This window comes from Enterobacter cloacae complex sp. 342H5 (assembly GCF_050030905.1).
GTDB classification, from domain to species: domain Bacteria; phylum Pseudomonadota; class Gammaproteobacteria; order Enterobacterales; family Enterobacteriaceae; genus Enterobacter; species Enterobacter intestinihominis.
This window is the reverse complement of the sequence record NZ_JBLGVB010000001.1, coordinates 1,148,565-1,205,582: the sequence shown is the minus strand read 5'-3', so window position 1 is coordinate 1,205,582 and position 57,018 is coordinate 1,148,565. Positions and strand designations below refer to the sequence as shown.

General features: G+C 56.5%; 54 protein-coding genes and 1 other annotated feature (2 of these 55 running past the window's edge). Of the genes, 31 read left to right on the top strand and 23 right to left on the bottom strand.

Annotated features, from left to right (window positions below; translation table 11 throughout):
* From ybcJ to ACQG03_RS05825, 4 genes are all read left to right on the top strand, one after another.
* Nucleotides 1-117 carry the 3' portion of a ribosome-associated protein YbcJ gene (ybcJ, locus tag ACQG03_RS05840; RefSeq protein ID WP_022647303.1) on the top strand. The gene continues 96 nt to the left of window position 1, outside the view, so the window shows 117 of its 213 coding nt (coding positions 97-213); its start codon lies off the left edge, out of view; its stop codon occupies nt 115-117.
* Between the two features lie 283 nt (nt 118-400).
* Nucleotides 401-1,900, top strand: coding sequence for a PTS transporter subunit EIIC (locus ACQG03_RS05835; protein WP_063163445.1), 1,500 nt, complete (start codon nt 401-403; stop codon nt 1,898-1,900).
* 83 nt (nt 1,901-1,983) lie between these two features.
* A complete protein-coding gene (gene malI, locus ACQG03_RS05830; RefSeq protein ID WP_023299483.1) occupies nt 1,984-3,000 on the top strand; it encodes a Mal regulon transcriptional regulator MalI in 1,017 nt (338 codons plus the stop codon).
* Between the two features lie 73 nt (nt 3,001-3,073).
* A complete protein-coding gene (locus ACQG03_RS05825; RefSeq protein WP_063163446.1) occupies nt 3,074-3,598 on the top strand; it encodes a metal-dependent hydrolase in 525 nt (174 codons plus the stop codon).
* An 86-nt stretch (nt 3,599-3,684) separates the two neighbouring features.
* Here ACQG03_RS05825 and cysS read toward each other — a convergent pair whose 3' ends face one another.
* Nucleotides 3,685-5,070 carry a cysteine--tRNA ligase gene (gene cysS / locus ACQG03_RS05820; RefSeq protein ID WP_063163447.1) on the bottom strand — a complete coding sequence of 462 codons (1,386 nt, stop codon included), beginning with the start codon at nt 5,068-5,070 and terminating at the stop codon, nt 3,685-3,687.
* A gap of 175 nt (nt 5,071-5,245) precedes the next feature.
* On the opposite strand from cysS, the gene ppiB reads away from it, so the two are divergent.
* The 6 genes from ppiB (at nt 5,246) to ACQG03_RS05790 (ending at nt 9,455) form a co-directional block, all read left to right on the top strand.
* Nucleotides 5,246-5,740, top strand: a complete 495-nt coding sequence (gene ppiB / locus ACQG03_RS05815; protein ID WP_000256009.1) for a peptidylprolyl isomerase B — start codon at nt 5,246-5,248, stop codon at nt 5,738-5,740.
* A gap of 3 nt (nt 5,741-5,743) precedes the next feature.
* Nucleotides 5,744-6,466 (top strand): UDP-2,3-diacylglucosamine diphosphatase, encoded by a 723-nt coding sequence (gene lpxH / locus ACQG03_RS05810; RefSeq protein WP_038415557.1) that lies wholly within the window; start codon nt 5,744-5,746, stop codon nt 6,464-6,466.
* A gap of 118 nt (nt 6,467-6,584) precedes the next feature.
* Nucleotides 6,585-7,094, top strand: a complete 510-nt coding sequence (gene purE / locus ACQG03_RS05805) for a 5-(carboxyamino)imidazole ribonucleotide mutase (protein WP_023299481.1) — start codon at nt 6,585-6,587, stop codon at nt 7,092-7,094.
* Nucleotides 7,091-8,158, top strand: a complete 1,068-nt coding sequence (gene purK, locus ACQG03_RS05800) for a 5-(carboxyamino)imidazole ribonucleotide synthase (RefSeq protein WP_063163448.1) — start codon at nt 7,091-7,093, stop codon at nt 8,156-8,158. The genes purE and purK overlap by 4 nt, the downstream gene beginning before the upstream one ends.
* A gap of 84 nt (nt 8,159-8,242) precedes the next feature.
* Nucleotides 8,243-9,313 carry a tRNA 2-selenouridine(34) synthase MnmH gene (mnmH, locus tag ACQG03_RS05795; RefSeq protein WP_023299479.1) on the top strand — a complete coding sequence of 357 codons (1,071 nt, stop codon included), beginning with the start codon at nt 8,243-8,245 and terminating at the stop codon, nt 9,311-9,313.
* Nucleotides 9,314-9,323: 10 nt separating this feature from the next.
* Nucleotides 9,324-9,455, top strand: a complete 132-nt coding sequence (locus ACQG03_RS05790; RefSeq protein ID WP_257000465.1) for a hypothetical protein — start codon at nt 9,324-9,326, stop codon at nt 9,453-9,455.
* A gap of 87 nt (nt 9,456-9,542) precedes the next feature.
* Here ACQG03_RS05790 and ACQG03_RS05785 read toward each other — a convergent pair whose 3' ends face one another.
* From ACQG03_RS05785 to ybbA, 3 genes are all read right to left on the bottom strand, one after another.
* Nucleotides 9,543-10,688 (bottom strand): porin, encoded by a 1,146-nt coding sequence (locus ACQG03_RS05785; RefSeq protein ID WP_022647296.1) that lies wholly within the window; start codon nt 10,686-10,688, stop codon nt 9,543-9,545.
* 182 nt (nt 10,689-10,870) lie between these two features.
* Nucleotides 10,871-13,285: a putative ABC transporter permease subunit YbbP gene (gene ybbP, locus ACQG03_RS05780; protein WP_063163449.1), complete on the bottom strand. Its 2,415-nt coding sequence runs from the start codon at nt 13,283-13,285 to the stop codon at nt 10,871-10,873.
* Nucleotides 13,282-13,968: a putative ABC transporter ATP-binding protein YbbA gene (gene ybbA, locus ACQG03_RS05775; RefSeq protein ID WP_023299477.1), complete on the bottom strand. Its 687-nt coding sequence runs from the start codon at nt 13,966-13,968 to the stop codon at nt 13,282-13,284. The genes ybbP and ybbA overlap by 4 nt, the downstream gene beginning before the upstream one ends.
* On the opposite strand from ybbA, the gene tesA reads away from it, so the two are divergent.
* From tesA to ACQG03_RS05760, 3 genes are read left to right on the top strand one after another with little or no spacing between them, the layout of a single operon-like run.
* The gene (gene tesA, locus ACQG03_RS05770) at nt 13,939-14,571 is read left to right on the top strand and encodes a multifunctional acyl-CoA thioesterase I/protease I/lysophospholipase L1 (RefSeq protein ID WP_063163480.1); all 633 of its coding nucleotides are present in this window, start codon (nt 13,939-13,941) and stop codon (nt 14,569-14,571) included. The genes ybbA and tesA overlap by 30 nt on opposite strands.
* Nucleotides 14,552-15,361 carry an SDR family oxidoreductase gene (locus ACQG03_RS05765; protein WP_096216772.1) on the top strand — a complete coding sequence of 270 codons (810 nt, stop codon included), beginning with the start codon at nt 14,552-14,554 and terminating at the stop codon, nt 15,359-15,361. Before tesA ends, ACQG03_RS05765 begins: the two co-directional genes overlap by 20 nt.
* A gap of 58 nt (nt 15,362-15,419) precedes the next feature.
* Nucleotides 15,420-16,274: a co-chaperone YbbN gene (locus tag ACQG03_RS05760; protein WP_022647291.1), complete on the top strand. Its 855-nt coding sequence runs from the start codon at nt 15,420-15,422 to the stop codon at nt 16,272-16,274.
* A 49-nt stretch (nt 16,275-16,323) separates the two neighbouring features.
* Here the strand turns inward: ACQG03_RS05760 and fetB are convergent, their stop codons facing one another.
* Together fetB and fetA are read right to left on the bottom strand one after the other, a co-directional pair.
* Complete coding sequence (gene fetB / locus ACQG03_RS05755; RefSeq protein ID WP_022647290.1) at nt 16,324-17,106, bottom strand: iron efflux ABC transporter permease subunit FetB; 783 nt, start codon at nt 17,104-17,106, stop codon at nt 16,324-16,326.
* Entirely contained in the window at nt 17,099-17,770 is a 672-nt protein-coding gene (gene fetA, locus ACQG03_RS05750) for an iron efflux ABC transporter ATP-binding subunit FetA (RefSeq protein WP_023305606.1), read from the bottom strand. Before fetA ends, fetB begins: the two co-directional genes overlap by 8 nt.
* Before the next feature lie 142 nt (nt 17,771-17,912).
* Between fetA and ACQG03_RS05745 the strand changes: the two genes are divergently transcribed.
* From ACQG03_RS05745 to ACQG03_RS05735, 3 genes are all read left to right on the top strand, one after another.
* Nucleotides 17,913-18,767, top strand: a complete 855-nt coding sequence (locus ACQG03_RS05745) for a hypothetical protein (protein WP_063163450.1) — start codon at nt 17,913-17,915, stop codon at nt 18,765-18,767.
* 154 nt (nt 18,768-18,921) lie between these two features.
* Nucleotides 18,922-19,836, top strand: a complete 915-nt coding sequence (locus tag ACQG03_RS05740) for an SPFH domain-containing protein (RefSeq protein WP_003858941.1) — start codon at nt 18,922-18,924, stop codon at nt 19,834-19,836.
* Entirely contained in the window at nt 19,833-20,285 is a 453-nt protein-coding gene (locus ACQG03_RS05735; RefSeq protein WP_063163451.1) for an NfeD family protein, read from the top strand. The genes ACQG03_RS05740 and ACQG03_RS05735 overlap by 4 nt, the downstream gene beginning before the upstream one ends.
* Here the strand turns inward: ACQG03_RS05735 and cueR are convergent.
* Nucleotides 20,282-20,692, bottom strand: coding sequence for a Cu(I)-responsive transcriptional regulator (cueR, locus tag ACQG03_RS05730; protein WP_017383222.1), 411 nt, complete (start codon nt 20,690-20,692; stop codon nt 20,282-20,284). The genes ACQG03_RS05735 and cueR overlap by 4 nt on opposite strands.
* A gap of 108 nt (nt 20,693-20,800) precedes the next feature.
* Here cueR and copA point away from each other — a divergent pair, with 108 nt between their 5' ends.
* From copA to ybaK, 3 genes are all read left to right on the top strand, one after another.
* Nucleotides 20,801-23,299, top strand: coding sequence for a copper-exporting P-type ATPase CopA (gene copA, locus ACQG03_RS05725; RefSeq protein ID WP_063163452.1), 2,499 nt, complete (start codon nt 20,801-20,803; stop codon nt 23,297-23,299).
* Nucleotides 23,300-23,402: 103 nt separating this feature from the next.
* On the top strand, nt 23,403-24,197 hold the full coding sequence (locus ACQG03_RS05720; protein WP_063163453.1) for a TraB/GumN family protein: 795 nt from the start codon (nt 23,403-23,405) through the stop codon (nt 24,195-24,197).
* A gap of 198 nt (nt 24,198-24,395) precedes the next feature.
* The gene (gene ybaK, locus ACQG03_RS05715; RefSeq protein WP_010428207.1) at nt 24,396-24,875 is read left to right on the top strand and encodes a Cys-tRNA(Pro)/Cys-tRNA(Cys) deacylase YbaK; all 480 of its coding nucleotides are present in this window, start codon (nt 24,396-24,398) and stop codon (nt 24,873-24,875) included.
* Between the two features lie 121 nt (nt 24,876-24,996).
* On the opposite strand, the gene ushA is transcribed toward ybaK, so the two are convergent.
* On the bottom strand, nt 24,997-26,649 hold the full coding sequence (ushA, locus tag ACQG03_RS05710) for a bifunctional UDP-sugar hydrolase/5'-nucleotidase UshA (RefSeq protein ID WP_063147922.1): 1,653 nt from the start codon (nt 26,647-26,649) through the stop codon (nt 24,997-24,999).
* Nucleotides 26,650-26,813: 164 nt separating this feature from the next.
* On the opposite strand from ushA, the gene ACQG03_RS05705 reads away from it, so the two are divergent.
* Together ACQG03_RS05705 and ybaL are read left to right on the top strand one after the other, a co-directional pair.
* Complete coding sequence (locus ACQG03_RS05705; protein WP_063163454.1) at nt 26,814-28,034, top strand: MFS transporter; 1,221 nt, start codon at nt 26,814-26,816, stop codon at nt 28,032-28,034.
* 231 nt (nt 28,035-28,265) lie between these two features.
* Nucleotides 28,266-29,942 (top strand): YbaL family putative K(+) efflux transporter, encoded by a 1,677-nt coding sequence (gene ybaL, locus ACQG03_RS05700; protein WP_022647281.1) that lies wholly within the window; start codon nt 28,266-28,268, stop codon nt 29,940-29,942.
* A 106-nt stretch (nt 29,943-30,048) separates the two neighbouring features.
* Here ybaL and ACQG03_RS05695 read toward each other — a convergent pair whose 3' ends face one another.
* The 9 genes from ACQG03_RS05695 to ACQG03_RS05655 all read right to left on the bottom strand — a co-directional run bounded on the left by ACQG03_RS05695 (nt 30,049) and on the right by ACQG03_RS05655 (nt 39,447).
* Nucleotides 30,049-31,353 (bottom strand): inosine/guanosine kinase, encoded by a 1,305-nt coding sequence (locus ACQG03_RS05695; RefSeq protein WP_022647280.1) that lies wholly within the window; start codon nt 31,351-31,353, stop codon nt 30,049-30,051.
* Between the two features lie 62 nt (nt 31,354-31,415).
* Nucleotides 31,416-32,378, bottom strand: a complete 963-nt coding sequence (gene hemH / locus ACQG03_RS05690; RefSeq protein WP_017383216.1) for a ferrochelatase — start codon at nt 32,376-32,378, stop codon at nt 31,416-31,418.
* Between the two features lie 124 nt (nt 32,379-32,502).
* Nucleotides 32,503-33,147: an adenylate kinase gene (adk, locus tag ACQG03_RS05685; RefSeq protein WP_022647279.1), complete on the bottom strand. Its 645-nt coding sequence runs from the start codon at nt 33,145-33,147 to the stop codon at nt 32,503-32,505.
* 229 nt (nt 33,148-33,376) lie between these two features.
* Nucleotides 33,377-35,251 (bottom strand): molecular chaperone HtpG, encoded by a 1,875-nt coding sequence (htpG, locus tag ACQG03_RS05680; RefSeq protein WP_038415541.1) that lies wholly within the window; start codon nt 35,249-35,251, stop codon nt 33,377-33,379.
* Nucleotides 35,252-35,361: 110 nt separating this feature from the next.
* Nucleotides 35,362-35,967 (bottom strand): recombination mediator RecR, encoded by a 606-nt coding sequence (gene recR, locus ACQG03_RS05675; protein WP_006809843.1) that lies wholly within the window; start codon nt 35,965-35,967, stop codon nt 35,362-35,364.
* Entirely contained in the window at nt 35,967-36,299 is a 333-nt protein-coding gene (locus ACQG03_RS05670) for a YbaB/EbfC family nucleoid-associated protein (protein WP_003858972.1), read from the bottom strand. Before ACQG03_RS05670 ends, recR begins: the two co-directional genes overlap by 1 nt.
* Nucleotides 36,300-36,352: 53 nt before the next feature.
* Complete coding sequence (gene dnaX, locus ACQG03_RS05665; RefSeq protein WP_063163455.1) at nt 36,353-38,278, bottom strand: DNA polymerase III subunit gamma/tau; 1,926 nt, start codon at nt 38,276-38,278, stop codon at nt 36,353-36,355.
* Nucleotides 36,959-37,023, bottom strand: a sequence feature (DnaX frameshifting element). Its footprint overlaps the gene before it by 65 nt.
* A gap of 88 nt (nt 38,279-38,366) precedes the next feature.
* A complete protein-coding gene (gene apt, locus ACQG03_RS05660; RefSeq protein ID WP_000127359.1) occupies nt 38,367-38,918 on the bottom strand; it encodes an adenine phosphoribosyltransferase in 552 nt (183 codons plus the stop codon).
* A gap of 151 nt (nt 38,919-39,069) precedes the next feature.
* Nucleotides 39,070-39,447: a DUF454 family protein gene (locus ACQG03_RS05655; RefSeq protein WP_001189855.1), complete on the bottom strand. Its 378-nt coding sequence runs from the start codon at nt 39,445-39,447 to the stop codon at nt 39,070-39,072.
* Between the two features lie 50 nt (nt 39,448-39,497).
* Here ACQG03_RS05655 and priC point away from each other — a divergent pair, with 50 nt between their 5' ends.
* Together priC and rsmS are read left to right on the top strand one after the other, a co-directional pair.
* Complete coding sequence (gene priC, locus ACQG03_RS05650) at nt 39,498-40,025, top strand: primosomal replication protein N'' (protein WP_063163456.1); 528 nt, start codon at nt 39,498-39,500, stop codon at nt 40,023-40,025.
* Between the two features lie 12 nt (nt 40,026-40,037).
* Nucleotides 40,038-40,232: a pleiotropic regulatory protein RsmS gene (gene rsmS, locus ACQG03_RS05645; protein ID WP_022647275.1), complete on the top strand. Its 195-nt coding sequence runs from the start codon at nt 40,038-40,040 to the stop codon at nt 40,230-40,232.
* A gap of 33 nt (nt 40,233-40,265) precedes the next feature.
* Here the strand turns inward: rsmS and mscK are convergent, their stop codons facing one another.
* Both mscK and acrR read right to left on the bottom strand, forming a co-directional pair.
* Nucleotides 40,266-43,643: a mechanosensitive channel MscK gene (gene mscK, locus ACQG03_RS05640; protein ID WP_023305598.1), complete on the bottom strand. Its 3,378-nt coding sequence runs from the start codon at nt 43,641-43,643 to the stop codon at nt 40,266-40,268.
* Between the two features lie 113 nt (nt 43,644-43,756).
* The gene (acrR, locus tag ACQG03_RS05635; RefSeq protein ID WP_032624732.1) at nt 43,757-44,410 is read right to left on the bottom strand and encodes a multidrug efflux transporter transcriptional repressor AcrR; all 654 of its coding nucleotides are present in this window, start codon (nt 44,408-44,410) and stop codon (nt 43,757-43,759) included.
* 141 nt (nt 44,411-44,551) lie between these two features.
* Between acrR and acrA the strand changes: the two genes are divergently transcribed.
* The 6 genes from acrA to ACQG03_RS05605 all read left to right on the top strand — a co-directional run bounded on the left by acrA (nt 44,552) and on the right by ACQG03_RS05605 (nt 51,388).
* Nucleotides 44,552-45,745: a multidrug efflux RND transporter periplasmic adaptor subunit AcrA gene (acrA, locus tag ACQG03_RS05630; RefSeq protein WP_426726098.1), complete on the top strand. Its 1,194-nt coding sequence runs from the start codon at nt 44,552-44,554 to the stop codon at nt 45,743-45,745.
* A gap of 22 nt (nt 45,746-45,767) precedes the next feature.
* Nucleotides 45,768-48,914, top strand: coding sequence for a multidrug efflux RND transporter permease subunit AcrB (gene acrB / locus ACQG03_RS05625; protein ID WP_023299464.1), 3,147 nt, complete (start codon nt 45,768-45,770; stop codon nt 48,912-48,914).
* Between the two features lie 509 nt (nt 48,915-49,423).
* Nucleotides 49,424-49,798 carry an Hha toxicity modulator TomB gene (gene tomB / locus ACQG03_RS05620; protein ID WP_006809850.1) on the top strand — a complete coding sequence of 125 codons (375 nt, stop codon included), beginning with the start codon at nt 49,424-49,426 and terminating at the stop codon, nt 49,796-49,798.
* Nucleotides 49,799-49,826: 28 nt separating this feature from the next.
* On the top strand, nt 49,827-50,045 hold the full coding sequence (locus tag ACQG03_RS05615; protein WP_015571250.1) for an HHA domain-containing protein: 219 nt from the start codon (nt 49,827-49,829) through the stop codon (nt 50,043-50,045).
* A 207-nt stretch (nt 50,046-50,252) separates the two neighbouring features.
* Entirely contained in the window at nt 50,253-50,804 is a 552-nt protein-coding gene (gene maa / locus ACQG03_RS05610) for a maltose O-acetyltransferase (RefSeq protein WP_022647270.1), read from the top strand.
* A 116-nt stretch (nt 50,805-50,920) separates the two neighbouring features.
* Nucleotides 50,921-51,388, top strand: a complete 468-nt coding sequence (locus ACQG03_RS05605) for a YlaC family protein (protein WP_022647269.1) — start codon at nt 50,921-50,923, stop codon at nt 51,386-51,388.
* On the opposite strand, the gene ACQG03_RS05600 is transcribed toward ACQG03_RS05605, so the two are convergent.
* Nucleotides 51,360-52,820, bottom strand: coding sequence for a PLP-dependent aminotransferase family protein (locus ACQG03_RS05600; RefSeq protein ID WP_063163457.1), 1,461 nt, complete (start codon nt 52,818-52,820; stop codon nt 51,360-51,362). The genes ACQG03_RS05605 and ACQG03_RS05600 overlap by 29 nt on opposite strands.
* A gap of 102 nt (nt 52,821-52,922) precedes the next feature.
* Here ACQG03_RS05600 and ACQG03_RS05595 point away from each other — a divergent pair, with 102 nt between their 5' ends.
* Nucleotides 52,923-53,633, top strand: a complete 711-nt coding sequence (locus ACQG03_RS05595; protein ID WP_063163458.1) for a GNAT family N-acetyltransferase — start codon at nt 52,923-52,925, stop codon at nt 53,631-53,633.
* On the opposite strand, the gene ykgO is transcribed toward ACQG03_RS05595, so the two are convergent.
* Together ykgO and ACQG03_RS05585 are read right to left on the bottom strand one after the other, a co-directional pair.
* Nucleotides 53,630-53,770 carry a type B 50S ribosomal protein L36 gene (gene ykgO, locus ACQG03_RS05590; RefSeq protein WP_003859006.1) on the bottom strand — a complete coding sequence of 47 codons (141 nt, stop codon included), beginning with the start codon at nt 53,768-53,770 and terminating at the stop codon, nt 53,630-53,632. The two genes, ACQG03_RS05595 and ykgO, sit on opposite strands and share 4 nt — an antisense overlap.
* Nucleotides 53,771-53,772: 2 nt before the next feature.
* Nucleotides 53,773-54,033, bottom strand: coding sequence for a type B 50S ribosomal protein L31 (locus ACQG03_RS05585; RefSeq protein WP_015571255.1), 261 nt, complete (start codon nt 54,031-54,033; stop codon nt 53,773-53,775).
* Between the two features lie 213 nt (nt 54,034-54,246).
* Between ACQG03_RS05585 and ACQG03_RS05580 the strand changes: the two genes are divergently transcribed.
* Nucleotides 54,247-55,806, top strand: a complete 1,560-nt coding sequence (locus tag ACQG03_RS05580; RefSeq protein ID WP_058676947.1) for an EAL domain-containing protein — start codon at nt 54,247-54,249, stop codon at nt 55,804-55,806.
* A 51-nt stretch (nt 55,807-55,857) separates the two neighbouring features.
* Here the strand turns inward: ACQG03_RS05580 and ACQG03_RS05575 are convergent, their stop codons facing one another.
* Nucleotides 55,858-57,018, bottom strand: the end of a protein-coding gene (locus tag ACQG03_RS05575) for a beta-galactosidase (RefSeq protein WP_063163459.1). It continues 1,929 nt past the right edge of the window; only the last 1,161 of its 3,090 coding nucleotides appear in the window; its start codon lies off the right edge, out of view — the gene reads right to left on this strand; it ends in the stop codon at nt 55,858-55,860.

Sequence of the window (57,018 nt, the reverse complement as noted above, 5' to 3'; positions counted from 1 at the left end):
GTCATCGCCGACGGGCAGGTAAAAGTAGACGGCACGGTGGAAACCCGCAAGCGCTGCAAAATTGTCGCGGGCCAGACCGTGAGCTTTGCAGGTCAGAGCGTGACCGTGACGGCCTGAGCTGTCTGATGCCCGGTGGCGCTGCGCTTACCGGGCCTACGTACTGTCTCCGTTTGTAGGCCGGGTAAGGCGAAGCCGCCACCCGGCAATTTCTCTCACAATCCCCTCACACCCATCACGGTTAATTATCGATCAACTTCAAATAATCACTATTCCCTCTGGCGAAACGTGAAAATTATGTTGCGCGATTTTCAGACTTTCCCCACGATAAGTAGAACGTTCTACTAAAACGTTCTACTTACAATAACTGCGCGAAAAAAGCGCTACTCCGGGGGAAATCAGCATGAGTCTGATATCAGGGTTTGTTAAATCGCTGTCTAAGTTATCGATGATTGGTCGCGCCTTAATGCTGCCAATTTCACTGCTTCCCGCTGCGGGCCTGCTGCTGGCCTTCGGCGATAAGTTCCACCTGCCGCTGATGATGAACGCCGGCGGGGTTATCTTTGATAACCTGCCGATGCTGTTCGCCATCGGCTCTGCCGTCGGTCTGGCTTCGGAATCCGGCATTGCGGCACTCTCTGCGGCGGTCTCGGTGTTTGTCACCAACATCACCATCAGCACCGTGCTGAGCATTACGCCGGAAATGGCCTCCCAGGGCGGGAAATACGCCATGGTCGTCGGCATTCCGACGTTGCAGATGGGCGTCTTTGGCGGCCTGATCTGCGGTATTCTCGCGGCCTGGTGCTACAACCGCTTCCACACCATGCAGCTGCCGGAATTCCTCGGCTTCTTCTCCGGGAAGCGTTTTGTGGCGATTGCGACGGCATTTCTGTCGTTCCTGCTCGGCCTGCTGCTGCCGTACGTCTGGCAGCATATTCAGTCCGGCATCGACGCCCTGTCCGTGGTGGTGAACGGCGATAACCAGGCGGCCTCGACCTTTATCTTCGGGCTGGTGGAGCGCGCGCTGATCCCGCTCGGCCTGCACCACATCTGGTATCCCTCCTTCTGGTATTCGTTCGGGGATTACACTACCCAGGCGGGTCAGGTGATCCACGGCGACCAGACCATCTGGTTCAAGATGCTGGAAGAGGGAGTGAAATCCTTCAGCAGCGACACCTACCAGAACGCCGGGAAATTCATGCAGGGCGAGTTCCCGCTGATGCTGTTCGCGCTGCCTGCGGCGTGCCTTGCGATGTACCATGAAGCGCACACGAAGAATAAGAAAATCGCGGCCGGTATTCTCTTCTCCGCCGCCCTCACCTGCTTCCTGACGGGCATCACCGAGCCGGTAGAGTTCACCTTTATCTTCGTGGCGCCAATCCTTTACGTCTTCAACGCCATCTTGGCGGGCCTGGCGTACATGACCATGTACCTGCTGCATGCGCACATCGCCAAGTCGTTCTCGGCAGGCTTTATCGACTACCTGTCGTTCGGGATCCTGCCGTCGTTTAACGGCTATCAGACCAACTTCCTGAGCGCCATTATCATCGGTATCCCAATGGCCTTGATTTACTATTTCACCTTCCGCTTCGTGATCCGCCGTTTCGACGTGAAAACGCCGGGCCGCACCGAAGTGACCGCCAGCGCGAATGACAAGTCCGATTCCGAACTTGCAACCGAAATCATCGGCCTGCTGGGCGGTGCGCAGAACATTGATTCTGTCGGCTCCTGCATCACGCGTTTGCGTCTGGAAGTGGCGAAGAGCGAAGCGGTGGACCGGGACGGGCTGAACGGGCTGGGCGCGCGCGGCGTGGTGTTTGTTGGCGACAACGGGATACAGGTGATTTTCGGGGCCAGAGCACAGTTTATCGCCCAGACCATGTCCACGATGATTGGCAAATAATAAGATGCCTGAAGGAGGCGTCTCCTGTACGCTGGGGTACGCCTCTTATCTGGCTGATAATCGGTAAATTTCAGGGAGCGGTTTTGAAGAAAGTCAGCATTATTGATGTTGCAAAGCATGCGGGCGTGTCGGTTTCTACCGTGTCGCTGGTGCTGCGCCAGAAAGGGAAAATCTCAGAGGCGACGATCGGGAAGGTCAATGCCGCCATCACAACGCTGGGCTATGTTCATAACGTCGCCGCTGCCAACCTTCGCGCCAACACCTCCAACTTAATCGGCCTGATCCTGCGGGACTTCAGCGACAGCTTTTCCATCAAAGTGATGGCGAGCATCGTTCAGGAGCTGGAGAAACAGGGTTATATGGTTTTTCTCGGTCAGCCGCTGAACGACGACGAACATCTTGAGCGTACCCTGCTCTCATTTAAGCAGCAGGGCGTGGCGGGCGTCATCTATCTGGCGTCGGACACCCGCGCCGCCTCTCTCCCGGAACACATTCGCCAATGCCCGCTGCCGCTTGTGGCGGTTTCGCAGTCGTTGCTGGAAGAGAAATGCAACCTGGTGATGCGCGATAACCGCCAGGCGGCGAACCTGGCCGCGCGTTATCTTATCGAGCGCGGGCACCGCACCATCGCCTACATTGGCGGGCGCGACGGGTGCCGTATTCGCGAGCAGCGCCTGCTCGGTTTTCGCAGCGCGATGACGCAGAACGGCCTGGTCTGGCGTGAAGAATATTCACCCGCCTGCACCGATGACACGCAGGCGGCGGCCATGGCGACTCGCCAGCTGCTGGAGAAGAACAACACGATTACCGCCCTGCTCTGCCATTCGCCGGACGCGATGATCGGTTCGATCTCCGGCATTCACCAGGTGGGGCGCACGGTGGGCAAAGACGTGTTTTTAACCCAGCAGGTGGCGCTGATTGGTTTTGAAGATATGCTCCACGTTAATCTCACGTCGCCGTCACTGACTTACGTTTCGTCTGCCAGTGAAGAGACCGGCCGCCAGGCGGCAGGGCTGATGATCCGCAGGCTGAAGGAGCCGGATTTGCAAACGCAGCGTATTACCCTCTCCGGCCAGCTTATCGCGCGGGAATCGGCGTAAATTCAGAATTTAGCATGGGTCTTTTAGCGCGAGATGACTGCTATATTTCCATGATTTGCCATGGATAAATGCAATGCCTACCGTTATCACCCACGCTGCCGTACCTCTGTGTCTGGGCTTAGGGCTCGGAACCAAAGTCATCCCACCCCGCCTGCTGTTTGCCGGGATCGTCCTCGCCATGCTGCCTGACGCTGACGTACTGGCGTTTAAATTCGGTGTCGCCTACGGGAATATTTTCGGCCACCGCGGTTTCACTCATTCGCTGCTGTTTGCCTTTGTAGTGCCCATACTTTGCGTGCTGGCTGGGCGTCGATGGTTCCGGGCCAGCCTGTCGCGCTGCTGGCTGTTTTTAACCGTGTCGCTGCTGTCGCACAGCCTGCTGGATTCGATTACCACCGGCGGGAAAGGCGTCGGCTGGCTGTGGCCCTGGTCAGATGAGCGCTTCTTTGCGCCGTGGCAGGTGATTAAGGTCGCGCCGTTTGCACTGTCGCGCTATACCACGCCGTACGGGCATCAGGTGATTATCTCGGAACTGCTGTGGGTGTGGCTGCCGGGAACCGTGCTGATGGGAGTATTATGGTGGAAGAAGAGAAGGTAAAAAAAAACCGGGTGGCGGCTGCGCCTTACCCGGCCTACTTTCACCTGTAGGCCCGGTAAGCGTAAGCGCCACCGGGCATTACGGACTTACTTACGACGCCAGGTGGTGCCCTGCGGGCCATCTTCCAGAATAATACCCATCTCGGTCAGACGGTTACGCGCCGCATCCGCCGCCGCCCAGTCTTTCGCCTGACGCGCTTCCAGACGCGCTTTAATCAGTGCTTCAATTTCCGCTACTTCACCATCGTCCGCCTGCGCGCCGCTTTGCAGGAACACGTCCGGCTCCTGCTCCAGCAGGCCGAGCACGGAAGAGAGCTTACGCAGATGAGACGCCAGCGCATTCGCCGCTGCCATATCTTCTGACTTCAGGCGATTCACCTCACGCGCCATGTCGAACAGCACGGAGTAGGCTTCCGGCGTGTTGAAGTCGTCGTTCATGACCTCAACGAAGCGGGCTTCGAACGCCTCGCCGCCAGCGGCCGGAACAGACCTGTCGGTGCCGCGCAGTGCGGTATACAGACGCTCCAGCGCAGCGCGCGCCTGCTTCAGGTTCTCTTCGCTGTAGTTCAGCTGGCTGCGATAGTGGCCGGACATCAGGAAGTAGCGCACGGTTTCCGCGTCGTAATACTTCAGCACGTCGCGCACGGTGAAGAAGTTACCCAGCGATTTCGACATCTTCTCGCGGTCAACCATCACCATCCCGGAGTGCATCCAGTAGTTCACGTACTCGCCGCCGTGAGCACAGGTGGACTGCGCGATTTCGTTTTCGTGGTGCGGGAACATCAGATCCGAACCGCCGCCGTGAATGTCGAAATGGTTGCCCAGCTGTTTGCAGTTCATCGCGGAACATTCAATGTGCCAGCCCGGGCGCCCTTCGCCCCACGGGGATGGCCAGCTCGGTTCGCCCGCTTTGGACATCTTCCACAGCACGAAGTCCATCGGATTACGCTTCACGTCAACCACGTCCACGCGTGCACCGGCCTGGAGCTGGTCCAGACCCTGGCGGGAAAGCGCACCGTAGGTTGGGTCCGTCGGCACCGAGAACATCACGTCGCCGTTGTCCGCCACATAGGCGTGACCGCGCTCGATCAGCTTTTGGGTGATCTCAATGATTTCATGAATATGGTGGGTCGCACGCGGCTCGCTATCCGGGCGCAGAATATTCAAGGCATCAAAATCCTTGTGCATTTCGGCGATCATGCGATCCACCAGCGCGACAAAGCTTTCGCCATTTTCATTAGCACGTTTAATGATTTTGTCGTCGATGTCGGTGATGTTGCGCACATACTTCAGGTTATAGCCCAGGAAGCGCAGGTAGCGGGACACCACATCGAACGCGACAAAGGTACGGCCATGGCCGATATGACAGAGATCGTAAACCGTAATACCACACACGTACATGCCGACTTCCCCGGCATGGATAGGTTTAAATTCCTCTTTTTGGCGCGTCATTGTATTAAAGATTTTTAACATCGAAGATTCCATGTAAACACGTGTGTGGATTGTTTGTTCCTTATAATACCCATAATTCGGAGCACGGTCAGCACACAATGCAAGGTGATCGTGTCCTGTGGTTATGCTATAACAAGCCCCTATATGTGACCCGAGCACGGGTCGACGCACCACAATAACGGAACAGGATGCAAAAATGGTTACTTTCCACACTAATCATGGCGATATCGTAATCAAAACCTTTGATGACAAAGCGCCTGAAACAGTTAAAAACTTCCTGGACTACTGCCGCGAAGGTTTCTACAACAACACTATTTTCCACCGTGTGATCAACGGCTTTATGATCCAGGGCGGCGGTTTCGAGCCTGGCATGCGCCAGAAAGAGACGAAAGAAGCGATCAAAAACGAAGCGAACAACGGCCTGAAAAACACCCGCGGTACGCTGGCAATGGCCCGTACTCAGGCCCCGCACTCTGCTACCGCACAGTTCTTCATTAACGTGGCGGACAACGACTTCCTGAACTTCTCTGGCGAAAGCCTGCAAGGCTGGGGCTACTGCGTATTCGCAGAAGTGGTTGAAGGCATGGACGTGGTCGACAAGATCAAAGCCGTTTCTACTGGCCGCAGCGGTATGCACCAGGACGTTCCTAAAGAAGACGTTGTGATCACAAGCGTGACCGTCAGCGAGTAATTCGTGGCGACACTCTTTATTGCGGATCTGCATCTGCAAACAGAAGAACCGGCGATAACCGCCGGTTTTCTGCGTTTTTTACGCGGTGAAGCGAAAAGCGCCGATGCGCTGTACATTCTGGGTGACCTGTTTGAGGCCTGGATAGGCGACGACGATCCGAACCCGCTGCACCGTGAGATGGCAGCGGCCATTAAAGCGCTGGTGGATTCCGGCGTCCCCTGCTATTTCATTCACGGCAACCGTGATTTCCTGATCGGCCAGCGCTACGCCCGCGAGAGCGGCATGACGCTGCTGCCGGAAGAGCAGGTGCTTGACCTCTATGGCCGCAATATTCTGATCATGCACGGCGACACGCTCTGCACTGACGATACCGGCTACCTGGCGTTTCGCGCCAAAGTTCATACCCCGTGGATCCAGAAAGTGTTCCTCGCCCTGCCGCTGTTTATTCGCAACCGCATCGCCGCCAGAATGCGCGCGGGCAGCAAGGCCGCCAATAGCAGCAAATCGATGACCATCATGGACGTCAACCCGCAGGCGGTAGTGAAGGTGATGGAGAAGCATCGCGTTCAGTGGCTGATCCACGGCCATACCCATCGTCCCGATGTGCATTCCCTTATCGCCAACGGCGAGCCCGCCCATCGCGTGGTTTTAGGCGCCTGGCACAGTGAAGGATCGATGGTCAAAGTCACGCCGGAAGGTGTGGAACTGATCGCCTTCCCGTTTTAACCCTCCTCGTTTTTTCGCTCATTTCCCGACCACGCAACCGTTTTCCTTGCCGGTATTACATGCTATTCTCTGTGCCCTCGAAAGCAGTGTGTTCCGCACCACAGGAGTTTTAAGACGCATGTCTTCCCGCAATAATCCGGCGCGTGTCGCCATCGTGATGGGGTCCAAAAGCGACTGGGCTACCATGCAGTTCGCCGCCGAAATCTTTGAAATCCTGAATGTTCCGCACCACGTTGAAGTGGTTTCCGCGCACCGTACGCCGGATAAACTGTTCAGCTTCGCCGAAAGCGCCGAAGAGAACGGTTACGAGGTGATCATTGCCGGTGCGGGCGGCGCAGCACATCTGCCGGGCATGATTGCCGCCAAAACCCTGGTGCCGGTACTGGGCGTGCCGGTACAGAGCGCCGCGTTAAGCGGGGTTGATAGCCTGTACTCTATCGTCCAGATGCCGCGCGGTATCCCTGTCGGTACGCTGGCGATTGGTAAGGCGGGTGCCGCAAATGCCGCCCTGCTGGCCGCGCAGATCCTCGCGACGCATGATAATGACTTACATCAACGCCTGGCGGAGTGGCGTAAAGCCCAGACCGACGAGGTGCTGGATAACCCGGATCCGCGGGGTGCAGCATGAAGCAGGTTTGCGTTATTGGTAATGGTCAGCTTGGCCGGATGCTACGTCAGGCCGGTGAGCCGCTGGGTATTGCCGTCTGGCCCGTCGGGCTGGACGCCGAGCCGGAAGCCGTGCCGTTCCATCAGAGCGTGATCACCGCCGAAATTGAACGCTGGCCGGAAACCGCCCTGACCCGCGAGCTGGCGCGCCATAACGCCTTTGTGAACCGCGACGTCTTCCCGATCATCGCCGACCGTCTCACGCAAAAGCAGCTGTTCGACAAGCTCGGCCTTGCGACCGCGCCGTGGCAGCTGTTGTCCGACAAAAGCGAGTGGAATGACGTCTTCGCCATGCTGGGCGATCTGGCGATCGTGAAGCGTCGTGTCGGCGGCTACGACGGTCGCGGGCAGTGGCGCCTGCGCGCGAACGACGCCGCCGAGCTGCCGGACGACTGCTACGGCGAGTGCATCGTTGAGCAGGGCATAAACTTCAGCGGTGAAGTGTCGCTGGTGGGCGCGCGCGGGCATGACGGGCACACCGTTTTTTACCCGCTAACGCATAACCTGCATCAGGACGGGATTCTGCGCACCAGCGTCGCCTTCCCGCAGGCCAATGCTGACCAGCAGGCGCAGGCGGAAGAGATGCTCTCTGCCATCATGCATGAGCTGGGCTATGTGGGCGTAATGGCGATGGAGTGTTTCGTCACGCCATCGGGTCTGCTGATCAACGAACTTGCGCCGCGCGTGCACAACAGCGGCCACTGGACGCAAAACGGTGCCTCCATCAGCCAGTTCGAGCTGCACCTGCGCGCCATCACTGACCTGCCGCTGCCGCAGCCGGTGGTGACCAGCCCGTCGGTGATGATCAACCTGATCGGCACCGATCTGAACTACGACTGGCTGAAGCTGCCGCTGGTGCACCTGCACTGGTACGACAAAGCGGTGCGCCCGGGTCGTAAGGTCGGCCACCTGAACCTGAACGATACCGACACGGACCGCCTGAGCGCCACGCTGGAAGCGATTGTTCCCCTGCTGCCGCCAGAATACGCGAGCGGGATTGTCTGGGCGCAGTCAAAACTGAAGTAAGTAACCCCCGCCGGGGAGTTGACCTTCCCCTTCCCCGGCGTACAATTCCCGCCCATTGCTGCTTAGCTTTCTTCTGGAACCACCATGAACGATGGAACGGACTATCGCGCGATCCTCGCGTCCGATACCCCTTTAATCGACGTTCGCGCGCCGATCGAATTTGTCCAGGGTGCGATGCCCGCCGCACTCAACCTGCCCTTAATGAACGACGACGAGCGTGCCGCCGTCGGCACCTGCTATAAACGCCAGGGTCCGGACGCCGCACTGACGCTCGGCCATAGCCTGGTCAACGGCGAGACGCGAGAGGCGCGCATCAACGCCTGGCGCGAAGCCAGCCTGGCCCATCCTGAGGGCTACCTTTGCTGCGCGCGCGGTGGCCAGCGCTCACATATCTCCCAGGCCTGGCTTAAAGAGGCGGGAATCGATTATCCGCTGATCCGCGGCGGCTATAAGGCCCTGCGCCAGACGGCAATTCAGGTGACGATTGAGCAGTCACAAAAACCGATGGTGCTTATCGGTGGCTGTACCGGAAACGGCAAAACGCTGCTGGTGAAGCAGCATGCGCAGGGCATCGATCTGGAAGGGCTGGCGCACCATCGCGGCTCGTCATTTGGCCGTACGCTCACCCCGCAACTTTCTCAGGCGAGCTTCGAGAATCACCTTGCCGTCGAGCTGCTAAAAAAAGATGCCGCGCGCTGGGTGCTGGAGGATGAGGGCCGGATGATTGGCTCTAACCACCTGCCGGAGTGCCTGCGCGACCGCATGGCGGAAGCGCCTGTCGTGGTGGTCGAAGATCCGTTTGAGATCCGTCTTGAGCGGCTGCGCGAAGAGTATTTCGACCACATGTGGGCCGACTTTTCTGCCGCCTACGGTGAAGAAGCGGGCTGGAAAGCCTACAGCGAATACCTGCATCACGGCCTGTTCGCCATCCGCCGTCGTCTGGGGCTGCAACGATTCGCGGAATTTACCGCGCTATTAGATTCCGCGCTGCTGGAACAACAGCGCTCTGGAAGCACTGACGAGCACTTCAGCTGGCTTGTGCCGCTGCTGAAGGACTATTACGACCCGATGTACGGCTATCAGCTGGAGAAGAAAGCGGAGAAGATTGTTTTTCGCGGGACGTACGAAGAAATTGCCGAGTGGCTTGATCGCTGAAAAAAGCCGGGTGGCGGCTACGCCTTACCCGGCCTACGCGTGCTATTACGATCCGATGTACGGCTATCAGCTGGAGAAAAAGGCGGAGAAAATTGTATATCGCGGGACGTTTGAAGACATTGCCGAATGGCTTGATCGCTGAAAAAAGCCGGGTGGCGGCTACGCCTTACCCGGCCTACGCGTGCTTTTGTAGCCCCGGTAAGCGCAGCGCCACCGGGGAACAAACCACTTAGAAGTCGTAACGCAGACGCACCAGGTTCATGTCGCCCAGGTTGTCGGTGCTGGAGGTGAACACGTGTTCGTAATCCACGCGGAAACCGTAGTCCAGCTGGACGCTGATACCTACGCCGTTGTCGATGCGCTGGTAGTTACGGCCGTTCACGTACTCAATGCGGTCGCCCATGAAGTACGGCTGAATGGATTTCACCGCATACTGACCGACCGGGAATTTGTATCCTGCGAAGTATTCAATACCCCATGCATCACCGGCGAAGTAGTCGTTAACGGACACTTTTTTGGTGGTCATGAAGTTCTGATACCAGCCGCCGCCTGCGGAGAAGGTCCAGTTATCCGGCGTCCAGCTCAGTGCGGTGCCGAGAATGTTCTGGTCGTAGGATTTGCTGTCGCCGTTGTCCGGATTACGCATGTCCGCGCGGGTGTAGTTCCACGCTGCGCCCCAGGTCAGATCGGTGGTCAGGTGGTAATCGATACCCAGTGAACCGCCGCCTTTACGCTTGTAGCGCAGGCCGTTGCCCGGCAGGTATTCGCTGTCTTCAAACAGGTAAGAGGCGTAGATGTCAGCATCGCCCACGGTTTTCTTGTACTTCAGCATCTGGCGTGAACGGTAAGAGCCGTCGTAGTCGCCGTTGATCCCGTTACCCGACGCCTGACCAATCATGTCGTAGTCCCAGATATCGGTTTTCGCGCCCACCACGTCATAGTACACGCTGTTCTGCTGGCCGAAGGTCAGCGTACCCCAGGTGTCGCTCTTCAGACCGGTGTAGAGCATACGGCGTGAGGTGTCGTGCGCGCCGTCGGCGTAGTGGTTATCCCAGTTAAACTGCGCCGGAATGTTAACACCCAGCTCGTAGTAGGTGATCCAGCTGATGTCATCGAACAGGTAGTAGTCTGCCGCGAAACGGAAACGGGTACCGCCGTCAAAACCGTTACGCTTGTAGCCGTTTTTGCCGTCATCACCGGTCATGTTCTGGAACTGAGGACGGATGCTGCCGCCAACGGTGAAGTTCAGACGGCTCAGCGGGTTACCCGCCTGCGGATCCTGTTTCAGAAGGGTGATTTCCGCCTGAGATGCGAAAGAAGCCAATGCCACTGCTGCGCCGATCGTTGTCGCCAGCGCTGTTTTTCTTATAGTCATTATTTTTCCTTGATAGACACGCTGCTAAATATTTAGCTGGTGAATATTAACCGGAAAAATTCGGGCTGTGTGGGCGGGTTTTTAATGTTTTGTGCTACTAAATGCATGGGTATTAACGATTAGTGCTATTAATCGATGACACACCAGCAGAAATGCCGGTGCGTCATCATCACGCAAGTAAACTAGCTGACAAACTGGCGGAACAGCGCTTTACCTTTCAACAGCCGCGTCCCGAGCCAGCCGCCGCACAGAGACAGCAGCACCGCGCCGCAGACGGGCAGCGTTAGCCACAGCCGCCAGTCAGGCTCCCATGGAAAATCAAAGACTTTCGTCTGAAGCACCGCCAGTGCGGTTTCCGCCCCGATGGCCGCCACCAGGCCCGCCACCAGCCCGAGCAGGGCAAATTCGCTCCACAGCGTGGCGCGCAGCAGCCGTTTACTGGCCCCCAGCGTGCGGTAGACCACCAGCTCCTGATGACGCTGACGCATGCCGACCTGCACCTGCGCCAGCAGCAGCAATAGGCCGCAGACGGTCACCAGCACCACCATCACCTCCAGGGCGCGGCTCACCTGTTCCAGCACCTGCCCGACCTGTTTGAGGATCGCGCCGATATCCAGCAGGCTCACCGTCGGAAATTCCCGGTTCAGTTGCGTCAGCATGCCGTTGCCGTTTTCCCAGCGGAAGCTGGTCAGCCAGCTCTGGGGCTGTCCGTCCAGCGCGCCCGGCGGGAAGATGAAGAAGAAATTTGGCCGCAGGCTTTCCCAGTCCACTTTGCGCAGGCTGGTGACTTTGGCGGTGAAATCCTGGGTATCACCGGTAAAGGTCACGCTATCACCGAGCTTCACGTTCAGGCGTGTCGCCAGCCCCTCCTCCATCGACACTTCCCCCGCTTTCGGCGGCCAGGTGCCGGCCACGATCGGGTTATGGTCCGGACGTTTCGCCTGCCAGGTCAGGTTGAGCTCGCGGTTGAGCGATTCATCCTTATTTCCCTCCGTGGACTGGCCGTTGATCTGCGTCAGGCGGGCGCGCACGATCGGATAGAACGATTCCGGAATAATGTGATGCTCAGACAGGAACCCCTTCAGCGGCGTCACCTGTTCGGGAGCAATGTTGATCAGGAAATAGTTCGGGCTTTCCGGCGGAAGCTGCTGCTGCCAGCGATCCAGCAGATCCCCGCGCAGCACCAGCAGAAGCGCCAGCAGCATAAACGACAGCGAAAATGCCGAGAGCTGGCTGAGCGTGGACCACGGCTGATGCAGCAGTCGGTTAACCGCCAGCCGCACCGGCAGCGATCTCACCGTCAGCTTTTTGAGAAGATTGAGCAATAGCCAGCCCACCACGCAGCACAGCAGCGCCAGCACCACCGCGCCCGCCAGCACCGCCCACAGCAGCGTACTGCCGCCCATCAGCCAGGCCAACAGCCCGACTGCCACCGCAATAATCACCGGCAGATAGAACTTCAGCGGCCAGACGCTGGCCACCACATCCCGGCGCAGCACGCGCAGCGGCTGGGTGGCGAGCAGCAGCCGGTAGGGGCGTAACCCCACCAGCAGGGAGATCGTCGTCATCGCGCCGATGGCCCACAGCCACGGCCAGAGGCTGGCAGGCGGCAGCGCAGCGGGCAGGACCGGTTTGAGCAGCACCATCAGCAGCTTTTCAAACAGCAGCCCTATCGCCCCGCCGGTCAGAGCCGACAGCGCCAGCACCATCAGCCACTGGCCGACAATCAGCTTGCGCAGCTGTGCCCGGCCCGCGCCGAGGGTTTTGAGTATCGCCACCAGATCGTAACGGCTGCGGCAGTAGTGCCCCATTGCCACGGCAACGGCCGCAATGGCCAGCAGCAGGGTTAACAGCGCCGACAGCAGCAGAAACTGCTGAGAACGCTCAAGGGATTTGCCGAGCGCCCCGTCATCCTGCTCCAGCCCGTACCAGCGATGTTCCGGCTTGAGCTGAGGCAGGAGCCATTTTTCATACGCCTCCAGTTGAGCAGGCGTCCCGCCAAACTTATAGCGCCATGTGACGCGGCTACCCGGCTGGACGGCGTTGGTTTTCGCCACATCAGCAGTGTTCATCAGCAGGCGCGGCGCGAGCTGGAACGGATTAAATCCGGAGTCGGGTTCCTGCACCACTTCCCCGGCAATTTTGAGGGTCGCGTCGCCGACGTCGATACTGTCGCCGGGTTTCAGGTTCAGCAGCGCCATCAGACGCGAAGCCAGCAATACCGTACCGGCCGTCGGTTTTAGCCCCGGCGGACTGGTTTGTAAGTCACCATACATCGGGTAGATGTCATCCACGGCTTTTACGCTGGCAAGCTGTGGCGTGTCGCCCGCAAAGGTCATGGTCTGGAAGGTGATTTGCTCTCCCACCTTCAGCCCCTCTTTGCGCGCTTCCTCAATCCAGCCCGGCGGCACGGGGCGAGAACTTTGCAGAGCCCGGTCCCCCGCCATAAATTCCCGACTCTGCTGGCTAAGCCCTTTCTCCATACGATCGCTGACGCTGCCGAGCGCCAGCACGCAGGCCACCGCCAGGCTCAACGCCAGCCAGACAATCAGCAGCGAGGGCGAGCGCCATTCGCGCCAGAACCAGCGGGCAATCATGCTTCCTCCTGAAGAACACCGTTCACCAGCCGCAGGCGGCGGTCGCAGCGGGCGGCCAACTGCGGGTCGTGGGTAACCAGAATCAGCGTGGTGCCATGCTCGCGGTTGAGGGAAAACAGCAGATCGGCAATTTTGTCCCCGGTTTTACGGTCGAGATTGCCCGTGGGCTCATCGGCAAACAGCACTTCCGGGCGCCCGTTAAACGCCCGGGCCAGCGCCACGCGCTGCTGCTCACCGCCGGAAAGCTGCGCCGGAAGGTGGTCGAGACGTTTTCCCAGCCCCAGCTGTTCCAGCAACGCTTTGGCGTGATCGCGGCTTTCGCGGGTATTTTCACCGCGCAGCAGGCCGGGCAGCTCAACGTTTTCCAGCGCGTTGAGGGTTGGGATCAGCATGAATGACTGAAAGACAAACCCGATATGCCGGGCACGCAGCGCGGCGCGCGCCTCTTCATCAAGCGCGTGGAGGGGCTGGCCGACCAGGTTCACTTCCCCGCTGCTGCCATCGTCCAGCCCGGCGAGAATGGCCAGCAGCGTGGACTTACCGGAACCGGATTCGCCAATCAGGGCGATGGTTTCGGCACGTTTGACAACGAGTTCAACTCCGGTGAGGATGGAAAGCTCGTGTTCTCCCTGACCGACGGACTTCTTAAGACAATGAACTTCAACAATGTTTTCCGCTGGCATTTGCCCTTCCTGTTTTTGATGCTGATGACCTTCCGCGCGGCGGCTGCGGACACGTTATTGATTCTGGGCGACAGCCTGAGCGCGGGCTATCGTATGGCGGCCAGTGCGGCCTGGCCCGCCCTGCTCAATGATAAATGGCAGTCCCGGGCGTCTGTCGTTAACGGCAGCATCAGCGGCGATACGTCGCAGCAAGGCTTATCGCGCCTGCCTGCCCTGCTTAAGCAGCATCAACCGCGTTGGGTGCTGGTCGAACTGGGCGGTAATGATGGTTTGCGCGGCTTCCAGCCACAGCAAACGGAGCAAACGCTGCGGACTATTTTGCAGACCATTAAGGCTGATAACGCCCAGCCGCTGCTGATGCAAATTCGCCTGCCCGCTAACTACGGCCGTCGGTATAATGAGGCGTTTAGCGCGATCTATCCTAAGCTTGCCAAAGAGTTTGATATTCCGCTGCTGCCATTTTTCATGGAAGAGGTCTATCTGAAACCCCAGTGGATGCAGGATGATGGCATTCACCCCAATCGCGATGCCCAGCCGTTCATTGCCGACTGGATGGCAACCCGGCTGGCTCCTTTAGTAAAACATGACTCGTCAAACAGCTGAGAACCTGACAGGTAAAGTTATGCAAAAATCGGTCTTAATAACAGGATGTTCCAGCGGAATTGGCCTTGAAAGCGCCCTTGAACTGAAACGTCAGGGGTTTTGGGTGCTGGCGGCCTGCCGCAAACCCGAAGATGTCGAACGCATGCGAGGGCTGGGATTTACCGGCATTCTGCTGGATCTCGATTCGCCAGAGAGCGTGGAGCAGGCCGCCGATGAGGTTATCGCCCTGACCAGCAACCGTCTTTACGGTCTGTTTAACAATGCGGGCTACGGCGTGTACGGCCCGCTACAGACCCTCTCGCGGGAACAGCTGGAGCAGCAGTTCTCCGCAAACTTTTTTGGGGCGCATCAGCTCACCATGCGCCTTCTCCCCGCCATGCTGCCGCACGGCGAAGGGCGGATTGTCATGACCTCCTCGGTGATGGGCCTGATCTCCACGCCGGGACGCGGGGCTTACGCTGCCAGTAAATATGCGCTTGAAGCCTGGTCCGATGCGTTGCGCATGGAGCTGCGCCACAGCGGCATTAAGGTCAGCCTGATTGAACCGGGCCCCATCCGCACCCGCTTTACGGAAAACGTTAACCAGACGCAGGCGGACCAACCGGTCGAAAATCCCGGTATCGCGGCGCGTTTTACGCTTGGGCCAGAAGCCGTGGTTGCCAAAGTGCGCCACGCATTTGAGAGCGATACCCCTAAAATGCGCTATCCGGTGACGCTGGTGACCCATGCCGTCGGCTGGTTGAAACGCCTGCTGCCGGGGCGGATGATGGACAAAATTTTGCAGGGTTGAGTTGAAGCGACGACGCTTACCCCCATGTAAAGAGTAAACCGATAAAAGAGAATGCCGCATGTCCGTACAGAATATCGTCAACATAACTGAAGCTAACCTGCAACAGACACTCGAACAGTCAATGACTACACCGGTGCTGTTCTACTTCTGGTCTGAACGCAGCCAACACTGCCTGCAGCTGACGCCGGTCCTGGAAAGCCTTGCCGCGCAGTACAACGGTCAATTTATTCTGGCGAAGCTGGATTGTGACGCCGAACCGATGGTGGCTTCCCAGTTTGGCCTGCGTGCGATCCCAACCGTCTACCTGTTCCAGAACGGTCAGCCGGTGGATGGCTTCCAGGGGCCGCAGCCGGAAGAGGCGATCCGCGCCCTGCTGGATAAAGTCCTGCCGCGCGAAGAAGAGCTGAAAGCGCAGGAAGCCATGGCGCTGATGCAGGAAGGCAAGTACGACGAGGCGCTGCCGCTGTTAAAAGACGCGTGGCAGCTGTCGAACCAGAACAGCCAGATTGGTCTGCTACTGGCAGAGACCCAGATTGCGCTGCACCGCCCCGAAGACGCGGAAGCCGTGCTGAAAACGGTGCCGATGCAGGATCAGGACACCCGCTATCAGGGCCTGGTGGCGCAGATTGACCTGCTGAAACAGGCGGCGGATACCCCTGAAATTCAGCAACTTCAGCAGCAGGTTGCGGACAACCCGGCGGATGCCGCGCTGGCAAGCCAGCTGGCGCTTCAGCTTCACCAGGTGGGGCGTAATGAAGAGGCGCTGGAGCTGCTGTTTAGTCACCTTCAGAAGGACCTGGGCGCCGCAGACGGTCAGGCGCGAAAGATGTTCCAGGAGATCCTGGCCGCGCTCGGCACCGGTGACGCGCTGGCGTCTAAGTATCGTCGTCAGCTGTACGCATTGCTTTACTAACAAAAATGCCCGGTGGCGCTAACGCTTGCCGGGCCTACAAAAGCCGATATTACCCCGTCTTTTTCAACTGCGTCACCACCAGCTGGTGGCGCGCATTGTAAAACTTCCGATAGGTCAGATAGCAGGCAATAATCGTCGACAGGCTCGCCGTAGAGAGCAGCATAAACGTCACCATAATCTGGTATTTAATCGCTTTTACCGGATCGATACCGGCAAAAATTAGCCCCGACATCATGCCCGGCAGGCTCACCAGACCCACGGTTTTGGCGGAATCCACCGTTGGGATCAGCGAAGAACGAATGCTGTCGCGGATCAACCGCGCCGAGGCCACCTTTGGTGTCGCGCCCAGGCTTAGCTTCTCCTGAAGCTGTTGCTGTTCACTGCTGAAGCGTTGCCCCAGATTGTTGTAGCATAACCCGACCGCCACCATCGCATTGCCCGCAATCATCCCGGAAATGGGGATCACCTGCATTGGCGTAAACTCTATCGAGCCGGAGAGCACCAGTACCGCCAGCGTTAACGCGGTCCCGGTAGTGATGGCAATAAACGACGAGAGGAACGCTTTATCGATGTATTTACTGCGTTTCTGCGCGTTCCATGCCGCGTTAAAGCAGATAAACAGCACCATCAACAGGGTCAGCACGGCATGATTGACGTTGAAGATGTATTTCAGCACATAGCCGACGATGATGAGCTGAATGACCGCGCGAACGATACTCCACAGAATATCTTTTTCCAGCCCCAGCTTCTCCCGGTAGCTGACCACAATCGCCACCAGCACCAGGACCATCGACAGCGCCAGCGATTCGTTGGTTATGTTATGTTCACCCACGGTGAGCCTCCTCCATTTTCCCGCCCTGCGGCCTGAGCGTGATGACATCATCCGCATGGCTAATTTCGTTTGAATCGTGCGTCACCCACAGCACGGCAATATCCTGTTCACGGACGTAGCGATGAATAATCTCATTGACGTTGCGCTTGTTAGCGTCATCCAGCGCGCTGGTGATTTCATCCAGCAAAAGCACCTTCGGCAGGAATTGCAGGTTACGGATCAGCGAGACGCGCTGCTTTTCCCCGCCTGACAGTTCGGCAGTCGATTTGGTCAGCGTCTCCGGCGGAAGCCCAAAACGGGTCAGATCGTCCGCAAACTTTTTCGGATCGGGCGTTTGGTTGCGGATGTGCCAGGGGAAAACCAGATTGTCGTACACCGTGTCGCCAAACAGGGACGGCGTTTGCACGCAGTATGACACCTGCTGGCGATAGCTTTCCGGTGTAAGCGTGGCGATATCTTTCCCTTCAAACAGGATGGTTCCCTCCGTTGGACTCAGTAGCGAAGCCACGATTTTCAGGAGGGTGCTTTTGCCGCAGCCGGAGGGGCCGGTTATGAGTTTAAATTCGCCCGGAGAGAGACAAAAATCGACGTGCTGAAGGATGGTGTTATCACCCACACGAAAGCCAACATCCCTGATATCCAGAAGATTTTTTTTATTATTCATTCCGATTCCGTTAACCGCTGTGATAAGAACAGCCTTTAGCATAATCCTTTCCGCTACGCTGCGCGAATAGCCTTAACCTAGCGCAAGTGTTAAACTTTTTGTTCGGTAATTGTCACCTCTATAACTACAGGAAGTCAGCAACATGACACATATCTTTTATGAGTTCTCTTCCCTGAAGCCTGGTGTTCCAGATGTGGAAACATTAATGGAAGTCATCAATTCTTCTGAACTCACGCGTTTTGTCATGGGTGCAGAGGTGGTCGATTTTGTTAAGAAGGCGCTCATCGTTAACACCACGATCGGAAGCTTTAAAAACTGCTATTTTGCTTTCGATGATGGGGCTTACTTTCTCGAGTTTGACGGCAAGGGTAAATCCAGACGCTTTACTGAGGTGCCGGACTGGTTCGTTTCCCCCGCGGAATTTGCCCGCTCGCAATGGCTGATTAACCATGACCTGGCCGATGTGAAGGCGACGGCGTTTATTGACGTGCTAATGTCCTACCCGCTTAAAGAGCGCCGGGCGCACTGCAATCTGCTGTTTGGTCTGGATCTGCATAAGGTCAATGTGGTTCCGGCGCCTACAGCCCCTGCCGGAAAAATGGGCAATAAAAACGGAAAAACCACCAAGCCTCGCGTCACGGATCTCGGCTCTTATGAGCTTTTTACCGCGTTCTTTGCACGCATGAAAACCGCCGTCAATGCAAATGAGTTCCCCACCTTACAGGTGCTGACAGGCCAGAAGGATCTTGCAAAAGCGCCGCACAGCTTAAAGCAAGGGATCAGAACCTGGTTTAAGGGGATTACCGGCGATCTGCCGCCGAACAACAAACGTGTCGGAGCGGGCAATGTAGTACTATTCTGCGCGCCCATTCGCGAGCAGATCCAGCAGATAGAGGCCATCGGCCTGGAAAAATACTATCAGGGCTTATCGAAAGCCATCGCTGACGCCGGGGATGGGTTTATCACCGACTTCAGCTATACCTGGTCTGAAGAGTAACGCTATGCGCCCCGCTCTCCTGGCGGGGCGTTTTAATTTTACCAGTCCGGTTCCCACCTCTTTACAGGGGCGAAATCCCGCCCGTTAACCGATATACTTACGTTCAACAAATACGCAATTTTTCTCGTTACGGCATGCAAAACAGGAGGTTTTTATGCTCATCGTTGTTCCTGTCCTTATTTTCGTTGCGCTGGTTATCGTGGGCGCAGGCGTCAAAATTGTCCCGCAGGGTTACCAGTGGACCGTCGAACGTTTCGGTCGCTACACCAATACCCTTCAGCCGGGTTTAAGCCTGATCGTCCCCTTCATGGACAGAATTGGGCGTAAAATCAACATGATGGAGCAGGTGCTGGATATTCCTTCCCAGGAAGTCATCTCCAAGGATAACGCCAACGTCACCATCGATGCGGTGTGCTTTATTCAGGTGATTGATGCGCCGAAAGCGGCCTATGAGGTGAGCAACCTGGAGCTGGCGATCGTCAACCTGACGATGACCAACATCCGTACCGTGCTTGGCTCGATGGAGCTGGACGAAATGCTCTCCCAGCGCGATAGCATTAATACCCGCCTGCTGCACATTGTTGATGAAGCCACCAATCCGTGGGGGATCAAAGTGACCCGCATTGAGATCCGCGACGTGCGCCCACCGGCAGAGCTGATTGCTTCCATGAACGCGCAGATGAAGGCCGAGCGTACCAAACGCGCCTATATTCTTGAAGCCGAAGGGGTGCGTCAGGCCGAGATCCTGAAAGCGGAAGGGGAAAAACAGTCGCAGATCCTGAAAGCCGAGGGCGACCGTCAGTCTGCCTTCCTCCAGGCAGAAGCGCGTGAACGTTCGGCAGAAGCGGAAGCCCGCGCGACGCAAATGGTTTCCGAGGCGATTGCCGCCGGGGATATCCAGGCTGTGAACTACTTCGTCGCGCAAAAATATACCGATGCGCTGAAGGAGATCGGCTCTGCGAACAACAGCAAAGTGGTGATGATGCCGCTGGATGCCAGCAGTCTGATGGGATCTATCGCCGGAATTGCCGAGTTGATCAAAGACGGCGGAAACGAGCGTAAAAAATGATTGAGCTCATCGTTGCACATCCTCATGCGTTCTGGCTAAGCCTTGGCGGCTTGCTGCTGGCCGCCGAGATGCTTGGCGGCAACGGTTATTTGCTGTGGAGCGGTGTTGCCGCTGTGATTACCGGGCTGGTCATCTGGCTGTTGCCTGTCGGCTGGGAGTGGCAGGGCGCGCTGTTTGCCGTGCTGACGCTGCTGGCCGCCTGGCTGTGGTGGCGCTGGCTGAACAAACGGGTGAAGGCGCAGAAGCCGGTCGACGCGCATCTCAATCAGCGTGGGCAGCAGATCGTGGGTAAACGTTTTACGCTTGATAACGCGCTGATCAACGGACGCGGTCATATGCGCGTGGGGGACAGTTCATGGCCGGTGGTGGCCGATGATGACCTCAGCGCCGGCACGCGGGTTGAGGTCATTGCGGTGGAAGGCATTACCCTGCGGATTAAAGCCTGTTAGGCGTGGGTTTTACGGTGGCAGCAGCCGGAAAGATTGTCGATAATCGGGCACTCGGCGCTGTCATCTCCCGGGCAGGATTCTGCCAGCTGTAGCAGTTGCTCACGCATCGCCTGTAATTCGATTATATGGCGTTCGATCTCCGCCACTTTTTCCAGCGTACGTTTTTTCACGTCGGCACTGTGGCGTTTCGGATCGTTAAACAGGTTAACCAGCTCGCCGCACTCTTCAAGGTTAAATCCTACCTGTCTTGCCTGGCGCAGTAACGTCAGTTCATCAAGATGCAGCTGCGTATAGCTGCGGTAGCCGTTCTCACTGCGCAACGGTGGCGTCACCAGCCCTTTTTCCTCATAAAAGCGAATCGCTTTGCTGGTTAAGCCGGTTTTTTTCGCAACATCGCTGATATTCACATTTCCCCCTTGACCTTCCCCTTGATGGAAGGTTTAACCTTCATAACAGTTAGCGAAAAGCAGAGTGAAGGTCAACAATTGACCAGAACATTATACGGGAGTTTTGTTATGTCTCACACTATTGACCTGACACTGGACGGCCTCTCCTGCGGCCACTGTGTCAAACGTGTTAAAGAAAGCCTGGAGCAGCGTCCTGATGTGGAAAGCGCTGAGGTGACTATCGATCATGCCGCCGTGACCGGCAGCGCCAGCGCCGACGCGCTGATTGATACCATTAAACAGGCCGGTTACGGGGCGGAGTTAAGCCACCCAAAGGCTAAACCGCTGGCAGAGTCATCATCCCCGTCGGAAGCACTGACAGCGGCCACTCCTGAGCTTCCGGTAGCTGATGATATTGATGACAGCCAACAGCTGCTGATCAACGGCATGAGCTGCGCCAGCTGTGTCTCCCGGGTACAAAACGCCTTACAGGCGGTACCGGGCGTCGCACAGGCACGGGTAAACCTGGCGGAGCGTACTGCGCTGGTGATGGGCAGTGCCTCCGCCGCAGATTTAGTGCAGGCCGTGGAGAAAGCGGGCTACGGGGCGGAGGCCATCGAAGATGATGCTGAGCGCCGCGAGCGCCAGCAGGAAACGGCTGTCGCCACCATGAAGCGCTTCCGCTGGCAGGCGGTCGTCGCCCTGCTGGTCGGTATTCCGGTGATGGTGTGGGGCATGATCGGTGACAACATGATGGTCACCGCAGACAACCGCACCCTGTGGCTGGTGATTGGTCTGATTACCCTTGCGGTGATGGTGTTTGCAGGCGGACATTTCTATACCAGCGCCTGGAAGAGCCTGAAAAACCGCACCGCGACGATGGACACGCTGGTCGCGCTCGGGACGGGCGCGGCGTGGCTGTATTCGATGAGCGTTAACGTCTGGCCGCAGTGGTTCCCGATGGAGGCGCGCCATCTCTATTATGAAGCGAGCGCGATGATTATAGGTCTGATTAACTTAGGCCATATGCTCGAAGCCCGCGCGCGTCAGCGTTCGTCGAAAGCGCTGGAAAGATTACTCGATTTAACCCCGCCGACGGCCCGCGTGGTCACCGACGATGGGGAAAAAAACGTTCCTCTCTCAGAGGTGCAACCCGGTATGACGCTGCGTCTCACCACCGGTGACCGCGTACCCGTCGACGGTGAAATCACCCAGGGCGATGCCTGGCTTGATGAAGCCATGCTAACCGGTGAGCCGATCCCCCAGCAGAAATCTCAGGGCGATGCGGTGCATGCGGGTACGGTGGTACAGGACGGCAGCGTGCTGTTCCGCGCCAGCGCCGTTGGCAGCCATACCACACTGTCACGCATCATTCGGATGGTCCGCCAGGCGCAGAGCAGTAAGCCGGAAATTGGTCAGCTTGCCGATAAAATCTCCGCCATTTTTGTGCCAGTGGTGGTCGGTATTGCCCTGCTGAGCGCGGCAATCTGGTATTTCTTCGGCCCGGCGCCGCAGATTGTCTACACCCTGGTGATCGCCACCACGGTACTGATCATCGCCTGCCCTTGTGCCCTTGGTCTGGCCACGCCGATGTCGATTATCTCTGGCGTCGGACGCGCCGCCGAATTTGGCGTACTGGTCCGTGATGCTGACGCCCTGCAACGGGCAAGCACGCTGGACACCCTCGTCTTTGACAAAACCGGCACGCTCACCGAGGGCAAACCGCAGGTAGTGGCCGTTAATACCATTGGCTGTACGGAGACGGATGCCCTGCGCCTGGCCGCCGCGCTGGAACAAGGCTCCAGTCACCCGCTGGCGCGCGCCATCCTTGAGAAAGCCGGTGATGCCCGCCTGCCGCAGGTAAGCAACTTCCGCACTCTGCGCGGTTTAGGGGTCAGCGGTGAAGCAGAAGGCCATACGCTGCTGCTGGGTAACCAGGCACTGCTAACTGAACACGGTGTTGATACGTCCGTGCTGGACGCTGAGCTGAACGCGCAGGCCTCTCAGGGCGCGACGCCGGTTCTGCTGGCGAGGAATGGTCAGGTGGCGGCGCTGCTGGCCGTGCGCGATCCGTTACGCCAGGACAGCGTGGATGCCTTGCAACGCCTGCACCATGCGGGATATCGCCTGGTGATGTTAACCGGTGATAACCCGACTACCGCTAACGCCATCGCCAGAGAAGCCGGGATTGATGAGGTGATAGCCGGCGTACTGCCAGATGGCAAAGCGGACGCCATCAGGAAATTGCAACGTGATGGTCGTCAGGTGGCGATGGTCGGCGACGGCATCAACGACGCCCCGGCGCTGGCGCAGGCTGACGTAGGTATTGCGATGGGCGGCGGGAGCGATGTCGCCATTGAAACCGCGGCAATCACCCTGATGCGCCACAGCCTGATGGGCGTGGCGGATGCGCTGGCGATTTCGAAAGCCACGTTGCGCAACATGAAGCAGAACCTGCTGGGGGCCTTCGTCTATAACTCGCTCGGCATTCCGATTGCCGCCGGGATTTTGTGGCCGCTGACCGGCACCCTGCTGAACCCGGTTGTTGCGGGTGCAGCGATGGCGCTCTCGTCAATTACCGTGGTGAGCAACGCTAACCGTCTGCTGCGGTTTAAACCGAAAGCGTAGAATCCCGGAAGCAGGCCGGGTAAGCGCAGCGCCGCCCGGCTTTCGCCTATTGCGCCCCCCTTCCCCACGCGCTAGCATGAACCTTTCCGTTTATGGAGCGCGTATGGGTCTGTTTAATCGTATAAAAACATCGTTTCGCGCCCTTTTTCCCCGCCGTTATGCCTGGCCTGGTATGGATATTTCGCTTCCGGGTGGGCAGCAACTGCACCTGGTGGGAAGCATTCATATGGGCACGCAGGATATGTCCCCCCTGCCCTCAGGCCTGATTAAACTACTGAAGCGCGCCGACGCGCTGATCGTCGAAGCCGACATCTCCGGCCATGAATCGCCGTTTGCCGGGCTGGAAAGCGACCGCCCCCTGGCTGAACGTCTTAACGAGACGCAGCTGGCTGAGCTTACCCGTCTTGCGGATGAGTTCGGCGTCTCGCTCTCAATGCTCGACACCCTGCCCCTGTGGCAAATTGCCATGGTGCTACAGGCAACCCAGGCGCAGCGCCTGGGGCTGCGCGGCGATTACGGTATCGATTATCAACTGCTGAATGCGGCACGGGCGTGCAACCTGTCCGTCATTGAACTGGAAGGCACGGACAGCCAGATTGCGCTTCTTCGCCAGCTTCCTGATGACGGCAAGATGCTGCTGGATGATACCCTGACCCACTGGCACACCAACGCGCGTCTGCTGCAAACGATGATTGGCTGGTGGCTGGATGCGCCGCCCGCAGACGGTAAGCTGGCGTTACCGTCGACGTTCAGTGAATCGTTGTATGATGTGCTGATGAACGCGCGCAACCAGGCGTGGCGGGAGACGCTGTATGCCCTGCCTGCCGGTCGTTATGTTGTCGCGGTTGGCGCGTTGCATTTGTACGGAGAAGGGAATTTGCCGTCGCTGCTGAAATAAAAAAATGGCCAATATTTCTATTGGCCCGTCAAAGAGGAATTTCATCGTTTTTATTATACCGAAGTGACCTTCGGCTACGCCGATTGTCGCTCAAAGTAACCATCACTGCCAATACTATTGCGCAAGATGGTGCTATTTTTTAGACAAACGTCAGGCGTATGCTGCTGGCATGAACCGTCTGTCGTAAGAAGGATAGCCATGACTCCCGCCGTTAAATTACTCGAAAAAAACAAAATTTCTTTCCGGATCCACACCTACGATCACGATCCGAACGAAACCAACTTTGGTGATGAAGTGGTGCGCAAGCTGGGGCTGAACGCGGACCAGGTTTACAAAACGCTGCTGGTCGCGGTGAATGGCGATATGAAGCACCTCGCCGTGGCAGTGACGCCCGTCGCCGGACAGCTTGATCTGAAGAAAGTGGCCAAAGCGCTGGGAGCGAAAAAGGTCGATATGGCAGACCCGATGGTTGCGCAACGCACTACGGGTTATCTGGTCGGCGGGATCAGCCCGCTCGGCCAGAAAAAGCGTCTGCCGACCCTGATCGATGCGCCTTCGCAGGAATTTGAGACGATCTATATTTCTGGCGGCAAACGCGGGCTGGATATCGAACTGGCCGCAGGCGATCTGGCGAAAATGCTGGACGCGAAATTTGCGGATATTGCGCGCAGGGATTGAGAAAATTGCCCGGTGGCGCTGCGAGGTAAAAGCAAAACGGTAACAGGCGTTACCGTTTTTTTGTGTTCGCGCCCTCTCCCGGTGGGAGAGGGTTGGGGTGAGGGCATCAGGCCGCACAACACTACTGCCAGCTCACCTCGCCCTTCGGCTCATACGCGTTCACGTCAATCGGTGAATTTTGCTGGATAAACTGCTTCAACACTTCCGCATCAATAAACCCGGTATTTACATAGCCCGGTTTGTTATCGATATGCGGATAGCCGTCGCCGCCGGTGGCGTTAAAGCTTAACGTTGCCAGGCGGTAGGTTTTCGCCGGATCAACAGGTTCGCCTTTGATTTTGAGATCGTTGAGCTTACCGTCCTTCGCGACGAAGCTGACGTTAGCAAACTGCGGATACGCTCCGGAGTCCGGCTTCATCTGCGCCACGGCGGTCAGGTAGTCAATTACCTCTTTCCCGCTCATGTCCGCATACACCACCACGTTGCCAAACGGCTGCACTTTGAGCACGTCTTTATAGGTGATGTTTCCGCCATCGATGGAATCACGAATACCGCCGCCGCTCATCACGCCGAAATCCGCATTCGTGCGCGCCATCTGCGCGGCCAGCACCAGACGCCCCATGTTGGTTTGTACGAAGCGGACTTTGCTGCGGTCCCCTTCCAGTCGTCCGTTAAGCGTGCCAATCTTCACGTCCAGCTGCGCTTTCCCTTTGCTCTGGAACGGCGTCAGCAGGGAGAGCATCTGCTGGTTTTCAGCGATCTCTGGCGTGTAGAGTACCCGCTCGCTTTTGCCGTCCGGGTAGGTCACTTTCTTCTTCAGGTTGACCGGGATGAGCTGATAGTGCACCAGCTTCATCTCGCCGTTACGGAATTCGAAATCCGCACGGCCAACGTATTTACCCCACTCGTGGGCCTGTACAATCCAGATACCGTTCTGACGATCCGGGGCGCACGGCGTGCCGGGCACATAATCTACCTGCTTTTTATTCTCAGAAGCCATGCAGACCGGATCCTGTGAGTGACCGCCCACAATCATCGCCAGCGAGCCCGCAGGAAGGCTGCGCGCCATCTCCACGTCGCCCGGCGCGTTAGAGCCGTGCTGACCGTTGTCGTAATGCCCCATGTGGGTGGTAGCGATAATCACATCCGGTTTTTCATTCTGCTGCAACTCCTGGATCACCAGCTTCGCTTCGTCCGCCGGTTTACGGAATTCGATGTCGGTGAAAAATTCAGGGTTGCCAATTTTGGCCGTATCGTCGGTGGTTAAGCCGATGACCGCGATCTTCAGATCCTGACGCTTAAACAGCGCCCACGGTTTAAACAGGCGCTCGCCGGTGCTTTTCTTATAAATATTGGCGGAAAGGAACGGAAATTTGGACCACTTTTCCTGCTGGCGCAATACGCTCAGCGGGTTATCAAACTCGTGGTTTCCGACCGCCATCGCGTCGTAACCAATTAAATTCATGCCGCGGAAATCAGGCTCGGCATCCTGCAAATCAGATTCCGGTACGCCGGTATTAATATCCCCGCCCGACAGCAACAGCACGCTGCCGCCCTGAGCCGAGACCTCTTTACGAATGCCGTCCACCAGCGTTTTTTGCGCCGCCAGGCCATATTCACCGTATTCGCTGCGCCAGAAATGGCCGTGATGATCGTTAGTATGCAGAATGGTAATTTTATAAGTTTTATCTTTTTCATACGCCTGCGCGGGCAGGCTTGTCAGCCCCCATGCGGCGATGAGCGCCAGCGCGACGCCACGCTTTATTAACTTCATCTTCTCTCTCCCTGACCCATAGACAAACGCAAAAATTACAGTGACTCACAAGAATAGACAAATAAGTTTTCAGAATTGCGACTTTCTTCAAATGTCACGGACGAGTATGTTAGTCGGATAATAATTACTCCCTGCATCTCTAATTACAAATTGACGTGGTATTTATGGCAATCAGTGAATCAACCCAGCCTGTTCAGGGCGTTCCGGCGTCGCCGCCGAAATCGCGCACTTCCTTCAAAGTATTAGGCGCAATCAGTCTCTCTCATCTGCTCAACGACATGATCCAGTCGCTGATTCTGGCGATCTACCCGCTGTTACAGTCTGAGTTCTCATTAACCTTCGTGCAGATCGGGATGATCACCCTGACTTTCCAGCTGGCCTCTTCGCTGCTACAGCCGGTGGTGGGCTACTGGACGGACAAATACCCGATGCCATGGTCGCTGCCCATTGGGATGTGCTTCACCCTGAGCGGGCTGGTGCTGCTGGCCATGGCGGGCAGCTTTGAGGCGGTACTGGTTGCCGCGGCGCTGGTAGGAACCGGTTCATCGGTGTTCCATCCGGAATCGTCCCGCGTGGCGCGTATGGCCTCCGGCGGACGCCACGGGCTGGCGCAGTCTCTGTTCCAGGTGGGGGGGAACGTTGGTAGCTCCCTCGGTCCTCTGCTGGCGGCGGTAATTATCGCGCCTTACGGCAAAGGCAACGTGGCGTGGTTTGTGCTGGCCGCGCTGCTGGCGATTGTCGTCCTGGCGCAAATCAGCCGCTGGTATGCCGCGCAGCACCGCGTAAATAAGGGAAAACCTGTCGCGAAGATAACCAATCCCCTTCCGCGTAATAAGGTGATCCTTGCCGTCAGCGTGTTGCTGGTACTGATTTTCTCGAAATATTTCTATATGGCGAGCATTAGCAGCTATTACACCTTCTATCTGATGCAAAAATTCGGATTATCGGTACAAAACGCCCAGTTCCATCTCTTTGCCTTCCTGTTTGCGGTGGCGGCAGGCACGGTGATTGGCGGGCCTGTGGGAGATAAAATCGGACGTAAATATGTGATTTGGGGCTCTATCCTTGGCGTTGCGCCGTTTACGCTTGTTTTACCGTACGCAACGCTGGAATGGACCGGAATATTGACAGTGATTATTGGTTTTATTCTCGCGTCGGCGTTTTCAGCCATTCTGGTCTATGCGCAGGAGCTACTGCCGGGACGTATCGGTATGGTTTCCGGTCTCTTTTTCGGTTTTGCCTTTGGCATGGGCGGCCTTGGCGCCGCCGTGTTAGGGATGGTTGCAGACCACACCAGCATCTTCCTGGTCTATAAAATCTGCGCTTTCCTGCCACTTCTGGGGATGTTGACCATATTCCTGCCTGACAACCGTCATAAAGCGTAACTTCATGGCTGCCAAAGTTAAACTTTGGCAGCCGGATAACCTGATGCCATAAGGCTTTCCTCTCCCTCCCCTCAGCAAATTTATCAAAATCTGCCTTTTTTATGCTTATTGCCTTTTTATTGTGATTTCAACAATTATTCATAAACATAAGCGTAAAAATTGTCATAAACTATTAATCGGCTTTTTGGTATTTGCACCAAAAATGGATCACCCATCGCGAAAGGAGACGGAATGCACCACGCCACACCGCTTATCACCACCATTGTTGGTGGACTTGTGCTCGCTTTTATCCTCGGCATGATTGCCAACAAACTGCGTATTTCGCCCCTGGTAGGCTATTTGTTAGCGGGCGTGCTGGCAGGACCCTTTACGCCGGGTTTTGTCGCAGATACCAAACTTGCACCGGAGCTGGCGGAACTGGGCGTTATCCTGCTGATGTTTGGCGTCGGACTGCATTTTTCCCTGAAGGATCTGATGGCGGTAAAGTCGATCGCCATACCGGGAGCGATCGCCCAGATAGGGGTGGCGACGCTGCTGGGCATGGCGCTTTCGGCGGTGCTGGGCTGGTCAATCATGACCGGTATCGTATTTGGGCTGTGTCTTTCAACCGCCAGTACCGTGGTGCTGCTGCGCGCGCTTGAAGAGAGGCAGCTGATAGACAGCCAGCGCGGGCAAATCGCGATTGGCTGGCTGATAGTTGAAGATCTGGTGATGGTGTTGACGCTGGTACTGCTGCCCGCCGTCGCCGGGATGATGGAAAAAGAGAATATCGGCTTCGCTTCGCTGGCGCTGGATATGAGCATTACCATCGGTAAGGTTGTGGCGTTTATTGCCATCATGATGCTGGTGGGCCGCCGTCTGGTGCCGTGGATCATGTCCCGCAGCGCCGCCACCGGCTCGCGTGAACTGTTCACGCTTTCGGTCCTTGCGCTGGCGCTGGGCATTGCCTTTGGCGCTGTCGAGCTGTTTGACGTCTCCTTTGCGCTGGGCGCGTTCTTCGCCGGGATGGTGCTTAACGAGTCCGAGCTGAGCCACCGTGCCGCGCACGATACTCTGCCACTACGTGATGCGTTCGCGGTGCTGTTCTTTGTCTCCGTCGGGATGCTGTTCGACCCGATGATCCTCATCCAGCAGCCGCTGGCCGTGCTGGGTACGCTGGCAATCATCATCTTTGGTAAGTCCGTTGCCGCCTTCTTCCTGGTGCGGATGTTCGGTCACTCGCCGCGCACGGCGCTGACCATCGCCGCCAGCCTGGCGCAGATTGGCGAGTTCGCCTTTATTCTGGCTGGTCTGGGGATGGCCCTGAACCTGCTGCCACAGGCTGGGCAAAATCTGGTGCTGGCGGGGGCGATCCTCTCCATCATGTTGAACCCGGTATTGTTTGCCCTGCTGGAGAAATATCTCGAGAAGACCGAAACCCTCGAAGAGCTGACGCTGGAAGAGGCGACAGAAGAAGAGAAACAGATCCCGGTGGATATCTGCAACCACGCACTGCTGGTCGGTTTTGGCCGCGTCGGCAGCCTGCTGGGTGAAAAACTGATGGCTCAGGGCATTCCACTTGTAGTGATTGAAACGTCACGCACTCGCGTCGACGAGCTTCGCGAGCGCGGCATCCGCGCGGTGCTGGGCAACGCGGCTAACGAAGAGATTATGAATCTGGCGCATCTGGACTGCGCTCGCTGGCTGCTGCTCACTATCCCGAACGGTTACGAGGCTGGCGAGATTGTCGCCACAGCCCGTGAAAAATGCCCGCATATCGAAATCATAGCCCGCGCCCATTATGATGACGAAGTGGAGTACATTACCGAGCGCGGCGCGAATCAGGTGGTGATGGGGGAGCGTGAGATTGCGAATACGATGCTGACAATGCTGACGAAGCCGCCGGTTGAAGAGGCGGTGACGGGGTAAATTTTGTGCGGCCTGGTCCCCTCACCCTGGCCCTCTCCCCAAAGGGGAGAGGGTGTTCAAGTTCCCTCTCCCCTTTGGGGAGAGGGCCAGGGTGAGGGGTCTTCTTTTACCTGTCCCAATACGCCTCTTCGAGGCTGTCTTCCCGTTCCGGCAGCCCACGCGTTAAGCGCGGTGAATGCTGGTTCAGCACCTGATAACTCACGCGGTTCGCGTACTTGCACACCTGCGCCAGCGAGGAATAGGTCAGCCAGTTGAAGGTGTGTTTGCTGGAATTCGGCACATTGGTTTTGTGGTAGGCGTTAGCGGTGATGTCGTGCAGCAGCGCGGCCAGCGCGCCGTCGCCCGCGCCGTTGGTGTTCATGATCTTCTCGGGGCCACCCATATACGGTGCAATGTGGGAGAAGATACGCAGCGGGTTGATGCAGTCTTTATGACGCATGGCGCGGCTGAACTCGTACTGGTTAAATTCGGCGATAGCGCCCGGCAGCAGCGGGTGCTGGGTTTTCCGCTTGCTCTCTTCTTCCGTGAAGCCCGCCATGTACAGCCCGACCGGCCCGGCGGTGCAGAGCACCAGATCCACCCAGTCCAGCGCCTTATCAGACGCCAGCAGCGGATCGCTTTCGCCGGTCAGCGCTTCGGCTTCTTCTTCATTCATCGCCAGAATCGAGACGTGTTCTTTCAGGAAGGCCTGCCACCACTCCGGGTTGTCGGCAATCACGAATTTGGTGCCCAGCGTCAGAACCACAGGCACGTTGTATTTCTTCGCATACTCAATTGCCTTCATGGTTGCGTCCGGCATTGGTTCGCCCGGCTTGCAGCGCACCAGATAAGACGTCAACACCAGCGCAGACGCGCCCGCGATCACCTCTTCCGGAATACTTTCAGCGCGTAGCTTGTTCATATGGCCGGGGCTGATGGCAAAGGTACGCTCGCCGGAATCGCTTATCAGCGTAAAGCAACGACCAATCGGCCCGTCAACGCCCTGCAAATAGTTCAGATCGGTGCGGCTGGAGGTATTGCACAGGTAGCGGTAGGCGTAGCCACCGATTTCGATATTGCTGCACATCACGCCAAGCAGCACCGAGCGGTCGTCTGCCAGAACGGAGTAGTTGTGCATGGTGTTACCGATGGTGCCGCCAGCAAACTGGTGGGTGATAAGATTTTCGCGCATCAGTTCCTGATACAGCGCTTCGGCAACGTCATCCTCAATCACCAGCGAGTGCCCGGCGCTCAGACCGTAACGTGCGACAAACGCATCATCCACTTTGGCTTCAATGTCCACCAGCGTCTGATCGATACCGACCACCCAGGCAGCGCTGGTTTCGCTTTCCTGCTGAATTTGCTGTAACAGCGGATCGCGGGCATCGACGGGGAAATAGTGTTTGGACTTACGTTTACCGGGAAATTTCATGGTCTGAACTGTGCAAAGAATACGGGCCGGGAATGGTAGCACAAACCCGGCCCGTAACGCGATCAGCGGCGGGTGGTGACCAGTGACACCATCATATCGATGTGTTCAGGGGAGTCGTTAAGCGCAGGAATGTATTCGTATTTCGTTCCGCCGGCCTCCATGAAGAACTCTTTGTTCTGGACGGCAATCTCTTCCAGCGTTTCCAGACAATCCGCCGAGAAGCCCGGCGACATAACCTGAATGTGCTTCACGCCCTTCTCGCCCAGCATTTTTAGCGTTTCATCAGTATACGGGGTCAACCACGGTTCACGACCGAAGCGCGACTGGAAGGTCATCATCACCTTCTCAGGCGGCAGGCCGAGGGCGGAGACCAGCTCGCGGGTGGTATCGCGGCAACGCTGGGGGTAATCGTCCCCTTCGTTCGCGAAACGCTGCGGAATACCGTGATAGGAGAGCAGCAGCAGATCCGGCTCGCCGTGTTTTTCAAACGACGCGCGCGCGCTGCTGGCAAGCGCCTGAATGTACAGCTCGTTATCGGCGTAGTCGCGGATAAAGGTGATGCCCGGTATACGGCGGCGGGTCGCCAGAATGCGTGCCAGTTCGTCCCAGACGGCAGCCACCGTGGAGCACGAATACTGCGGATAAAGGGCCAGCACCACAATGTGTTCAACGCCCTGCGCCAGCAGAGAGTCGACGGCGCTTTCCAGGGATGGCTTACCGTAGCTCATACCGAGCGCAACGGGCATGTCCGGCAGACGGGCGGCCAGCGCCTTCTCCTGACGACGGCTGTAGACCATCAGCGGCGAGCCTTCTTCCATCCACACGGACTGATAGAGCTTTGCTACACGCGGAGAACGAATCGGCAGAATAACACCACGCAGCAGTGGCCACCACAGCAGTCTTGGGGTATCCACGACGCGCGTGTCGCTTAAAAATTGTCGCAGGTAGCGTTTTACCGCCGCTGGAGTAGGTGCTTCTGGGGTGCCCAGATTGGCAAGCAGGATGCCGGTTTTCGCCTGACTCATTCACGCCTCTTAACCATTTGATAGGCTGTCAATTGTAGCGGAAATGCGTTTAAACGAAACCCATTGCTGTAATAGGTAAGATGAGAATTTTTCTCACCCGGGGCTCCGGGTGAGAGAGGTGCGCTTAGCCGAGGATTTTTTCCAGCTCTGCACGTACGTCAGCCACGGCTTTGGTGCCGTCAACTTTCGCGTATTTGGTGTTACCCGCCTGCGCCTCTTTGGAGTAGTAGCCGATCAGCGGTGCGGTCATCTGATGGTATTCCACCAGGCGTTTACGCACGGTTTCTTCCTGGTCGTCTTTACGGGTGGTCAGCTCTTCGCCGGTCACGTCGTCTTTGCCTTCAACCTTAGGTGGGTTGAATTTGATGTGGTAAACGCGGCCAGAGGCAGCGTGCACGCGACGGCCAACGATACGGTCAACGATCAGTTCGTCCGGTACATCGAACTCCAGCACGTAATCCACGTTGATGCCCGCTTCTTTCATGGCGTCAGCCTGAGGAATGGTGCGCGGGAAGCCGTCCAGCAGGAAACCATTGCGGCAGTCTTCCTGAGCAATGCGCTCTTTTACCAGCGCGATAACCAGTTCGTCGGTCACCAGCTTGCCTGCGTCCATGATGTCTTTAGCTTGTTTGCCCAGCTCGGAGCCAGATTTAACAGCGGCACGCAGCATGTCACCAGTAGAGATTTGCGGAATACCGTATTTCTCCATGATGAACTGAGCCTGAGTTCCCTTACCCGCGCCCGGAGCGCCAAGCAGAATAATACGCATTGCGAAAATCCCCTCAAATGTCGATTCAATTTTTCAAAAGCGCTAAACAATACCACCAGAACGGGTATCGCTCAAGGAAGGCGGGGAGGCTGAAACGGTTAACGGGGGGAGATTATTTGGGTGAGTGCGAGAATGCCCCCTCCCCCTAACCCTCTCCCCAAAGGGGAGAGGGGACGATTATACCCTCTCCCCTTTGTGGAGAGGGCCAAGGTGAGGGGTAGGTTTTGTATTACGCCAGCAGCAGCGCATTCACACGTTTAATGAACAGGTTAGGATCTTCCAGGGTGCCGCGCTCGGCCAGCAGGGACTGATCCAGCAGCAGTTCAACCCACTCCGCAAAGCGGGCGTCGTCCTGGGTATCCGCCGCGCGTTTCACCAGCGGATGATCCGGATTAAGCTCAAAGATATATTTCACTTCCGGCACGGCCTGGCCCGCCGCAGCGAACAGTTTCGCCATCTGGGTGCTCATTTCGTCCGCATCGGTGGTGACAATGGCTGGCGTATCGGTCAGACGGTGCGTGAAGCGCACCTCTTTCACGCGGTCGCCCAGCAGGGTTTTCACGCGCTCAACGAACGGCTCCAGCGCCTTCTCGGCTTCCTTCACGCTGTCGTCCACTTCATCCGCCAGCTTATCGATAGACTCGTCGGCTTTAGCAACGGACTGGAAGGATTTACCGTCGAACTCGGTCAGGTAGTTCATCATCCACTCGTCGATGCGGTCAGACAGCAGCAGCACTTCGATGCCTTTCTTACGCAGCAGCTCCAGATGCGGGCTGCTCTTCGCTGCCGCATAGCTGTCGGCGGTGATGTAGTAGATCTTCTCCTGCCCTTCTTTCATGCGGGAGACGTACTCTTCCAGCGATACGGTCTGGGCGGAGGAGTCGTTGTGCGTAGAGGCGAAGCGCAGCAGTTTAGCGATAGCTTCCACGTTCGCGGTGTCTTCCGCCGGGCCTTCTTTCAGCACCAGGCCGAACTGTTTCCAGAAGGTCTGGTATTTTTCCGCATCGTCTTTCGCCAGTTTTTCCAGCATCTGCAACGCTCGCTTGGTCAGGGCGTTACGCAGGTTACGGGTGACGGTGCTGTCCTGGAGAATTTCACGGGAGACGTTCAGCGGCAGATCGTTGGAATCTATCAGGCCACGCACAAAGCGCAGGTAGTTCGGCATGAACTGCTCGGCGTCGTCCATGATGAAGACGCGCTGCACGTACAGCTTCAGGCCGTGCTTGTGATCGCGGTTCCACATGTCCCACGGCGCCTGCGCCGGAATGTACAGCAGGCTGGTGTACTCCTGCTTCCCTTCCACACGGTTGTGGCTCCAGGTCAGCGGGTCGGTAAAGTCGTGGGCGATGTGCTTGTAAAACTCGTTGTACTCGTCGTCTTTAATTTCAGCTTTGTTGCGCGTCCACAGCGCCTGCGCCTTGTTGATTTTCTCCCAGGAAACCACGGTTTCGCCGTCTTTCTCTTCCTGTTTTTCAATCTCAACCGGCAGCGCGATGTGGTCAGAATATTTGCTGATGATGGAGCGTACGCGCCAGTCGTTCAGGAAATCGTCTTCGCCTTCGCGCAGGTGCAGAGTGATTTCGGTGCCGCGATCCGCTTTGGTGATATCATCAACGGTGTATTCGCCTTCCCCTTTGGATTCCCACAGCACGCCGTTTTCGGCGCTGTCGCCCGCAGCGCGGGTGCGCACGGTGACTTTATCCGCCACGATGAATGCCGAGTAGAAGCCTACGCCGAACTGACCGATCAGCTGGCTGTCTTTCGCCTGGTCAGAGCCCATGGACTCGAGGAACGCTTTGGTGCCGGATTTAGCGATGGTGCCGAGATGGTCGATCACCTCGTCGCGGTTCATCCCGATGCCATTATCGGCAATCGTCAGGGTGCGGTTCTCTTTATTAAAAGAGACGCGCACGCGCAGTTCGCCATCGCCTTCGTACAGATCCGGGTTGGACAGCGCGCGGAAGCGCAACTTGTCCGCCGCATCGGAGGCGTTGGAAATCAGCTCACGCAGGAAGATTTCTTTGTTGGAATACAGGGAATGGATCATCAGGTGCAGAAGCTGTTTTACTTCTGACTGGAAACCACGGGTTTCTTGTCCTTTCATCTAAGTCGACCTCAACAATGCCATTTAATGGGGTTGTAAAACGTTGAGTGAGAGATGGGGATAAGGGGGGGAATTTTCAAGCGGAGGCCGCGCACGCAGCCTCCGTTTGGTCAGAAAATAATCTTGTGTCGTCCGGCCAGCGAGTGCGACAGCGTGGTGCCGTCGACCATCTCCAGCTCACCGCCGACCGGCACGCCGTGGGCGATGCGGCTGGCGTCAACGCCGTACTGCGCGCACAGCTCGGCGATGTAGTTGGCAGTTGCCTCCCCTTCCACCGTCGGGTTGGTGGCGAGGATCACCTCTTTGATCGTCTCGGACTCAAGACGCTGTTCAAGACGATCGAGACCGATATCATCCGGGCCGATGCCGTCCAGCGGGGAGAGATGCCCCATCAGCACGAAATAGCGGCCGGAAAACTGCCCGGTTTGTTCGATGGCGTAGATGTCCGCCGGACTCTCCACCACGCAAATCTGACCGTTTTCCTGACGACGCGGGTTCGTGCAGATGTTACAGACGTCCTGCTCGGTAAAGGTCCGGCAATCCGCACAGTGACCAATTTCTGACATGGCGCGGGTCAGAGCCTGCGCCAGGCGCATCCCGCCGCTGCGGTCGCGCTGCAATAGCGTAAACGCCATACGCTGCGCCGACTTCGGGCCAACGCCCGGCAGGCAGCGCAGTGCTTCCATTAACTGCGTGAGCAGCGGACTGGTTTGCATCAGAATGGCATCTTAAAGCCCGGCGGCAGTTGCATACCGCTGGAAACAGAGGCCATTTTCTCTTTCTGGGTTTCGTCGATACGGCGAGCGGCATCGTTAAACGCGGCTGCAACCAGATCTTCCAGCATCTCTTTGTCGTCTTCGAGCAGGCTCGGGTCGATTTCAACGCGACGGCAGTTGTGCGCACCGTTGATGGTCACCTTGACCAGACCGGCACCGGATTCACCCGTGACTTCCAGCTGAGCGATCTCTTCCTGCATCTTCTGCATTTTTTCCTGCATCTGCTGAGCCTGCTTCATCAGGCCACCCAGACCGCCTTTTCCACCAAACATAGGCTTCTCTCTTCTTTCACGTTAAGGATTACAACCGTAAGTCAGACTCACGATCAAAGGGGGCGAATACTCTCTTCATCCAGATCGGCGTCGAAGAACCGGCGCAGGGTCTGGATGTTGTTATCCGCGATAATCGACTCGCGCGCCTGCGCGAGCTTCTCTTCATAAATCGCCTGTCGCCACTCGAGCGGCGTTTTCACCGCCGGATTATCATCTTCAATGATAGTCAATTCAACCGGCACACCCTGTAATGCGGTAAGCGCCTCGGCCAGCGCCTTTTGCGCGCCAGGGGAGTTGAGGTGCCGCTGGCCAGGGCGCAGGTGCAGACGCACCTGATTGCCTTCCTGCTCTTTCCAGGCATTCAGCGCGACCTGCTCCACCAGCTTCGGCAGCTGAAGTTTGCTGACCTCAGCGGCCCAGGCGTCGCGCTCGATGGACTCTTCCGCGAGCTTCGCGGACAGCTCCGGCGTTTTTTCATGCTCAAGCGCCTTTTTCAGCGCTTTTGGCGTGGCGACCACTTCCTTGACCGTTTCAACAACGGTAGTCGCCTTCCAGCGGTATGCCTCTTCTTTCGCCGGGGCTTTTTGCTCGAGCGCGGACGGTGCCGGACGCGACTGCACGCGCTCCGTTACCGAGGCCAGTCGTTCAAGCGCGGCGTTGTTCACCGGCCGCGCTCTTGCAGGCGCTGCCGGTTCACTCTTTTTTGGTTTGGTTGCTCCCTGCGCGCGTTGCAACTGGCTTCGTGCGGCAAGCACCGAACTGGTGGCATCCGACAGCGGCACGTTCTGCGGCGGCGATGCCGGTTGCGGTGGCACCTGCTGCGGTGACATTACCGCGGTCGGCGCAACCGGCGCAAAGGACTGCCGGGGCGTTTCCGGCTCTGGCAATGGCTTGCGCGGATGGAAGGCCAGCGCGCGCAGCAGCGTCATTTCAACGCCCATCCGGCGATCCGGTGCAAACGGCAGCTCTTTGCGGCCAATCAGCAGCGTCTGATAATAAAGCTGAACATCAGCCGGCGGCACGGTGCGCGCAAGTTCACGCATCCGCTGTTCAATGGTCGCCATGTCCGCGCCAATGGCCGACGGAGACAATTGCAGCATCGCCACGCGATGCAGCAGGCTGAGCATCTCGACCAGCAGCGCTTCCCATTCAATGCCACGGGCGGCGGCATCGTTGACGAGGGTCATTACCCGCTCACCGTTGGCGGCAATCATCGCTTCGATAAGCGACAGCGCCTGATCGTCATCCAGCGTGCCGAGCATAGTGCTGACCGCGTCAGTGGAAAGCTTACCGTCACCGCTGGCAATTGCCTGGTCAGTCAGGCTCAGCGCATCACGCAGGCTGCCGTCCGCCGCGCGGGCCAGCAACTGCAGGGCGCGCGGCTCGTGAACGATCTTTTCTTCATCAAGAATGTGTTCAAGCTGTGCGCGGATCTGCTCAACGTCCAGCGCCTTCAGATGGAATTGCAGGCAGCGCGACAGGATCGTGACCGGCAGCTTTTGCGGATCGGTGGTCGCCAGCAGGAATTTGACATGCGCAGGCGGCTCTTCCAGCGTTTTCAGCAGGGCGTTGAAGCTGTGGCGCGACAGCATGTGCACTTCATCGATCAGATAGACCTTGAAGCGGCCGCGCGCCGGGGCGTACTGCACATTGTCGAGCAGATCGCGGGTGTCTTCCACCTTGGTGCGCGAGGCGGCGTCGATCTCGATCAGATCGACAAAACGCCCCTGCTCGATCTCCCGGCAGTTGTCACATACGCCGCACGGGGTGGCGGTGATCCCGGTTTCGCAGTTCAGACCTTTTGCCAGCAGACGGGCAATAGAGGTTTTACCGACGCCACGGGTGCCGGAGAAAAGATAGGCGTGATGGATGCGACCTAGCGACAAGCCGTTCGCCAGGGCCGTCAGCACATGTTCCTGACCGACAACGTCAGCAAAGGTTTGTGGTCGCCATTTACGGGCTAACACCTGATAACTCATGGGCAGGCTCTGCAACGCTGGAAGGTGAATTAATGGAGGGGAATGCTATCACAACCTCACCCATTGAGCGAGGTTGCGAGATACGGGATTAATGTCCCGGGAAAGGCACCAGGCTGTAGCTGGTAATACCCTGTTTTTCCAGGCGCTGCTCGCCGCCGAGATCGAACAGGTTGATGATGAAGGCCGCGTCGGTCACTTCCCCGCCCAGACGACGGATCAGCTTCACGGTCGCTTCGATGGTGCCGCCGGTTGCCAGCAGATCGTCCACCACCAGCACTTTGTCGCCTGGCTTGATGGCATCAACGTGAATTTCCAGCTGATCGGTGCCGTATTCCAGCTCATAGCTCTCAGCAATGGTTTCACGCGGCAGTTTGCGCGGCTTACGCACCGGCACAAAACCCACGCCCATCGCCAGCGCAACCGGTGCGCCGAACAGGAAGCCACGGGCTTCGGTACCTACTACTTTGGTGATCCCGGCGTTTTTATAACGCTCAACCAGCAGTTCAATGCTGAGGGCGTACGCTTTCGGGTCTTCCAGCAAGCTGGTGACATCACGGAAAAGAATGCCAGGCTTTGGATAATCCTGGATACTTTTGATGCTATTTTTCAGATATTCAAGCTGCTGTGCAGTTGCGGTCATCGGTTTGTGCCTAAATGAAACAGTGTTACTCACGGCGCGCGACGAGTCGGTCAAAGTAACAGTTGTTTAACCTTTGACCAGGCGCACCTGTGCTCGAAAACGGTCGAATTTACTGGCTGTGCGTCATAATTGCAACCGCCATGATGAGGCTTCAGTGCTTTTGTTGCTTTTCATCAACCACGGGGATCCGCCACATAAAGATCAGCAGGCAGGCCAGGATTGCCAGCAGCAGAATGCGCACCCACATCATTTTCACCAGCCATAACGAGACGGCGAAGGTGATCAGGATGAAGGCAATGGCGCGCGGCTTGGCCCCTGGCGGCATGGCCCGGTGTTTTTGCCAGTGCCGCAGGTAGCCGCCAAACCACGAACGGTACAGGAGCCAGTGGTGAAAACGCGGCGACGAGCGGGCGAAGCACCAGGCGGCCAACAGGATGAACGGGGTGGTCGGCAGCAGGGGCAATACGATGCCCAGCGTACCCAGCACTACCGCGAGCCAGCCAATGATGATTAAAATAGTACGCTGCATAATGCGAATCGTTATCAAACTGAACGGCTACTTTACCACTGGAGAGCGCATTGAAAACAGCACTGCTTCTTGAGAGGCTGCAAAATCAGCTGATCGCGCTGCGGGCGCAGGCCACACCGCTGATGGGACATGCTACGCTGAAACCGCGCTTTGATCGGCAGCTCTTCCGCACCCGCAGTACCGTCATTCAGGATTACCTTGCTGAGATGCAGACCAACCTCGACGAGCTTCGCCACGCGGTTGAGAGTGAACAGCAGGAACAGGTGGTGTGGCTTGCGGAGCATCTTACCGAGCAGATCACCGCCCTGCACCGCGAAATCGCCGCCTGGCCGCTACGGGCGTGTGACAGCGCCTCGCCTGGGCTCGGAAAATGGCAGCGCAAGCGGCTGGAGAACCAGGAGTTTGAGCGGCGTCTGTTTGAGATGAAGTGTGAGCGCGAAGCCCGCCTGACCACCAGCGAAACGCTGCAAGAGCAGCAGTTATTAATGCGTGAAATCAGCGCGCTGGAAGGCCGCATCGTCCGCTGCCGTCAGGCGCTGGATGAGATTGAACGCGTCATTGAACGCCTGACCCGTTAACAGGAGCCACTAATGTCACTGGAAAATGCCCCCGACGAGGTCAAGCTGGCCGTCGATTTAATTATGCTGCTGGAGAATCACGAGATCCCGGCGGAGACGGTGCTGAAAGCGCTGGAGATTGTGCGGCGGGATTTTGAGGGAAAGGTGAAGGCCGGTTGCCCTCACCCTCACCCTAGCCCTCTCCCTGGAGGGAGAGGGGACCGTTAGGTGCGGTTTGAAAGATCTGCCCTGATTCGCTTTTTACCCTCTCCCCTCTGGGGAGAGGGCAGGGTGAGGGGCGGAGTTTTCGTCACCCTTAATCTCGCGCTTCACTTCCGTATGTTCGTCACCTTTCTCGTTACGCAGGTGAACTTCAAGCTGGTTGAAGGCGATATTAATGTTGTTTTCACGGCACAGACGGTCAATGGTGCGGTTCAGCTCATCGACGGTGTAGCTGCGATCGCGTAGTTCGCGTACGTACAGGCGCAGCTCATGATCCAGCGTGCTTGGCCCGAAGGTGGTGAAGAACACGTCAGGCGCAGGATCGTGCATCACTTTAGGATGTGATTTCGCGGCTTCCAGCAGGACCTCTTTCACTTTATCCAGATCTGAACCATAGGCCACCCCGAGTCGGACCACCACGCGCGTCGTAGTATCCGAAAGCGACCAGTTGATCAGTCGCTCGGTCACGAAGGCTTTGTTCGGGATGATCACCTCTTTACGATCGAAGTCAGTGATGGTGGTCGCACGAATACGGATCTTGCTGACGGTCCCGGAGAAGGTGCCGATGGTGACGGTATCGCCGATACGCACCGGACGTTCGAACAGGATTATCAGGCCAGAAACAAAGTTACCGAAGATCTCCTGCAAGCCGAAGCCCAGACCTACCGACAGCGCCGCCGCCAGCCACTGGAGTTTATCCCACGAGACGCCCAGCGAGCCGAATACCGTCATCGCCCCGACAATAATAATGACGTAGTTCAGGATGGTGGTAATGGCATACGACGCCCCCTGACGCAGGTTCAGCCTTGAGAGCACCAGCACTTCCAGCAGACCAGGCAGGTTGCGGATCAACGCCCAGGCCACCACCGACGACACCAGCGCAAAGAGCAGGCTGCCCATGGTGACGCTTTTCATTACCGCAGCGCCCGCTTCGGTACCGTTGTATTGCCAGAGGGTGATACTGTCGAGGTAGGCGAAGACGGTAATTAAATCAGACCAGATGGCCCAGAACATCACCGCAAACAGCGCAATCATCACCAGCATGGTAATACGCATCGTTTGCTGGTTGACCTGCTCCAGGGCAATGGTCGGCTCTTCCTGCGGCTCAGCCCCTTCAGCCCCCTCTTTAACCTGATGCTGTCGACGGGCAACAGCGCGACGATACGCAATGCGGCGCGCCGCCACGCTCAAACCGCGCAGCACGGTCTGGAACAACAGGTTCCACAGGATCACCAGATACACGGTTTCAATCCATCGGCCTGACAGACGAAGCGTGGTATAGAAGTAACCCGTTGCCGTCAGCACCATCAGCGCCAGCGGAATGATCGCCAGCACCGTTACGGTAACCAGACGAAGATTGTGGGACTCTTTATCACGCCAGCTGTCGCGGCACATCGGCCACATCAGGACGGCTATCAGCAGCAGGTTCAGCATAATTACCAGCTGTCCCAGCACGTCATCCATCAGATGCAGCGGCGAAAGCTCGGCCACAACGGACCAGAAGTGCAGCGGCAACAGCGCGAGGCTGATACGTACAATCTGGCGACGCCAGTGGCTGGTGAGTTTTTCCGGCATGTTGAAGTGTCGGACCGCGACGCCGTCTTTTTCCAGCACTTTCCAGCACAGGCCAAACACCAGCCAGAACAGCGCCAGCTTTTTGCTGAACGCCCACAGCAGGTCGCTGATATTGAGCTGCATGGTCAACAGGATCAGGCCGACGGCGAGGATCAGCAGGCAGACCGGCAGAGCACGGATCAGATCGATCAGGATCGCTTTCGGGGTGTGCAACTGGCTATCGTTACGCAGTTGCCCCACTTCCGAGGCCAGCTTCGCCTGGTACTGCTTCAGCCATTTCAAACGCCAGCGTATTACTCCGGCGATGAGCAGCAAAGGCAGACCCGCAAGGAAGGCAATCATTACCGCAGGCCAGGCTTTCTCCCAGTTCACGGTAATTTTCATGCTTTTGATCTGGGATTTCAGCGTTTCAGGGAAAGATTTAAACCAGTCCCAGTCCATGGGTTTGTTGCTGTTCACCCAGAAAATCTGCTGGGTCAGGATCTCCTGGAGGCTTTTAGACACGCTCACCAGCTGCTGCTGGTTGATTTGCAGGTTAATCGCCATCATCAGCTGGTTGCCCAGCTGCTTATTAAGCTGATCGAGCAGTTCGCGGCGCATATCCACAACCTGCAACAGCGCGTCGTGAACTTCACCGTTTACTTCACTTGAATGGCCTTCTTCCACTTTGGCAACAAACGTATCGCTCTGGAACAGGGCATCGCGCTGCTGGTTAACGTCAAACTGTTCAAGACGCAAATCCGCAATGCGGTTGGTCATGTCTTCCAGCTCGTCGGCGGACGGCAGCGTCTGCTGCTGCTGGTAAAGAATGCGCGACAGCAGCAGGCTTCCCTTCAGGACGGCAATCTGCTCTTTGACATTGCGCTCAGCCTGCAAAGCGCGATCCAGCCAGTTTTTGACTTTAATATTCTGCTGCACCAGCGCGCTGCCGCTTTCAGTCGCCTGAATCAGGCGCTCGCTCAGCTGATGGTTAATCTCCAGCTCCTGCTTCACCAGCGGATTGGCCTGGATACGCGCCGTTTCGTCTGGCGAGACCGCTTCCTGCGCCGTTTTTTCGGTCAGCGTCAGGCGCTTGCTGTTCACCGCCTCCTGCAACAGCTGAAGCTGATGCTCGAGCCGGTTGATATTCGCGTTCACGTAGTCACGCTGTTTTTGCAGCGCATCCTGCAACACCGTGTTGCCTTCCAGACTCTTACGCTGCTGTTCAATCTCCGCGTTCAGCAGCGTCTGCTGGATGTTCAGCAGCGTTTGCTGGGTCGGTCGAAGCGCCCCTTCCCCCACGGTAATGCCATTCAGACGGTTACGTATCTGCTGTAGCTGTTGCGATGCAGAATACATGGCGTTCTGCACGCGCTCAGGCTGGGTTTGCAGCGAAACCAGCTGGCTGTTATAGGTCGAGAGATCGGACTGCGCCGTTTGCAGATCGTCCAGCAGCTGCGCCACGCGCGACTCGAGCTGGCGCAACGAAAGCGTGGCAAGCGTTTTTCGGGTTTCATCGTCGTTATCAACGTCGCTAAGCGCGTTCAGGGCCTCCGTTGCTTTACGCATGTTCTCCGGCGCCTGAGCGACCTTCTGCCGCAACTGGGCCGTTTCGGCTTTGATGCGATCGATCTTATCCAGCGTATCCAGGGTTTCCGTCAGGTCCTGCTGAACGAGCTTTTCCTGGGCGGAGAGATCTTTTTGTTTATTCAGGGTGTCGAGTTGCGACTGAACCTCGGCACGCGTCGGGACGTCACTGCCGTTGTCTGCACGGGCCCAGGAATGCGGTGCGGCTGCAAAGAAAAACAGCAGGATCAAAAAAACGGCCAGAACAGAATGTGTCGAGCGATAGGTGTGCAGCATAGTCGTGAATGTGATCTGAGAAATGACCGAAAATAGTCGGGCGTGAAGAATATCACGCCCGGCTAAAGCAGAATAGCGGGAAGGTAATCCTCTAAGACATTTCCTGGAAAGATTCAGGCAGTAAGCGGCGCTCCCTCGCTGCGGAGGGTCGGGCAAAGCTGGCACATCTCCAGGAAAATCGCGACGTAGCTGCGCGCCTCTGATTTCAGATCGAACGACTGCGGGGCGAAAAGCCAGTTTTCCATCAGGCCGGAAATATAGCTGCGCATCAGGATCGCCGCCCGGCGCGTTAACAGCGTAGCGGGAAGCATGTCGGCCTGCATACATTCCTTAAGAACTTGCTCGATGCGATCGTAGCTTTCCAGACACAGGTCGCGCTGCGCCTGCTGAACCACCGCCATTTCGCCAACAAACTCACATTTATGGAAGATGATTTCCATCATCAGACGTCGGCGTTCTTCCACAACAGTCGCTTCAAGGATATATACTAATATTTCTCTTAATACTGAGAGTGGATCGTGAGGGAATTTTGCCCGATACTCACTCTCAAGATCGCTGATGCTGGACTCTGAAAGCTCCCAGATTTCACCAAACAGATCTGACTTGTCTTTAAAATGCCAGTAAATCGCTCCCCGCGTGACGCCCGCGGCCTGAGCAATCTGCGCCAGCGAGGTTGCCGAAACACCCTGCTGTGAGAACAAACGCATTGCCACATCCAGAATGTGTTGTCGGGTTTCCAGCGCTTGTTGTTTGGTTTTTCGTGCCATACGTTGATGAATTTACAGGAGTCAGATTTACATACATTTATGAATGTATGTACCATAGCATGACGATAATATAAACGCAGCAATGGGTTTTTAGACTCAGGACCCTTGATCAATTTGAAATCGGACACTCGAGGTTTACATATGAACAAAAACAGAGGGTTAACGCCTCTGGCGGTCGTTCTGATGCTCTCAGGCAGCTTAGCGCTTACAGGATGTGACGACAAAGAGGCTCAACAAGGAACTCAGCAGGTGCCAGAAGTTGGCGTCGTGACGCTCAAATCCGAACCTCTCCAGATGACAACAGAACTACCGGGCCGCACCAGCGCCTATCGCATTGCAGAAGTACGTCCGCAGGTGAGCGGTATCATCCTGAAACGTAACTTCACCGAAGGCGGTGATGTGAAAGCAGGTGAGTCTCTTTATCAGATTGATCCAGCAACCTATCAGGCGTCTTATGAGAGCGCTAAAGGCGATCTGGCGAAAGCAGAAGCGGCAGCCAAAATTTCGCAACTGACGTTGAATCGTTACAAGAAACTGCTCGGCACGCAGTACATCAGCCAACAGGATTACGATTCTGCCCTGGCCGATGCACAGCAAGCCAATGCAGCCGTTGTGGCGGCGAAAGCGGCGGTAGAAACCGCGCGTATTAACCTCGCCTACACCAAAGTGACCTCCCCTATCAGCGGTCGTATTGGTAAATCAGCCGTCACCGAAGGTGCGCTGGTGCAGAACGGTCAAACCAACGCGCTGGCCACCGTGCAGCAGCTTGACCCGATCTACGTTGACGTTACACAGTCCAGCAACGATTTCCTGCGTCTCAAACAGGAGCTTGCCAGCGGACAACTGAAACAGGAAAACGGTAAAGCCAAAGTTGAACTGGTTACCAACGACGGTATCAAGTTCTCACAGACAGGCACACTGGAATTTTCTGATGTGACCGTCGATCAGACCACCGGCTCTATCACCATCCGGGCTATTTTCCCGAATCCGGATAAAACCCTGCTGCCGGGTATGTTCGTACGCGCCCGTCTTGAAGAAGGGACTAACCCAAGCGCCATTCTGGTTCCGCAGCAAGGTGTGACCCGTACGCCACGCGGCGATGCGAGCGCGCTGGTTGTGGGTGCCGATAACAAAGTCGAAACACGCAATATCACTGCAACGCAGGCGATTGGCGACAAGTGGCTGGTAACGGAAGGTCTGAAAGATGGCGATCGCGTGATTATTACTGGTTTGCAAAAAGTTCGTCCTGGCGCGCAGGTCAAAGCTCAGGAAGTGAAATCTGACGACAAACAACAAGCATCGGCCGCTGGCCAGTCAGAACAAACCAAGTCTTAACTTAAACAGGAGCCGTTAAGACATGCCTAATTTCTTTATCGATCGCCCCATATTTGCGTGGGTGATCGCCATTATCATCATGCTGGCCGGGGGACTTGCGATCCTGAAGCTGCCTGTTGCGCAATATCCAACGATTGCGCCGCCGGCAGTGACGATCTCCGCAACCTACCCGGGCGCTGATGCCAAAACGGTGCAGGACACCGTTACGCAGGTTATCGAACAGAACATGAACGGTATCGATAACCTGATGTACATGTCCTCAAACAGTGACTCAACCGGTACAGTTCAGATTACCCTGACCTTTGAATCAGGTACGGATGCGGACATTGCGCAGGTTCAGGTGCAGAACAAATTGCAGCTGGCGATGCCCCTGTTGCCGCAGGAAGTGCAACAACAGGGTGTGAGCGTCGAGAAATCGTCCAGTAGCTTCCTGATGGTTGTCGGCGTGATTAACACCGATGGCACCATGACGCAGGAAGATATTTCCGACTACGTGGGCGCCAACATGAAGGACGCCATCAGCCGTACGTCTGGTGTGGGTGACGTTCAGCTGTTCGGTTCACAGTACGCGATGCGTATCTGGATGGATCCGAATAAGCTGAACAACTTCCAGCTGACCCCGGTTGACGTGATCAGCGCAATTAAAGCGCAAAACGCCCAGGTTGCAGCCGGTCAGTTAGGCGGCACGCCGCCGGTGAAAGGCCAGCAGCTTAACGCGTCTATCATCGCGCAAACGCGTCTGACCTCGGCGGATGAGTTCAGTAAAATTCTGCTGAAGGTGAATCAGGACGGTTCGCAGGTTCGCCTGCGTGACGTGGCGAAAGTGGAGCTGGGTGGCGAGAACTACGACGTTATTGCGAAGTTCAACGGTAAACCGGCTTCCGGTTTAGGTATCAAACTGGCGACTGGGGCGAACGCCCTGGACACCGCGACGGCTATCCGTGCAGAACTGAAGAAGATGGAACCTTTCTTCCCGTCAGGTCTGAAAATTGTTTACCCGTATGACACCACGCCGTTCGTTAAAATTTCGATTCACGAAGTGGTTAAAACCCTGGTTGAGGCGATCATTCTCGTCTTCCTGGTAATGTACCTGTTCCTGCAAAACTTCCGCGCAACGCTGATCCCAACCATCGCCGTGCCGGTTGTACTGCTCGGCACCTTCGCGGTTCTGGCGATATTTGGCTATTCGATAAACACCCTGACGATGTTCGGGATGGTGCTCGCCATCGGCCTGCTGGTGGATGACGCCATCGTAGTGGTCGAAAACGTTGAGCGTGTGATGGCGGAAGAAGGCCTGCCGCCGAAGGAAGCAACCCGTAAATCAATGGGCCAGATCCAGGGCGCGCTGGTCGGTATCGCGATGGTTCTGTCTGCGGTATTTATCCCGATGGCCTTCTTCGGGGGTTCAACCGGTGCGATTTACCGTCAGTTCTCTATTACCATCGTTTCCGCGATGGCGCTGTCGGTGCTGGTAGCCCTGATCCTGACGCCAGCCCTGTGTGCGACCATGCTGAAGCCGATTAAGAAAGGTGGCCACGGCGAGCACAAAGGGTTCTTCGGCTGGTTTAACCGCATGTTTGATAAGAGTACGCATCACTACACCGACAGCGTGGGGAACATCCTGCGCAGCACCGGTCGTTATCTGCTGCTCTATATCATCATCGTGGTGGGCATGGCTTTCCTGTTTGTTCGTCTGCCAAGCTCGTTCCTGCCAGATGAAGACCAGGGCGTGTTCCTGAGCATGGCTCAGCTTCCGGCGGGTGCGACGCAAGAACGTACGCAAAAAGTGCTGGATGAGATGACCGACTACTTCCTGACCAAAGAGAAAGACAACGTCGAATCCGTGTTTGCGGTTAACGGCTTTGGCTTCGCGGGTCGTGGTCAGAACACCGGTATTGCCTTCGTTTCTCTGAAAGACTGGTCCGAACGTCCGGGTGATGAGAACAAAGTTGAAGCCATTACCAACCGGGCCATGGGTACCTTCTCACAGATTAAAGATGCGATGGTCTTCGCCTTTAACCTGCCAGCGATTGTTGAACTGGGTACGGCGACCGGCTTCGACTTCCAGCTGATTGACCAGGGCGGTCTGGGCCACGAAAAACTGACTCAGGCGCGTAACCAGCTATTTGGCGAGGTGGCTAAACACCCTGACCTGCTGGTGGGCGTGCGTCCTAACGGTCTGGAAGATACGCCGCAGTACAAGATCGATATCGACCAGGAAAAAGCACAGGCGCTGGGTGTGTCCATCAGTGACATCAATACCACGCTGGGTGCAGCCTGGGGTGGCAGCTACGTCAACGACTTCATCGACCGTGGTCGCGTGAAGAAAGTGTACGTCATGTCCGAAGCGCAATACCGTATGCTGCCGAACGATATCAACAACTGGTACGTTCGCGGCAGCGATGGCCAGATGGTGCCGTTCTCCGCCTTCTCAACTTCGCGCTGGGAATACGGTTCGCCGCGTCTGGAGCGTTATAACGGCTTGCCTTCGATGGAGATCCTCGGTCAGGCGGCGCCGGGCCGAAGCACCGGTGAAGCCATGAACCTGATGGAAGAGTTGGCCAGCAAACTGCCTGCGGGTATTGGCTACGACTGGACCGGTATGTCCTATCAGGAACGTCTGTCCGGTAACCAGGCCCCTGCCCTGTACGCTATTTCACTGATTGTGGTGTTCCTGTGTCTGGCGGCATTGTATGAGAGCTGGTCGATTCCGTTCTCTGTTATGCTCGTGGTTCCGCTGGGGGTTATCGGTGCGCTGCTTGCCGCAACCTTCCGTGGGCTGACTAACGACGTTTACTTCCAGGTGGGCCTGCTGACAACCATTGGCTTGTCGGCGAAGAACGCGATACTTATCGTCGAATTTGCCAAAGATCTGATGGAGAAAGAAGGTAAAGGCCTGATTGAAGCAACGCTTGAAGCCGTTCGTATGCGTCTGCGTCCAATCCTGATGACGTCCCTGGCGTTTATCCTCGGCGTTATGCCGCTGGTTATCAGCTCAGGCGCAGGCTCCGGCGCACAGAACGCGGTAGGTACCGGTGTAATGGGTGGTATGGTCACTGCGACCGTTCTCGCCATCTTCTTTGTACCGGTGTTCTTCGTGGTGGTACGTCGCCGCTTTAGCCGCAAAAATGAAGATGTGGAGCACAATCATTCGGTAGAACATCACTGATACCGGTTTCACATGATAAAAAGGCCGCATTTGCGGCCTTTTTCATTTTCAGAAAAATTCATAAAATAGTCTTATTGTCGTTTTATTTATTTTCACCCGCCCTGATAAGACTTATCATAATAATCCGATAAGCTAATCGTAGAATTCAGCATTCTTTTAATATCAATTCATCGCCTAAAATATTCGGACAAATCCTAAATCATCGTAAATGCCGAAGACATCTGAATCCGGACTTCAAATGAAACATTGCGCTAACTCAATGAATCTTAAGGAACGGGTTAAAAAAAGGGTTTCTCTCGATAAAAGTGTTCGCGTCTGAGGTCACATTTGCGTAAGCGCTCGCAAGGAAACGTTTTAATTGTAATTTTTCGTAATAGCGCGGTGAAATCCTGATCAGAGTGGCTTATAGTTAGTGTTATCAGGAACACAGCTCCCGTGTGGCTAAGCAAGTTGTATCCATCCCGACATGATGTTCGGTGAGTAAAAAATCACTCAGAAGGGGATGCGCTATGGACGAGTACTCGCCAAAAAGGCATGATATCGCGCAGTTGAAATTTCTCTGCGAATCCTTGTACCATGACTGCCTTGCCAATCTTGAAGAAAGTAACCATGGCTGGGTGAACGATCCTACGTCTGCTATCAATTTACAGCTTAATGAGCTGATCGAGCATATCGCAACCTTCGCACTTAATTATAAAATTAAGTACAATGAAGATAATAAGTTGATAGAGCAAATTGATGAATACCTGGACGACACCTTTATGTTGTTCAGCAGCTACGGCATTAACGCACAGGATTTGCAGAAATGGCGTAAATCAGGAAACCGTCTATTTCGCTGCTTCACGAATGTCAGCAGAGCTAATCCGGTTAGTCTTTCCTGTTAAAATTATTACAAATACTAAGGTGAATTTTATGTCTGATAAACCATTAACTAAAGTCGATTATTTGATGCGCCTGCGACGCTGTCAGTCAATTGACACGCTCGAGCGTGTTATTGAGAAAAATAAATACGAGCTGTCTGATAATGAACTGGCGGTATTTTATTCAGCTGCCGACCATCGTCTTGCTGAACTGACCATGAATAAACTCTATGACAAGATCCCCTCTTCGGTATGGAAATTTGTTCGTTAGTCGTTGAAGAGAGACTTTAAGGCACTACGCCCGTTGTTAAGCTGAATTTACCTTTCGTATTACGCTTCAAGTGCAAACGCCAGGTCCCCGTATAAAACGTATTTATACGCAAGAATGTTGTGACTCCCGTCACAGCCACTTTTAGGGAACGTTCCCTTTCTGGCTAATCCTCTTTACGCTACGTAAAACGATTCCAGAGAGGTTCCCATGAGTGAAGAAAAACAGAAGATGATTGCCGGTGAATATTATCGCCCCGGCGATGACACGCTGAGGGCTGACCGTTTACGCGCTCGTCATATTGTTCACCGCTATAACCATACCGCACCCGATGAGAAGGCCGAACGTCGCGCCTTATTAGCTGACCTGCTGGGTCAAAGCGAAGGCGCTTATATTGAGCCGAGCTTCCGCTGCGACTACGGCTATAACATCTATCTGGGCAACAATTTTTACGCCAACTTCGACTGCGTCATGCTGGACGTCTGCCCTATCCGCATTGGCGATAACTGTATGCTCGCACCGGGGGTGCACATTTATACAGCCACGCATCCTCTGGACGCGACCGAACGTAACAGCGGGCTGGAGTACGGTAAATCGGTCACCATAGGCCATAACGTCTGGATCGGCGGACGCGCGGTGATTAATCCGGGCGTGACCATTGGCGATAATGCGGTTATCGCTTCCGGCGCGGTAGTGACCAAAGACGTGCCGGCCAATGCGGTAGTGGGCGGGAATCCGGCGAAAATCATTAAAATGATCTAAGCGCATCCTGAGTAACTGTTATGCTTTTTCCTGGCATAACTGTTACTTTCATCGCATAAACCCCTCTCATAAAATAGGCAGATCACCTGTATTTTTAACAATCATAAAGGCAAAAAATGACAGAGATACAGCGCCTGCTTACCGCCACCATCGACGAGCTCAATACCCGCGAAAAGCGCGACAATCGTCCGCGCTTTAGCATCAGCTTTATTCGCAAACATCCCGGATTGTTCGTCGCCATGTACGCCGCCTGGCTGGCAACGCTTATCGTCATGCTGAAGTCTGAAACGCTGGTCGATTCCGTCTGGCTGCTGGTTGTGCTGTTCGTGGTGTTTAACGCGTTTTTCTTTTTCGACGTCAATCCGCGTTACCGGTATGAAGATATCGACGTACTCGATTTCCGCGTCTGCTACAACGGGGAGTGGTACAACACGCGTTACGTGCCGAAGGAGCTGATCGACAGCATCCTGCACTCGCCGGCTGTCGAAGCCGGGCAAAAAGAGAAGTTGCAGAAAATGGTCATCACCAAGGGCCAGCTCTCTTTTTATGATGTCTTTACCCTTTCCCGCCCCGCTGCTGTGTAATGAGCGCCTGAAGACGTCGAATACCCGGCGCAAACTGCGAAGCAGAGGTATTGCCGTAACCTAAAACCAGACCGGTTTGCCCCTGCGTCGTCTCAAGGTAGTACCCGCTCAGTGCAGCGGGTGCCAGCTGAAACGCTCTTGCCTGCTCCACCAGCCGCTGGTCGTCGATACCGTCAATCGCCAGCGCCAGGTGCATCCCTCCTTCTCCGGCAAGAACACGGTGCGGCGTATGAAGCTCTGCACTTAGCACCTCCCGCAGCTGGCGGTATCGCTTACGATAAAGTCGGCGCATGGCGGCAAGATGTCGCGCATAGTGGCCTTCCTCAATAAATAGCGCCAGGGTGCGCTGTTCAGCGCGATGCCCGCCGCGCAGCAGCGAGCCGATGGCCGGACGCGCTGCCTTCGCCAGCGCTGGCGGTAATACCATGAACCCCATTCTGAGCGACGGAAACAGCGTTTTGCTGAACGTCCCCAGATACACAACGGGCGCATTGTTGACCATTCCCAGCATCGCCGGTACGGGCTCACCGGCATAACGGAATTCGCTGTCGTAATCGTCCTCAATGATCCACGCGCTGTGCTGCCGGGCCAGTTCCAGCAGCGCCAGACGCCGCCGCGCGCTGAGCACGCTTCCGTAAGGGAACTGATGCGATGGCGAGGTAAAAATCAGCGTGGGTGAAGGCGCACACAACCCTTTCCAGCACATCCCCTCGTCATCAACCGGTATGCCGCTCATCGCCAGGCCGGTTTTGACGAAAGCGCTTTTAGCACCGCTATAGCCGGGATTTTCAACCCAGGCGACATCCCCCGGCTCGCTTAACAGCATCGTGCACAGATTGACGCCCTCCAGTGCCCCTTCGGTTATCACAATCTGGCTGGCATCGCAGTCAATGCCGCGGGAGAGCGCAAGATGGCGGGCAATGGCGGCCCGTAGCGTCGGCTCGCCGGCCGGGTCGCCATACCCTAACAGGGCGCTCCCCTCCTCGCGCAGGACGCGATCGTATAACCGCCGCCACAGCGGCAAGGGGAAATAGTTGATGGCAGGCGTTCCTGGCGTAAATGCCATCACCGGAGTGTCGCGCGGCACAGGCGCGGGCAGCAGGGCAACACGTTTTGTCAGCCTGACGTCCGGGTCCGGTAATGTCCGGGCAATCGTACGATGAGCGAATTGCCCCACCCGCGTACCCTGGCGGCTACGCAGCAAATAACCTTCGAGCGTGAGCTGGTCCAGCGCCGCATTAACGGTGTTTCGTGACACCGAGATCTGCTGCGCCAGCGTTCGCGAGCCGGGCAAATGACTGCCGGACCGAAGCCTTCCGCACAGTATGGCCTCCCGCAAAGCAAGGTAGAGCGCGCGCTGGAGCGTTTCTTCCCCACGTTTTTTCAGCGCAGCATGGAGCAGGGTGTATAGCTCATCACCCGGTATATTCATCTTTACCTCCTCGTGGTACCAGAAAAACATAGCCTGGTGGTTCTTTTTAAGGAACCAGTAATTCACTAATCTGGAGATCTTTTCAACATCGTGGAAATAAAGATGAGTGTATTCAATGAGTTTGGACAACCTGTAGGGGAAAGCCTTACCGACTGGCAGCCTCGCCCGCACCCGTCCCGGATGGTCCTTCAGGGTCGCTATTGTCGGCTTGAGCCGCTGCGCGTGGAGCATGCCCACGCGTTGTTCTCTGCGTATTCCCTGGCCGGAGATACCCGAAGCTGGACGTGGCTGCTGCGTGAACCCGATGCCACCGCAGAGGAGTTTGCCGAATGGGTGGCGAGCGTGAGCAAATTATCCGATCCCATCCACTTTAGCGTTATCGATAACCAGACCCAATCTCCTGTCGGGACGCTGTCCCTTATGCGGATCGATCCTAAAAACGGCGTTGTAGAAGTGGGACATGTTCACTTCTCGTCAATGTTAAGCCGCACGCCCATGTCGACAGAAGCGCAGTATCTGCTGATGCGGTACGTGTTCGATACCCTGGGCTACCGACGTTATGAATGGAAGTGCAACAGCCTGAACGAACCCTCCCGCAAAGCGGCCCTGCGTCTTGGCTTTCAGTTTGAAGGGCGTTTTCGCCAGGCGCTGGTCATTAAAGGCCGAAACCGGGACACCGACTGGTTTTCAATTCTCGACAAAGAGTGGTCAGCGCTGGCGAGCGCGTTTGAAAGCTGGCTTGCCACCGACAATTTTACCGTCGATGGCAAACAGAAAAGATCCCTGGAAAGCTGGCGAGAAATGCGCGTCTAGCGTCTTTTTTTACGCCCCTGCACCGCCTTAAAGCGCGGGTTAGATTTGCAAATCACGTATAAGCGTCCCTTGCGTTTGACTATCTGGCAATCCGGGTGACGCTGTTTTGCACTGCGCAATGAGTTAAGCACCTGCATGATTAGCCTCGCTTCGCATCAAGAAAGCCACCAAAACGCTTGCGGAAGCGTGCCGCGCTGCCATCCGTCGAGAAGGTCTTCTGCTTCCCGGTATAAAACGGATGTGATTTAGAGGAGACATCAAGAGTAACGTAGGGATACGTTTTCCCCTCAAGCTCAATTTCACGGTCTGTCTTAATCGTTGAGCCAACTTTAAAATATTCATTAGCCGTGGTGTCGTGAAACACAACGGTGCGATAGGTTGGATGGATATTCGGTTTCATCTCTGGCCTTCATGTATTGTTATAACATAACAAAATACTATCTGAGCTTTGCTGCAAAAACAACCCCTGTGACGCACAGCCTGTTTTTGAAAGGTTTTCAAATACTGCCAGAGACTGTTACATGCTATAACTATATCATTTAGCGATAAAAAATTTTTCCTCTGACGCGCAAACTCCATGCCCTGGTCGGGCATATGGAAAGGATACAGCAGCATGCGAACCCGACATCTGGTCAGCCTGGTGACAGGCGTACTGATCTTCTCTGTGCTGGTCCCTGTGTGCCTCAGTATCTGGCTGGCGCATCGTCAGGCAGAGGCGAAATTTGTGGATGCACTGGACAGATATGCCTCGCGCGCCCTGATCCGTACCGACAGAGTCGTTGCGCAGGCAAAACAGGCGCTCACGCACCTACAGTTGTTCAACGCCCCGCCCTGCACTCCTCCGCACTTACGCGAAATGCGTCGTGTCGCGTTCTCATGGCGCTATATTCAGGAAGTGATGTATATCGATAACCTGAAGCCGCTCTGCTCCTCTCTGGAACAATCCAGTAACACGGCGATCTTACCGCCCCCGATGCGGATCACCGCAGACGGATATAGCGCGTGGCTCACCTCGCAAAACGACCTCGGCATTCACCGTTATATGGCCGTTCTGGGGAAAGGACATTATCTGGTAATGGTCGATCCGGAGTCGCTTGTGGATGTTGTCCCGTTCGGTGACATTTCGATGGATGCCGCCCTGGTGGGAAGCGAAACCCATCGGATATTTGCCAGAAGCAATATTCTCGACCCGTATATTCTTTCTGTCGTTAAGGAGCAGCAGGACGTTAAGCGCGTGCAATACAACGGCTCGATGTACGTGTTGAAACCGGTGCCAGAACTGGGGCTTACGGTTATTGCCTGGGCATCGTTAAAACCGCTCGCGGCATCCTGGCATCAGCAGCTGATCATCTGGCTACCGGCAGGCATACTGATAAGCCTGGTTGCAGCCCTTATTGTGCTTCGCATCCTCCGCCGTTTGCTTTCCCCGCGTAACCGGCTGATCGACGCGATCAACAACCGGGAGATCGAGGTTCACTATCAGCCCATTGTGGCGCTATGCAGTGGAAAACTGGTGGGTGCAGAAGCGCTGATGCGCTGGCCGCAGCCAGATGGCAGTGACCTGTCGCCTAATCTCTTTGTTCCCCTGGCGGAGCAGACGGGGCTTATTTCAACGCTGACACAGCTGGTGGTGAATAAGGTGTTTGAGGATTTAGGTGCCTGGCTGCATCATCACCCGGAACTGCACATTTCTGTCAACCTTTCGCCAGCCGATTTAACGTCCCCCGAGCTGCCTCGCCTGCTGAGTCAATTGCTCAACAAATGGGGCGTCCACCCGCGCCAGATCGCCCTTGAATTGACCGAGCGCGGCTTTGCCGATCCTGCCGTCAGCGCCCCTGCCATCGCTGCGTTTCGGCGCTCCGGGCATGCCATCTATATTGATGATTTTGGTACGGGTTACTCCAGCCTGAGCTATTTGCAGGATCTTGATGTCGATACCCTGAAGATTGATAAATCCTTTGTGGACGCGCTGGAGTATAAGAACGTGACTCCCCACATCATCGAAATGGCCAAATCGCTTAAGCTGGCGATGGTCGCAGAAGGCATTGAAACTGAAGGGCAGCTCGAATGGTTGCATCGCCACGGCGTGCAGTACGGACAGGGCTGGTATTTCAGCAAGGCGTTGCCTAAAGAAGATTTCATTCGCTGGGCCGAGCACAACCTCAGGAAATAAACCCATTACGCGGTGTTACGTGCGGCCACGACAGTGACCGCACGTTTCGGCTCAGCCGTTCTGCTGCCAGCTAAACGTGTAGCGCAGCCGACGGTTTTGCAGAATGAAGGCGGGGGCTACGCTCGGGCTCCATGAGTCGTCCCCCCCCACGCCCATGTGGAAGGCATCAAGATTCAACCAGCAGCCAGCCTCTTCCCGCAGCAAGTGCTGATGCGTTGTCGTATGCAGTTGCTGCTGGCTGTAACGGCTCAGGGAGAAATGGAACTGTCCCTGGAAGTGATGTGAGCCAAACGTCAGCTCACGGGTGTCGCAGCGTAAACCGTTCTCCGTCGGGAAGATATACGGCGTCTGCATGGCGTCCAGCGGTAACGCCCAGCGCCCCTGCTGCGCCGCCAGTTTTCTGTCCGGATAATTCTCCAGCGGGCCCAGCCCCAGCCAGCGCACCGTTTGCGGGATATCCGCCAGCATAACGCTCAGGCCCACGCGAGCGGGCTCAGGAATGTCAGACGCCACCGTCACCTGCACATCACCGTGCAGTAACCCGTGGTCATCAATCCGCCAGACCTTGTAGCTGATAAACAGCGCTTTACCCTGATGCTCCCAGACGTGCTGCGTGGTCACCACCACCTCACGGGCATGCTGTTCCGCTTCACACTGGATAAGGCGCGAGGATATCTCATACATCCCTGCCGCTTTCCAGCGTTCCACCCACGCGTTCGGATCGATGCGGGTCGCCTCGCTGATGCCAATGTCATTATCCAGCGGCGCGCGGGTAAAGTTATCCGTTAGCGGGGAACGGAGCGTTTCAGCGCCCGCGTTCCACCACTGGGTCAGGTTGCCGGTGAGACGGCTAAACTGCCAGCGCTGCTGCTGATGAGTGATGTCCAGTACCTCTTCCTGCACCGTTAACTGTGGTGGGGTTCCGTCTGCTTTCGGTGGCGTAAGGTACAGCGGAGCCGGGAGCGGCCACTGATCCCAGGCACAACGGTGGCCGGACGGCGACCACGGCGTGGCCTGCGGCTGAACGATCTCCACGTTGAGCCAGACCTCGCCCGGTTCAGCGCCGAATTCAGTCTGCGGGATCTCAACGCGCTGTGTCCCCTGGGGCGCAACAGAAAGGGTTATTTCGCCGGAAGCCAACACCGCACCGTCACGCGCCACCGACCATCGCAGATGCTCGTTGTCAGTATGACGGAACAGATAATCGCTCTG

Coding starts and splice junctions, on each gene's coding strand:
- ACQG03_RS05835 (WP_063163445.1), top strand. CDS start 401: ATGAGTCTGATATCAGGGTTTGTTAAATCGCTGTCTAAGTTATCGATG.
- ACQG03_RS05825 (WP_063163446.1), top strand. CDS start 3,074: ATGCCTACCGTTATCACCCACGCTGCCGTACCTCTGTGTCTGGGCTTA.
- cysS (WP_063163447.1), bottom strand. CDS start 5,070: ATGTTAAAAATCTTTAATACAATGACGCGCCAAAAAGAGGAATTTAAA.
- ppiB (WP_000256009.1), top strand. CDS start 5,246: ATGGTTACTTTCCACACTAATCATGGCGATATCGTAATCAAAACCTTT.
- purE (WP_023299481.1), top strand. CDS start 6,585: ATGTCTTCCCGCAATAATCCGGCGCGTGTCGCCATCGTGATGGGGTCC.
- purK (WP_063163448.1), top strand. CDS start 7,091: ATGAAGCAGGTTTGCGTTATTGGTAATGGTCAGCTTGGCCGGATGCTA.
- mnmH (WP_023299479.1), top strand. CDS start 8,243: ATGAACGATGGAACGGACTATCGCGCGATCCTCGCGTCCGATACCCCT.
- ACQG03_RS05785 (WP_022647296.1), bottom strand. CDS start 10,688: ATGACTATAAGAAAAACAGCGCTGGCGACAACGATCGGCGCAGCAGTG.
- ybbP (WP_063163449.1), bottom strand. CDS start 13,285: ATGATTGCCCGCTGGTTCTGGCGCGAATGGCGCTCGCCCTCGCTGCTG.
- tesA (WP_063163480.1), top strand. CDS start 13,939: ATGAACTTCAACAATGTTTTCCGCTGGCATTTGCCCTTCCTGTTTTTG.
- ybbA (WP_023299477.1), bottom strand. CDS start 13,968: ATGCCAGCGGAAAACATTGTTGAAGTTCATTGTCTTAAGAAGTCCGTC.
- ACQG03_RS05765 (WP_096216772.1), top strand. CDS start 14,552: ATGACTCGTCAAACAGCTGAGAACCTGACAGGTAAAGTTATGCAAAAA.
- ACQG03_RS05760 (WP_022647291.1), top strand. CDS start 15,420: ATGTCCGTACAGAATATCGTCAACATAACTGAAGCTAACCTGCAACAG.
- fetA (WP_023305606.1), bottom strand. CDS start 17,770: ATGAATAATAAAAAAAATCTTCTGGATATCAGGGATGTTGGCTTTCGT.
- ACQG03_RS05745 (WP_063163450.1), top strand. CDS start 17,913: ATGACACATATCTTTTATGAGTTCTCTTCCCTGAAGCCTGGTGTTCCA.
- ACQG03_RS05740 (WP_003858941.1), top strand. CDS start 18,922: ATGCTCATCGTTGTTCCTGTCCTTATTTTCGTTGCGCTGGTTATCGTG.
- ACQG03_RS05735 (WP_063163451.1), top strand. CDS start 19,833: ATGATTGAGCTCATCGTTGCACATCCTCATGCGTTCTGGCTAAGCCTT.
- copA (WP_063163452.1), top strand. CDS start 20,801: ATGTCTCACACTATTGACCTGACACTGGACGGCCTCTCCTGCGGCCAC.
- ACQG03_RS05720 (WP_063163453.1), top strand. CDS start 23,403: ATGGGTCTGTTTAATCGTATAAAAACATCGTTTCGCGCCCTTTTTCCC.
- ybaK (WP_010428207.1), top strand. CDS start 24,396: ATGACTCCCGCCGTTAAATTACTCGAAAAAAACAAAATTTCTTTCCGG.
- ushA (WP_063147922.1), bottom strand. CDS start 26,649: ATGAAGTTAATAAAGCGTGGCGTCGCGCTGGCGCTCATCGCCGCATGG.
- ACQG03_RS05705 (WP_063163454.1), top strand. CDS start 26,814: ATGGCAATCAGTGAATCAACCCAGCCTGTTCAGGGCGTTCCGGCGTCG.
- ybaL (WP_022647281.1), top strand. CDS start 28,266: ATGCACCACGCCACACCGCTTATCACCACCATTGTTGGTGGACTTGTG.
- ACQG03_RS05695 (WP_022647280.1), bottom strand. CDS start 31,353: ATGAAATTTCCCGGTAAACGTAAGTCCAAACACTATTTCCCCGTCGAT.
- hemH (WP_017383216.1), bottom strand. CDS start 32,378: ATGAGTCAGGCGAAAACCGGCATCCTGCTTGCCAATCTGGGCACCCCA.
- adk (WP_022647279.1), bottom strand. CDS start 33,147: ATGCGTATTATTCTGCTTGGCGCTCCGGGCGCGGGTAAGGGAACTCAG.
- htpG (WP_038415541.1), bottom strand. CDS start 35,251: ATGAAAGGACAAGAAACCCGTGGTTTCCAGTCAGAAGTAAAACAGCTT.
- recR (WP_006809843.1), bottom strand. CDS start 35,967: ATGCAAACCAGTCCGCTGCTCACGCAGTTAATGGAAGCACTGCGCTGC.
- ACQG03_RS05670 (WP_003858972.1), bottom strand. CDS start 36,299: ATGTTTGGTGGAAAAGGCGGTCTGGGTGGCCTGATGAAGCAGGCTCAG.
- dnaX (WP_063163455.1), bottom strand. CDS start 38,278: ATGAGTTATCAGGTGTTAGCCCGTAAATGGCGACCACAAACCTTTGCT.
- apt (WP_000127359.1), bottom strand. CDS start 38,918: ATGACCGCAACTGCACAGCAGCTTGAATATCTGAAAAATAGCATCAAA.
- ACQG03_RS05655 (WP_001189855.1), bottom strand. CDS start 39,447: ATGCAGCGTACTATTTTAATCATCATTGGCTGGCTCGCGGTAGTGCTG.
- rsmS (WP_022647275.1), top strand. CDS start 40,038: ATGTCACTGGAAAATGCCCCCGACGAGGTCAAGCTGGCCGTCGATTTA.
- mscK (WP_023305598.1), bottom strand. CDS start 43,643: ATGCTGCACACCTATCGCTCGACACATTCTGTTCTGGCCGTTTTTTTG.
- acrR (WP_032624732.1), bottom strand. CDS start 44,410: ATGGCACGAAAAACCAAACAACAAGCGCTGGAAACCCGACAACACATT.
- acrA (WP_426726098.1), top strand. CDS start 44,552: ATGAACAAAAACAGAGGGTTAACGCCTCTGGCGGTCGTTCTGATGCTC.
- acrB (WP_023299464.1), top strand. CDS start 45,768: ATGCCTAATTTCTTTATCGATCGCCCCATATTTGCGTGGGTGATCGCC.
- tomB (WP_006809850.1), top strand. CDS start 49,424: ATGGACGAGTACTCGCCAAAAAGGCATGATATCGCGCAGTTGAAATTT.
- ACQG03_RS05615 (WP_015571250.1), top strand. CDS start 49,827: ATGTCTGATAAACCATTAACTAAAGTCGATTATTTGATGCGCCTGCGA.
- maa (WP_022647270.1), top strand. CDS start 50,253: ATGAGTGAAGAAAAACAGAAGATGATTGCCGGTGAATATTATCGCCCC.
- ACQG03_RS05605 (WP_022647269.1), top strand. CDS start 50,921: ATGACAGAGATACAGCGCCTGCTTACCGCCACCATCGACGAGCTCAAT.
- ACQG03_RS05600 (WP_063163457.1), bottom strand. CDS start 52,820: ATGAATATACCGGGTGATGAGCTATACACCCTGCTCCATGCTGCGCTG.
- ACQG03_RS05595 (WP_063163458.1), top strand. CDS start 52,923: ATGAGTGTATTCAATGAGTTTGGACAACCTGTAGGGGAAAGCCTTACC.
- ykgO (WP_003859006.1), bottom strand. CDS start 53,770: ATGCAGGTGCTTAACTCATTGCGCAGTGCAAAACAGCGTCACCCGGAT.
- ACQG03_RS05585 (WP_015571255.1), bottom strand. CDS start 54,033: ATGAAACCGAATATCCATCCAACCTATCGCACCGTTGTGTTTCACGAC.
- ACQG03_RS05580 (WP_058676947.1), top strand. CDS start 54,247: ATGCGAACCCGACATCTGGTCAGCCTGGTGACAGGCGTACTGATCTTC.